50 protein-coding genes and 1 riboswitch (1 of these 51 running past the window's edge) are annotated in these 57671 nt (G+C 71.5%); of the genes, 24 read left to right on the top strand and 26 right to left on the bottom strand.

Annotation, left to right across the window (positions count from 1 at the left end; all coding sequences use genetic code 11):
* A protein-coding gene (locus ND450_RS05040) for a serine hydrolase (RefSeq protein ID WP_253324980.1) crosses the window boundary here: on the bottom strand, window positions 1-1380 show its 5' portion. Its footprint begins 12 nt before the window's first position; the window shows 1380 of its 1392 coding nt (coding positions 1-1380); it begins with the start codon at window positions 1378-1380; the stop codon falls past the left edge of the window.
* Between the two features lie 104 nt (window positions 1381-1484).
* On the opposite strand from ND450_RS05040, the gene ND450_RS05035 reads away from it, so the two are divergent.
* The gene (locus tag ND450_RS05035; protein WP_253324979.1) at window positions 1485-3134 is read left to right on the top strand and encodes a hypothetical protein; all 1650 of its coding nucleotides are present in this window, start codon (window positions 1485-1487) and stop codon (window positions 3132-3134) included.
* 6 nt (window positions 3135-3140) lie between these two features.
* Here ND450_RS05035 and ND450_RS05030 read toward each other — a convergent pair whose 3' ends face one another.
* The 5 genes from ND450_RS05030 to ND450_RS05010 form a co-directional block, all read right to left on the bottom strand.
* Entirely contained in the window at window positions 3141-3635 is a 495-nt protein-coding gene (locus tag ND450_RS05030) for a LysR substrate-binding domain-containing protein (protein WP_253324978.1), read from the bottom strand.
* Window positions 3578-3865, bottom strand: coding sequence for a DUF3040 domain-containing protein (locus tag ND450_RS05025; RefSeq protein WP_253324977.1), 288 nt, complete (start codon window positions 3863-3865; stop codon window positions 3578-3580). Before ND450_RS05025 ends, ND450_RS05030 begins: the two co-directional genes overlap by 58 nt.
* 89 nt (window positions 3866-3954) lie before the next feature.
* The gene (locus ND450_RS05020) at window positions 3955-5001 is read right to left on the bottom strand and encodes a sporulation protein (protein ID WP_253324976.1); all 1047 of its coding nucleotides are present in this window, start codon (window positions 4999-5001) and stop codon (window positions 3955-3957) included.
* Between the two features lie 26 nt (window positions 5002-5027).
* Entirely contained in the window at window positions 5028-6077 is a 1050-nt protein-coding gene (locus tag ND450_RS05015) for a hemolysin family protein (RefSeq protein WP_253324975.1), read from the bottom strand.
* Complete coding sequence (locus ND450_RS05010) at window positions 6074-7372, bottom strand: hemolysin family protein (protein ID WP_253324974.1); 1299 nt, start codon at window positions 7370-7372, stop codon at window positions 6074-6076. Before ND450_RS05010 ends, ND450_RS05015 begins: the two co-directional genes overlap by 4 nt.
* A 134-nt stretch (window positions 7373-7506) precedes the next feature.
* Between ND450_RS05010 and ND450_RS05005 the strand changes: the two genes are divergently transcribed.
* Window positions 7507-7905: a MerR family transcriptional regulator gene (locus tag ND450_RS05005; RefSeq protein ID WP_089924898.1), complete on the top strand. Its 399-nt coding sequence runs from the start codon at window positions 7507-7509 to the stop codon at window positions 7903-7905.
* A 75-nt stretch (window positions 7906-7980) separates the two neighbouring features.
* On the opposite strand, the gene ND450_RS05000 is transcribed toward ND450_RS05005, so the two are convergent.
* Together ND450_RS05000 and ND450_RS04995 are read right to left on the bottom strand one after the other, a co-directional pair.
* Window positions 7981-8724 carry an SDR family NAD(P)-dependent oxidoreductase gene (locus tag ND450_RS05000; protein ID WP_253324972.1) on the bottom strand — a complete coding sequence of 248 codons (744 nt, stop codon included), beginning with the start codon at window positions 8722-8724 and terminating at the stop codon, window positions 7981-7983.
* Window positions 8725-8821: 97 nt separating this feature from the next.
* Window positions 8822-9658 (bottom strand): helix-turn-helix transcriptional regulator, encoded by an 837-nt coding sequence (locus ND450_RS04995; RefSeq protein ID WP_253324971.1) that lies wholly within the window; start codon window positions 9656-9658, stop codon window positions 8822-8824.
* Between the two features lie 154 nt (window positions 9659-9812).
* Window positions 9813-9883, top strand: a riboswitch (cobalamin riboswitch).
* 52 nt (window positions 9884-9935) lie between these two features.
* Between ND450_RS04995 and ND450_RS04990 the strand changes: the two genes are divergently transcribed.
* The gene (locus ND450_RS04990) at window positions 9936-10934 is read left to right on the top strand and encodes a prenyltransferase/squalene oxidase repeat-containing protein (RefSeq protein WP_253324970.1); all 999 of its coding nucleotides are present in this window, start codon (window positions 9936-9938) and stop codon (window positions 10932-10934) included.
* Window positions 10935-11023: 89 nt separating this feature from the next.
* Here the strand turns inward: ND450_RS04990 and ND450_RS04985 are convergent, their stop codons facing one another.
* The 3 genes from ND450_RS04985 to aceA are packed head-to-tail and all read right to left on the bottom strand — an operon-like array spanning window position 11024 to window position 14666.
* Window positions 11024-11890 carry a 3-hydroxybutyryl-CoA dehydrogenase gene (locus ND450_RS04985; protein ID WP_253324969.1) on the bottom strand — a complete coding sequence of 289 codons (867 nt, stop codon included), beginning with the start codon at window positions 11888-11890 and terminating at the stop codon, window positions 11024-11026.
* Entirely contained in the window at window positions 11887-13392 is a 1506-nt protein-coding gene (gene aceB / locus ND450_RS04980) for a malate synthase A (protein ID WP_253324968.1), read from the bottom strand. Before aceB ends, ND450_RS04985 begins: the two co-directional genes overlap by 4 nt.
* Window positions 13392-14666: an isocitrate lyase gene (aceA, locus tag ND450_RS04975; protein WP_253324967.1), complete on the bottom strand. Its 1275-nt coding sequence runs from the start codon at window positions 14664-14666 to the stop codon at window positions 13392-13394. Before aceA ends, aceB begins: the two co-directional genes overlap by 1 nt.
* Before the next feature lie 153 nt (window positions 14667-14819).
* On the opposite strand from aceA, the gene ND450_RS04970 reads away from it, so the two are divergent.
* The 3 genes from ND450_RS04970 (at window position 14820) to ND450_RS04960 (ending at window position 17274) form a co-directional block, all read left to right on the top strand.
* Window positions 14820-16190, top strand: a complete 1371-nt coding sequence (locus tag ND450_RS04970; RefSeq protein ID WP_089924547.1) for a short-chain fatty acyl-CoA regulator family protein — start codon at window positions 14820-14822, stop codon at window positions 16188-16190.
* Between the two features lie 51 nt (window positions 16191-16241).
* Window positions 16242-16676 carry a hypothetical protein gene (locus tag ND450_RS04965; protein ID WP_089924550.1) on the top strand — a complete coding sequence of 145 codons (435 nt, stop codon included), beginning with the start codon at window positions 16242-16244 and terminating at the stop codon, window positions 16674-16676.
* Window positions 16677-16830: 154 nt separating this feature from the next.
* Window positions 16831-17274, top strand: a complete 444-nt coding sequence (locus ND450_RS04960) for an antitoxin YezG family protein (protein WP_253324966.1) — start codon at window positions 16831-16833, stop codon at window positions 17272-17274.
* A 3-nt stretch (window positions 17275-17277) separates the two neighbouring features.
* On the opposite strand, the gene ND450_RS04955 is transcribed toward ND450_RS04960, so the two are convergent.
* Window positions 17278-18120 carry an enoyl-CoA hydratase/isomerase family protein gene (locus tag ND450_RS04955; RefSeq protein WP_253324965.1) on the bottom strand — a complete coding sequence of 281 codons (843 nt, stop codon included), beginning with the start codon at window positions 18118-18120 and terminating at the stop codon, window positions 17278-17280.
* A gap of 107 nt (window positions 18121-18227) precedes the next feature.
* On the opposite strand from ND450_RS04955, the gene ND450_RS04950 reads away from it, so the two are divergent.
* Window positions 18228-18599, top strand: a complete 372-nt coding sequence (locus ND450_RS04950; protein WP_089924557.1) for a helix-turn-helix domain-containing protein — start codon at window positions 18228-18230, stop codon at window positions 18597-18599.
* Window positions 18600-18651: 52 nt separating this feature from the next.
* Here ND450_RS04950 and ND450_RS04945 read toward each other — a convergent pair whose 3' ends face one another.
* From ND450_RS04945 to ND450_RS04925, 5 genes are read right to left on the bottom strand one after another with little or no spacing between them, the layout of a single operon-like run.
* Window positions 18652-19764, bottom strand: coding sequence for an exo-alpha-sialidase (locus ND450_RS04945; RefSeq protein ID WP_253324964.1), 1113 nt, complete (start codon window positions 19762-19764; stop codon window positions 18652-18654).
* A gap of 34 nt (window positions 19765-19798) precedes the next feature.
* Window positions 19799-21604 carry a glycoside hydrolase family 2 protein gene (locus ND450_RS04940; protein ID WP_253324963.1) on the bottom strand — a complete coding sequence of 602 codons (1806 nt, stop codon included), beginning with the start codon at window positions 21602-21604 and terminating at the stop codon, window positions 19799-19801.
* Between the two features lie 24 nt (window positions 21605-21628).
* Window positions 21629-22504 (bottom strand): carbohydrate ABC transporter permease, encoded by an 876-nt coding sequence (locus ND450_RS04935; RefSeq protein WP_253324962.1) that lies wholly within the window; start codon window positions 22502-22504, stop codon window positions 21629-21631.
* Window positions 22501-23439 carry a carbohydrate ABC transporter permease gene (locus tag ND450_RS04930; RefSeq protein WP_253324961.1) on the bottom strand — a complete coding sequence of 313 codons (939 nt, stop codon included), beginning with the start codon at window positions 23437-23439 and terminating at the stop codon, window positions 22501-22503. The genes ND450_RS04935 and ND450_RS04930 overlap by 4 nt, the downstream gene beginning before the upstream one ends.
* A gap of 14 nt (window positions 23440-23453) precedes the next feature.
* Window positions 23454-24767 (bottom strand): extracellular solute-binding protein, encoded by a 1314-nt coding sequence (locus ND450_RS04925; protein ID WP_253324960.1) that lies wholly within the window; start codon window positions 24765-24767, stop codon window positions 23454-23456.
* A 144-nt stretch (window positions 24768-24911) separates the two neighbouring features.
* Here ND450_RS04925 and ND450_RS04920 point away from each other — a divergent pair, with 144 nt between their 5' ends.
* The 4 genes from ND450_RS04920 to ND450_RS04905 all read left to right on the top strand — a co-directional run bounded on the left by ND450_RS04920 (window position 24912) and on the right by ND450_RS04905 (window position 28659).
* On the top strand, window positions 24912-25916 hold the full coding sequence (locus tag ND450_RS04920; RefSeq protein ID WP_253324959.1) for a LacI family DNA-binding transcriptional regulator: 1005 nt from the start codon (window positions 24912-24914) through the stop codon (window positions 25914-25916).
* Between the two features lie 184 nt (window positions 25917-26100).
* Window positions 26101-26646: a hypothetical protein gene (locus ND450_RS04915; protein WP_253324958.1), complete on the top strand. Its 546-nt coding sequence runs from the start codon at window positions 26101-26103 to the stop codon at window positions 26644-26646.
* 10 nt (window positions 26647-26656) lie between these two features.
* Window positions 26657-28285, top strand: coding sequence for a hypothetical protein (locus tag ND450_RS04910; RefSeq protein WP_253324957.1), 1629 nt, complete (start codon window positions 26657-26659; stop codon window positions 28283-28285).
* Window positions 28282-28659: a hypothetical protein gene (locus tag ND450_RS04905; protein ID WP_253324956.1), complete on the top strand. Its 378-nt coding sequence runs from the start codon at window positions 28282-28284 to the stop codon at window positions 28657-28659. Before ND450_RS04910 ends, ND450_RS04905 begins: the two co-directional genes overlap by 4 nt.
* A 4-nt stretch (window positions 28660-28663) precedes the next feature.
* Here the strand turns inward: ND450_RS04905 and ND450_RS04900 are convergent, their stop codons facing one another.
* Together ND450_RS04900 and ND450_RS04895 are read right to left on the bottom strand one after the other, a co-directional pair.
* A complete protein-coding gene (locus tag ND450_RS04900; protein WP_253324955.1) occupies window positions 28664-29833 on the bottom strand; it encodes an AbfB domain-containing protein in 1170 nt (389 codons plus the stop codon).
* A gap of 61 nt (window positions 29834-29894) precedes the next feature.
* Window positions 29895-32723, bottom strand: a complete 2829-nt coding sequence (locus ND450_RS04895) for an AbfB domain-containing protein (protein ID WP_253324954.1) — start codon at window positions 32721-32723, stop codon at window positions 29895-29897.
* 330 nt (window positions 32724-33053) lie between these two features.
* On the opposite strand from ND450_RS04895, the gene ND450_RS04890 reads away from it, so the two are divergent.
* Together ND450_RS04890 and ND450_RS04885 are read left to right on the top strand one after the other, a co-directional pair.
* Window positions 33054-34610, top strand: coding sequence for a glycoside hydrolase family 76 protein (locus tag ND450_RS04890; RefSeq protein WP_253324953.1), 1557 nt, complete (start codon window positions 33054-33056; stop codon window positions 34608-34610).
* 69 nt (window positions 34611-34679) lie between these two features.
* Entirely contained in the window at window positions 34680-35633 is a 954-nt protein-coding gene (locus ND450_RS04885) for an acyltransferase domain-containing protein (RefSeq protein ID WP_253324952.1), read from the top strand.
* Here ND450_RS04885 and chvE read toward each other — a convergent pair.
* Window positions 35630-36727 carry a multiple monosaccharide ABC transporter substrate-binding protein gene (chvE, locus tag ND450_RS04880; RefSeq protein WP_253324951.1) on the bottom strand — a complete coding sequence of 366 codons (1098 nt, stop codon included), beginning with the start codon at window positions 36725-36727 and terminating at the stop codon, window positions 35630-35632. The genes ND450_RS04885 and chvE overlap by 4 nt on opposite strands.
* Before the next feature lie 227 nt (window positions 36728-36954).
* On the opposite strand from chvE, the gene ND450_RS04875 reads away from it, so the two are divergent.
* The 3 genes from ND450_RS04875 to ND450_RS04865 all read left to right on the top strand — a co-directional run bounded on the left by ND450_RS04875 (window position 36955) and on the right by ND450_RS04865 (window position 41200).
* Window positions 36955-37716, top strand: coding sequence for a hypothetical protein (locus ND450_RS04875; protein ID WP_253324950.1), 762 nt, complete (start codon window positions 36955-36957; stop codon window positions 37714-37716).
* A gap of 230 nt (window positions 37717-37946) precedes the next feature.
* Complete coding sequence (locus tag ND450_RS04870) at window positions 37947-39167, top strand: CdaR family transcriptional regulator (RefSeq protein ID WP_253324949.1); 1221 nt, start codon at window positions 37947-37949, stop codon at window positions 39165-39167.
* A 53-nt stretch (window positions 39168-39220) separates the two neighbouring features.
* Window positions 39221-41200: a S9 family peptidase gene (locus tag ND450_RS04865; RefSeq protein WP_253324948.1), complete on the top strand. Its 1980-nt coding sequence runs from the start codon at window positions 39221-39223 to the stop codon at window positions 41198-41200.
* A 105-nt stretch (window positions 41201-41305) separates the two neighbouring features.
* On the opposite strand, the gene ND450_RS04860 is transcribed toward ND450_RS04865, so the two are convergent.
* Together ND450_RS04860 and ND450_RS04855 are read right to left on the bottom strand one after the other, a co-directional pair.
* Window positions 41306-41605 carry a DUF4342 domain-containing protein gene (locus tag ND450_RS04860; RefSeq protein WP_089924610.1) on the bottom strand — a complete coding sequence of 100 codons (300 nt, stop codon included), beginning with the start codon at window positions 41603-41605 and terminating at the stop codon, window positions 41306-41308.
* A 217-nt stretch (window positions 41606-41822) separates the two neighbouring features.
* Entirely contained in the window at window positions 41823-42413 is a 591-nt protein-coding gene (locus tag ND450_RS04855; protein WP_253324947.1) for a transglycosylase family protein, read from the bottom strand.
* Window positions 42414-42738: 325 nt separating this feature from the next.
* On the opposite strand from ND450_RS04855, the gene ND450_RS04850 reads away from it, so the two are divergent.
* Window positions 42739-42966: a DUF2188 domain-containing protein gene (locus ND450_RS04850; RefSeq protein WP_253324946.1), complete on the top strand. Its 228-nt coding sequence runs from the start codon at window positions 42739-42741 to the stop codon at window positions 42964-42966.
* Between the two features lie 215 nt (window positions 42967-43181).
* On the opposite strand, the gene ND450_RS04845 is transcribed toward ND450_RS04850, so the two are convergent.
* Window positions 43182-44186, bottom strand: coding sequence for a hypothetical protein (locus tag ND450_RS04845; protein ID WP_253324945.1), 1005 nt, complete (start codon window positions 44184-44186; stop codon window positions 43182-43184).
* Window positions 44187-44382: 196 nt separating this feature from the next.
* Here ND450_RS04845 and ND450_RS04840 point away from each other — a divergent pair, with 196 nt between their 5' ends.
* Window positions 44383-46992: a SpoIIE family protein phosphatase gene (locus ND450_RS04840; RefSeq protein WP_253324944.1), complete on the top strand. Its 2610-nt coding sequence runs from the start codon at window positions 44383-44385 to the stop codon at window positions 46990-46992.
* A 6-nt stretch (window positions 46993-46998) separates the two neighbouring features.
* Here ND450_RS04840 and ND450_RS04835 read toward each other — a convergent pair whose 3' ends face one another.
* Window positions 46999-48216, bottom strand: a complete 1218-nt coding sequence (locus ND450_RS04835; protein WP_253324943.1) for a GAF domain-containing protein — start codon at window positions 48214-48216, stop codon at window positions 46999-47001.
* A 108-nt stretch (window positions 48217-48324) separates the two neighbouring features.
* Window positions 48325-49467, bottom strand: coding sequence for a glutamate--cysteine ligase (locus tag ND450_RS04830; RefSeq protein WP_253324942.1), 1143 nt, complete (start codon window positions 49465-49467; stop codon window positions 48325-48327).
* Window positions 49468-49619: 152 nt separating this feature from the next.
* On the opposite strand from ND450_RS04830, the gene ND450_RS04825 reads away from it, so the two are divergent.
* Complete coding sequence (locus tag ND450_RS04825; protein WP_253324941.1) at window positions 49620-51095, top strand: FAD-dependent monooxygenase; 1476 nt, start codon at window positions 49620-49622, stop codon at window positions 51093-51095.
* A 324-nt stretch (window positions 51096-51419) separates the two neighbouring features.
* Window positions 51420-52205, top strand: coding sequence for a GAF and ANTAR domain-containing protein (locus tag ND450_RS04820; protein ID WP_253324940.1), 786 nt, complete (start codon window positions 51420-51422; stop codon window positions 52203-52205).
* A gap of 27 nt (window positions 52206-52232) precedes the next feature.
* Here the strand turns inward: ND450_RS04820 and ND450_RS04815 are convergent, their stop codons facing one another.
* Window positions 52233-53222 carry a hypothetical protein gene (locus ND450_RS04815; RefSeq protein WP_253324939.1) on the bottom strand — a complete coding sequence of 330 codons (990 nt, stop codon included), beginning with the start codon at window positions 53220-53222 and terminating at the stop codon, window positions 52233-52235.
* 65 nt (window positions 53223-53287) lie between these two features.
* Between ND450_RS04815 and ND450_RS04810 the strand changes: the two genes are divergently transcribed.
* From ND450_RS04810 to ppk2, 4 genes are all read left to right on the top strand, one after another.
* Entirely contained in the window at window positions 53288-53758 is a 471-nt protein-coding gene (locus ND450_RS04810) for a (2Fe-2S)-binding protein (RefSeq protein ID WP_253324938.1), read from the top strand.
* Window positions 53755-55782 carry a xanthine dehydrogenase family protein molybdopterin-binding subunit gene (locus tag ND450_RS04805; RefSeq protein ID WP_253324937.1) on the top strand — a complete coding sequence of 676 codons (2028 nt, stop codon included), beginning with the start codon at window positions 53755-53757 and terminating at the stop codon, window positions 55780-55782. The genes ND450_RS04810 and ND450_RS04805 overlap by 4 nt, the downstream gene beginning before the upstream one ends.
* 26 nt (window positions 55783-55808) lie before the next feature.
* The gene (locus ND450_RS04800; RefSeq protein ID WP_245786576.1) at window positions 55809-56282 is read left to right on the top strand and encodes a MarR family winged helix-turn-helix transcriptional regulator; all 474 of its coding nucleotides are present in this window, start codon (window positions 55809-55811) and stop codon (window positions 56280-56282) included.
* Window positions 56283-56473: 191 nt separating this feature from the next.
* The gene (gene ppk2 / locus ND450_RS04795; RefSeq protein ID WP_253324936.1) at window positions 56474-57430 is read left to right on the top strand and encodes a polyphosphate kinase 2; all 957 of its coding nucleotides are present in this window, start codon (window positions 56474-56476) and stop codon (window positions 57428-57430) included.
* Window positions 57431-57671 lie beyond the last annotated feature (241 nt).

The raw sequence follows: 57671 nt of genomic DNA, 5'->3' as shown, positions 1-57671 counted from the left end.
CATGATGGTGTCGATCGCCTTGCCGAGCTGCGCGTACTTCTGCGTGTACAGCACCGGGAACACCCCGGGCGGGTCGGCCGGGCGGGCCACGTCGACGTAGTCCATGCCCAGGTTGCCGAAGACCACGACGACGTAGGCCCGGTCCCCCTTGCCGGGCAACGACTTGACGATGCCGGCGTCCGAACCGGACGTGCTGGTCCAGCCGGTCTTGTGCGCGAACACCACCTCCGCGGCCGCGTTGCACGGCCGCACGTCCCGGTCGTAGACGGCGTCGCCGACCGTCACGGTGCCGTCCGGCTCGATCCAGCGCGCCGGCACCTGCTGCGGGATGCCCTGCACGGGGTGCTCGCGCCCGCACCAGTTCGGCGTGGACAGCATCTCGTTGTGCCCCTGGCCCGCCAGCGTCTCCAGGAAGAACGCCCGTGACGCGGGCGAGAGCTCGGCGGCGGTGACGGGTTTGCCCGCGTCCGTCGTCCACAGCACGTCCGCGCCGCCGTTGAGCAGCAGCAGGAGCTTCGCGGTGTCGAGGGCGCTCATGTTCGCGCCACCCCAGTTGCCGCCGTTGCCGGGCACCGACCCGGTGAGCATCAGCGTCGGCATCCCCAGGTCCGCGAAGGTCCGGTTGACCTCGTCCCACGCGTTCAGGTCGTGCAGCAGCTTGACCAGCGCGCACGTGGACTCGTTCTGCGACTTGGTGATCATCTCGTCGAACAGCACGCGGACCGTCTTCACCACCGGCCCGCCGCAGACCTCCCTGGCCGGCTCCGGGGCGTAGGAGTACTCGGCGTCGAGGCCGGTCCTGCCCTGGTCCGCCATCCGCAGCACGCCGAAGCCGACCATCAGCTTGAGCACCGACGCCGGGTACGGCGAGGAGAAGTCGATCGGCGCGCTCTCCCTGCCCGGCAGCACGTCGCGGGTGCCGGCACCACCGCCGGTGTCCCACTCGTGGTCGTTCCACCAGCGGTAGCGGACCTGGTCGGTGGACAGTGACGGCGTCTTGACCGGCACCACCACACCGGTCGGGTGCTGGGGGCTGAGCAGCACGTTCGCCACGGTCGCCGGCCGGCCCGCCGGGTCGAGCTCGATGACCGCCACGTCCAGGTTCGGCGTCTGGTGCAGCGGGGTGCCGCCGGTCCGCGCCACGGCTCGTCCGGCCAGCTCGGCGGGCGAGGGATCGTGCTCGGCCCGCTGCTCCGCCGGTGGTTCGCCGGGTTGCGGTGGAGTCAGGTCGAGGACGTCCTTGAAGTTCTGCGCGACGACGGCCTCACGCAGGAGTTCCGCCAGCAACACGTCCTGCGTGCCTGCCGCGGGCGTCGCGGAGGCGGCCACCATCGTCAGCGCCGTGCACGACGCGCTCATCCACTTCCCGACCCGGCTCATGTGGACCGGGTTCTCCCCGTAGTCGCCGATCCTGTGTGCTCGCGCCCAAACCGCCGGATGGGGTGAGATTGACTTTGGTCAACACTGAAGAAATAGTGACAAGGGTGTTCAGCGCTGATGATCTGCCCGCCTTCGAGCCGCCCGAGTTCGACCAGCCCGAGGGCGAGGACGGCGAGGAGCGGCCGCCGTTGCGCGGCACCACGACACCACCCGCGGGACTGCGCGACGTCGACTGGGCATCCCTCGAAGACGCCTACGACACGGCCGAGGACACGCCGCTGTTCATCGAGGCGCTCACCAGCGACGACGACGGCGACCAGATCTTCGGCGCCTACGGCCTGCATTCGGCGACCACGCACCAGGGTTCGGTGTACACGGCGTCCGGGGCCGCGATCCCGTTCCTCGCGGACCTGGTGCGCCGGGACAACACCATGGCGTTGATGTTCCTGGCCAGGATCGCCGTCGGCGAGACGCACTTCGTGGCGCGGCCGGACGACGTCGCCAGGGCCACGAGCGAGTACGCGGGAGCCGTCGCGGAGTTCGCCGCCGACGTCGAGGAGATGTGGAACCGCACCGGCGACGACGAGGCGTTGCGGCTGCTGGTGCTGCTGGGCAGGGAGCCGAAGGGGCTGCCCGCGCTCACCCCGGACGCGACCGCGGGCCTATGCCTGGCCCACGGCTTCCTCGCCGCACGCGACAACGGCGTCGCACCGGGTCTGCCGAGGCGCACCGACGCGAGGGTCGACCACGTCGCGGCGGCACGGGATCTGATGACTGGAAGCCCGTCGCTGCACGTGCGGTGCGCGGCCACGGTGTGCCTGGTCCACTCCGGGTTCGCCGACGACGACTCGCTCGCGTTGCTGCACCACCTCGCTCAGGGCGAGTACCCGGTGCACGACGTGTGGACCGGCGACCTCGCCGATCTGGCCGCCTCGGCGTGGACGTTCGGCACGGACGACGACGGGCTGCTGACGGCACCGGGGAACTCCCGGCCGAACCTGCACTCCCGCCTGCTCGAACGGATGGCGCGGCAGTTCCGCTCCAGCGGCAGGACCTACCGCCCGCTGGCGCCCGAGGAGCTGACCGCGGCCCAGCGCACCACCCTGGAGACCGCGCTGCGCTCGTCGCCGTCGGCCATCACCGGCGCGGACGTCGACTACCTGTGGATCGACGTCCCGGGCACGGTGGAGGCCGCCCACCGGTTGCTCGGCACGGCGACCGGCGAACTCACCCGGCGCACGTCCCGCGGCCTGCTGTGGTTCGTGCTGGAGGACGACCTGCTCGCGCGCGACGACCGGGAGTCCGCGCTCGCCGCGCTGGCCGAAGTGGACGCGTGGGCCGCACTCGGCGAGGTGTTCACCGCGCTGAAGCCGGGCGGCACGGAGGAGTCGATCAGCCTCACCACGCGCCACTTCCTCGGCGACGGTCGCGAGACCGCCCTGACGTTCGCGCTGTGCTCCGTCTTCGCCGACGCGCTCGCCGGCCACCGCGCGCAGGCCGAGGCGTTCCTGGACGGGTGGCTGCCGACCGTGTCCGAAGTGGACGGTTACGACCTCGCGTTCCGGGTGCCCGGTGAGCGCATCGGCACGGCGCTCGCGGCACTGGCCCGGTCGGGCGGGCTGCCGGAGCGCTTCCACCCGATGGTCAAGCCGTACCACCGGTTCCCCGAGTACTCCACCGTTCCGCTGCCGTTGCTGCGCGAACTGGCGGGGGCGCTGCCCGGCGGCGTCCCGGCCGAGTGGCAGGACGACTGACGCCCGTCAGGGTCTGAAGCTCGCGGTGATCGCCTCGACGACCGCCGCGACGGCCGGGGTGGCGGCACCGGGCAGGTGAGCCACGAGGACCCGGCGGACCTCGGGTGGCGCGCCCTCGACCCGCAGGGACGTCACGCCCGCGGGGACGAGAGCCGAGAAGCGCGCGGGGATCGTCGTGACGCCGAAGCCGCCCGCGACCAGGTGCAGCTTGGTCAGCCAGTCCCGGGCGGCGTGGACGACGCGGGCCCGTCCCAGACCGGGCCAGACCCCGAGCAGCGGCTCCGCGCCCGACGAGGGACTCGCGATCCAGGGCACCTCGGCCAGCTCGTCGACGTGCACGGACGTGCGGCCCGCGATGGCCCCGCCGCGCAGCGTGCGGGCGAGGCTCGGCGTGGCAGGCCGCTCGACCGCACCGTGCTGGTCCCCCGGCCTCTGAGACCCGGCTACTCGCGGTGCGAGCGCCAGGCCTGGAACACCAGGCCCGCGAACACGCCCGCGCACACCACGGCACCGAGCGCGATCACCGCGACGGAGGACCAGCTCACGCCCGCGATCACCACCAGCAGGCCGCACAGGTAGACGAGCAGACCGCCGAGCAGGCGCACGGTCCGGCCGGACAGGAACGCCAGCACGGACGGTTTCGTCAGCTTGGCCGCGAACTTCGGGTCTTCGGCGAACAAGCGCTGCTCGATCTCTTCGAGCTCGCGCTTCTCGTGGTCTGCCAGCGCCATTGCGGGCCTCCTGGTCTGCCGTGCTGCCTCTCCACTATCGCTCCCGGTCCGGCGCCCCAGCAAGGGCGCCGGAACCGGAACGCGTCAGATCACTCCTCGCCGAAGGCGAAGTCGCCGCCGCCGTCGTCCTCGAAGACCTCTTCCAGGACCTCGCCGACGACCATGCCGCCGACCACACCGGCCGCGCCCGCGGCGACCATGCCACCGATGCCGGGACCGCTGCGGTGGCCGTGGTGGCCGTGCTGGTCGTAGCCGTGGTGACCACCGTAGCCGTGCTGCTGGTGGCCGTAGCCGGGCTGGCCGAACGCCGGGTTGTGACCGCCGAAGGCCGGGTTGTGGCCGCCGCCGAACGCCGGGTTCGCGTGGCCGCGCTGCGCGACCTGGGCGAGCCAGCCGTTGATCGCCGACGCCCAGTCGGTGCCCTGCGCCTCCTGGTGCGAGACGCGGAAGTGGCCGAACGCGTCACCACCCGAGGAGAACATGCCGCCGCGCTTGTCGGCCTCGAGGATCACGTACAGCTCGTGCGGGCCGGCGACGAAGGTCAGCTCGACCTGGCTCACCGACCCGGCGAACTGCGCCGGCGGGAAGAACTCGATCTCCTGGTAGAAGCCGAGCTCCTGCGGCACGCCGTGCAGGCGGCCGGCCTCGACGTCCGCGCTGCGGAACTGGAAGCCGAGCTGCCCGAACGCGTTCAGGACGGCGTCCTGCGACGGCAGCGGGTGGACCAGGACGGGGTCGAGGTCGCCCTTGTCCGGCGCGCCCGCGATCACGAGCTCGGTCCGCACGCCCACGGTCATGCCCGGCAGCTGGCCGCCGCCGACCGCGGTGATCGGGGTCTCCCACGGGATCGGCAGCTGGAACGGGATCGCCTGCAGCTGACCGGCCGGCACGCGCACGCCCTGCTGCACGACCATCCGGAAGAACTCCGAGACACCGCCGTACTCGTGGTCGCCGTGCTCCACCTCGACACGTGTGACGAGCGACAGCACGACCTGGCCGATCTCAGCGTCCGCGCTACCGCCCTGGATCCGCACCTGGCCCGTGACGAGCTGGCCGGGGGCGGCGTGCGGCGAGTCGAGCACGGTGTCGACGGACGGTCCGCCGACGCCGAACGCGCTGAGCATCCGCTTGAACAAGTCTCCTCCTGCGGGGACTGGGGTTGTCAGTTCCGCACCGCGGCGCGCGGTGCGTCGGTCTCGTCGTCGAAGTCGCCGATGAGCTCTTCGAGCAGGTCTTCCAGTGCCGCGATGCCGACCACGCCGTCGTCGCCGGACACGAGCGCGAGCTGCGCCCTGTCCGCCTTCATCGCGGTGACGGCGGCGGCGACGGGCAGCGAGGCGGGTAGCGTCAGCACCGGGGCCATCAGGTCCCGCGCACTCGGGTCGCCACCCGCGGCGGTGGCGCGCATCGCCTCGCGGATGTGCACCAGGCCGACGAACCCACCGCCCAGGTCCCGCACCGGGAAGCGTGAGCGTCCACAGTGGAGGCTGTTGCGCTCGATCTCCCGCGCGGGGGTGTCCTCGGTGACCGTCGAGGTCTCCTCGATCGGCACCATCACCTCGCGCAGCGTCGTCTTCTGCACCTGGAGCATGCGGGTCAGCAGCCGCTGCTGACCCTCGGGGATCAGGCCGTGTTCACCGGACTGGCGCACGAGCATGCGCAGGTCGTCCGGCCGGTGCGCCTGCGCCAGCTCGTCCTGCGGCTCGACCTTCATCAGGCGCAGCAGGCCGTTCGTCGTCGAGTTCAGGCCGCTCAGGATCCAGCGGACCGAGCGCGCGAACGCCCGGAACGGCAGCGCGAGCAGCAGGGCCGACTTCTCCGGGTGCGAGATCGCCCAGGACTTCGGCGCCATCTCGCCGACGACCATGTGCAGGAACACGACCAGCACGAGGCTGAGCGTGAACGCGATGCCGTACGCGACCGCGTCCGGCAGGCCGACCAGCTGCAACAGCGGGTCGAACAGGTCCGCCACCGCCGGCTTGGCCAGCGCGCCGAGACCCAGCGTGCACAGCGTGATGCCGAGCTGGGCACCCGCGAGCATGAGCGACAGCTCGCGCACACCCGCCACGGCGGCCCGTGCCGCGCGGGAGTGTTCCGCGTCCTGCTCCAGGCGGTGCCGCTTGGCCGCGATCAGCGCGAACTCGGCCGCGACGAAGAAGGCGTTGAGCGCCAACAGGACCAGCGAGATCCCCAGTGCCGTTCCGATGCTCATCGAGCCTCCTCCCTCACCCGCACGGTCAGCACGACGGTCTCCGGGACGTTGCGCGTCACGGCACCCACGAGCAGCGTGACCCCGTCCAGCTGGATCTCGTCGCCCACCTCGGCGGTCCGGCCGAGCCGGTGCAGCACGAGGCCGGAGACGGTGTCGTACGCGTCGTCCTCGGGCAGCTGCACGCCGGTCGCGTCCTCGATCTCGTCGAGCCGCATCCGGCCGGGCACCTGCCACTTCGTGTCGTCGACGCGTTCGATCGCGTCCTCGACCAGGTCGTCCTCGTCGTGGATCTCCCCGACGAGCTCCTCCGCCAGGTCCTCCAGCGAGACGATCCCGGCGAACCCGCCGAACTCGTCGAGCACGCACGCGAGCTGGCGGCGTTCGGTGCGCAGGCGTTCCAGCACCGCGGGAAGCGGCAACGTCGCGGGCACGACCAGCGCGCTCGAGGCGATCTCGCCGATCGGCGTGACCGGCCGTTGCTCGGGCGTGAGGGTCAGCACCTCGGCGAGGCCCACGACGCCCTGGATGTCGTCGAGGTCCTTGCCCACCACGGGGAACCGCGAGTGTCCGGTGTCGAGCAGCTCGACCACGCGGGACGCGGGCTCGTCGAACCGCACCGAGTGCACGTTCACGCGCGGCGTCATGGCCTGCTCCGCCACGAGCTCGCGGAAGCCGAGACCGCGGTCGAGCAGCTGGGCCAGCTCGGGGTCCAGGTGGCCCTGGTCCCCCGCGTCGCCCACGATCTGCCTGAGGTCCTCCGGCGTCGCGCCCTGGGGAAGCTCCTCCACGGGCTCGATGCCGATCGAGCGCAGCAACCTGTTGGCCGCGGCGTCGAACAGGCGGATGACCGGACCGGCGATCTTGAGGTAGACCAGCGTCGACGAGCTGAGCCACTTCGCGAGGGCCTCGGGCTTGGCGATCGCGAGGTTCTTCGGCAGCAGCTCACCCAGCACCATCTGCACGACGGTCGCGAAGATCAGCGCGACGGCCATCGCCAGCGGCACCCCGAACGACTCGGGCAGCCCGAGCAGGTTCGCGAGGCCGGTGCCGAGCAGCGGTTCGGCGACGTACCCGACCAGCAGCGCGGTCACGGTGATGCCGAACTGGGCACCGGAGAGCATGAACGAGAGCTTCTGCGTCACCCGCAGAGCGCGGTCGGCGGCCTTGTCACCCGCTTCGCTCATCTGCTGCAGCCGACCGCGGTCGACCGCCATGTACGCGAACTCCTGGGCGACGAAGTACCCGGTGGCGGCGGTGAGCGCCACGATCGCCAGCAGGCCGGAGAGGATCAACATGCCGCACCCGCGGCACTCGAGACGGTTCGCCGGGCTCGCCCCGGCGTACTACTGCAGCCGTCAACGTCGGCTTCATCAGGCATGTTTCCAACAGTAGCACGTGGCACTGTATGGTTGCCGTGGAGGAGGTGCACGTGAGCGAAGCGTTGCTCAAGATCGGTGAACTCGCCGCACGAGCCGGCGTCAGCATCCGCACCGTCGACTACTACACGACGTTGGGCCTGATCAGCCCCGCCCAGCGCACCGCGTCCAACTACCGCCTCTACTCCCCCGCCGACATCGACAGGATCCACCTGGTTCAACGTCTGGAGGTCCACGGTGTTCCCCTGGACGAGATCTCCACGGCGCTGACGGCCCGCCAGGCCGACGTCGCGGCCATCCTGGACCGCATCGACGTCGACCTGCAGACCCTCCAGACGGCGGCGGACGGCGCGGCCCCCGAGATGCAGGGCCTGCTCGCGGTCATCGCGACGCGCGTGCACTCGTTGATCACGATCGCCCTGCAGATCCCGCCGGACACGCTGCTGCCGTAGCCGGTACGCGGGCAGGCCGCTGCACGAGAGGCGGCCCGCCACCGCGACGCCGGGTGTGGCTCCCCGGACCGGCGGTCAGATGCAGTACCCGCCCGCGACCTCGACGGTCTGGGCGTTGATCCAGCGCCCGTCCTCCGACACCAGGGTCGCGACCACCGAGCCGACCTCGTCCGCCTCTCCCACCCGTCCCAGAGCCGTCTGACCGGCCAGCGCCGCCTCGAACTCCGGCGTCAGCCCACCGCCCAGTTCGGTGCGGATGGCGCCCGGCGCGATCGCGTTCGCCCGGATCCCCCGCTCGCCGAACTCCTTCGCCATGTAGCGGGTCAGCACCTCGAGCCCTCCCTTGAAGCTCGCGTACGGCGCCACGCCCGGCGTCGCCACGCGTGAGGTCGCGCTGGCCATGTTCACCACCGAACCTCGGTCCGCGATCAGCGGCAGCAGCGTCTGGGTCAGGAAGAACGGACCCTTCAGGTGCACGTTGAACAGTCCGTCGAACTCCTCCTCCGACACCGACTCGATCGGCGTGTAGACGCCGTAGCCCGCGTTGTTCACCAGCGCGTCGATCCCCTCACGACCCCACTTCTCCCGCACCGCCACCAGAAGCGCCTCGCGGAACTCACTGAACGACGACACGTCCGCGACGTCCAGCGGCAGAGCGAGCGCTTCACCTCCGCCTTCGACGATCTCGGCGACCACCCGTGCCGCCGATTCGGGGTTCGCCTTGTACGTCACGACGACGCCCATCCCCCGGCGCGCACACGCCCGCGCCGCGGCGGCACCCAGGCCGCGGCTTCCCCCGGTGATGACAACGATCTGCATGGAACTCGTCCCTTCGAACCTCTTCGACGGGATCGAGTCAACCGGCGAACCGACGCGCGAAGAAGGACGCCGTTGCCCAGGTGCGGCGCACCCACCCTCACTCGCCGAGGACGGCTCCGGAGTGGAACGACGCCAGGAACGCCAGCGCCTCGGCACTGCGGCTGCCGGGTTCGGCGGTGCCGACGAGCAGCTGCTGGCCGGGCGCGTCGTGCACGTCGAAGGTCTGGTAGGTCAGCTCGACGCGTCCGGCGTCGGGGTGCACGAAGACCTTGAACGCCCGCGTCAGCCCGCTCACGGACTGGTCCGCCCACAGAGCGCGGAACTCCGGCGAGCACTCGAGCATCTCGTCCACCAGCCCCGCGGGGTCGCCGTCGCCGGGGAACCGCCCGGCGTTGAGCCGCAACGCGTAGACCGTGGCGCGCACGACGACGGGCCACTCGACGAAGACGTTCCGGGCCTCGGGGTGCGTGAACAGCACCCGCACCATGTTCCGCATCCCGCCGAACGGAGCCAGCAGCGCGGCCGCGAGGGCGTTCGTCGCCAGCACGTCGAACGACGGCCCCAGCACGTAGGCGGCCGAGGCGGGGAACGCGTCCAGCAACTCCAGCAGCGAGGGGTGCACGCACTCCCGCGCGACGTCCGGCTTCGGGCTGAGCCCGGCGAGCCGGAAGAGGTGCTCCCTGGCATCCGCGCTGAGCTGCAACGCCTGCCCGATGGCCGCCAGCACCTGCGCCGACGGGTTGCGTTCCCGGCCCTGTTCAAGGCGGGCGTAGTAGTCGGCGCTGACGCCGGCGAGCACCGCGACCTCTTCCCTGCGCAGCCCCGTGACGCGACGACCGGCACCGGCCGCGGCGAGTCCGGCGTCGGCCGGGTCCAGGCGGGCGCGGGTGGCGCGGAGGAAGTCGCCGAGGGAGTTGGCCGAGGTGGCGGGCACGGTCGGGATGCTACCGGGGTGCGGTTGGCTCGGCTCGGGCGTTGAGGAGCGGAGCAGAGCGACCAGGCACGACCGTGATCTGCCCCTCACACCGCGATCACCCCCGCGGCGGCCCTGCCCCGCGTGAGAGCCTGGGGGCGTTCAGCGTGGCGCGGGGGAAGTCCGGTGTGAATCCGGCGCTGTCCCGCAACGGTGTGCCTCCCCGCGAGGCGAGCCCGAACACCCGTGCCGCGCGGTGCCACCAACTCCTGTCGTGGATGTGCGGGAAAGGGTTCTGATGAGACGTCTGGTGTTCGCTGCCGTCCTCCTGCTGGGCATGGGCACGGCCGCTCCGGCGGTGGCCTCGACTCACGACAAGGCGGACGCCGCCGCGGGATGGCTGGCGCGGCAGCTGGTCGACGGGGAGCGGTTCGAGGTCGAGTTCGGCGGGGAGAGGTTCCCCGACCAGGGCGGCACGATCGACGCGATCTTCGCGTTCGCCGCCGCAGGGGTCTCCGGCACCAACGCCGAGAAGGCCATCACGTGGCTGGCGAGGCCGGAGATCACGACCGGCTACGTCGGCGCCGGCACCGAGTCGTACGCCGGCGCACACGCCAAGTTGTTGCTCGGCGCGCAGGTCCGGCACAGGAGCGGCACGTCGTTCGGCGGAGTGGATCTCGAGGGCGGACTGCGGGCGCTGCTCACGCCGAGCGGGCGGTTCTCGGACCGCTCGGACTTCGGCGACTTCTCCAACGCCTTCACGCAGTCGCTCGCGTTGATCGCGCTGGACCGCACGTCCGGTGGCGCGCCCACGTCCGCCAGGGCGTTCCTGGCCGGCACGCAGTGCGCGGACGGCGGGTTCCCGCAGGACTTCGGGCAGACGCCGTGCGTGAGCGACGTCGACTCGACGTCCGTGGTGGTGCAGGCGTTGCGCGCCACCGGCGACACCACGAACGCCGCCGAGGGCACGACGTGGCTGGCGGGCAGGCAGAACGCCGACGGCGGGTTCTCGCTCGGGACGGCCGCGTCGAACGCCAACAGCACCGGGCTCGCGGCCCAGGCGCTGGCCGGGTACCGCCCGGTCGCGGCGGTGAAGGCCAAGAGGTTCCTCCGGTCGCTGCAGCAGGGGTGCTCCTCGCCGGCCGCGAACCGCGGTGCGATCTCCTACGACGCAACGGGTTTCGACGCCGCCACGGCACGGCGCGCCACGGCCCAGGCGGTCCTCGGGCTCACCGGGGTGAAGTTCGCGAACCTCCACGGCGGCGGCCAGGCACAGGCCCCGACGCTCGCCTGCTGACACAGCCACCACACGGCGACAACACAGCGGTGCCCCCGGCCGGGTCTCGGCCGGGGGCACCGCCTCCCCTTCCCACGCTGCCACGCCGCTCAGGCACGCGGGTAAGTGTGGAAACCCCTCCCGGACTTCTCGCCCAGCAGTCCGGCCTCGACCATCCGCAGCAGCAACGGCGGCGGCGAGTGCAGGGGCTCCTTGAACTCGGCGTACATCGACTCGGCGATCGCCTGGACCGTGTCGAGGCCGATCAGGTCGGCGAGCCGCAGCGGGCCCATCGGGTGCGCGCAGCCGAGCACCATGCCGTCGTCCACATCGGACGCCGAGGCGAACCCCGACTCCACCATCCTGATGGCGGACAACAGGTACGGCACCAGCAGCGAGTTGACGACGAAGCCCGCCCTGTCGGTCGAGCGGATGATCTGCTTGCGCAGCACGCGGGTCACGAAAGCCTCGGCGCGGTCGCGCGTCCCGGTCCTGGTGAGCAGCGAGGTGACGACCTCGACCAGCGGCAGCACCGGCACCGGGTTGAAGAAGTGCAGGCCGATCACGTTGCCCGCGCGGCCGGTGGCCATGGCGAGCTTCATGATCGGGATGGACGACGTGTTGGACGCGATGATCGCGTCCGGGTCCTCCACCACCTTGTCCAGCACCTCGAAGACGCCCATCTTGACGTCCTCGCGCTCCACCACGGCCTCGACGACGAACTGCCGGTCGGCGAGGTCGTCCGCGTCGGAGGTGAAGCGCAGGCGCGACTCGGCCGCCTCCCGCTCACTCGCCGTCAGCTTCCCCCTGCGGACACCGCGTTCCAGCGACGCCCGGATCCGCTCGCGGCCCGCCCGTGCGGTCTCCGCGTCCTGCTCGCAGACCAGCACGTCCAGGTCCGCCCGCGCGCAGACCTCGGCGATGCCGGAGCCCATCAGACCGGCTCCGACGACGCCCACCCGCTCGATCTCGCTCATCCCACCGCGACCCTGGTGAGGTGGTGCGCGTAGGCGCGCGGGGTGATGAACGGGGGCAGTGCCTCCCCCAGTGCCGCGTCGGTGAACAGCTCGCGCACCGCGTCGGCGTGGGTGAGCCCGAGGATCTCCTCGTCCAGGATCTTCTCGACGAGCTCCAGCGTGAACAGGCCGCGCCGCAGCCACTGCCACACCTGACAGCGGGAGATCTCGGCGGTGGCGGCGTCCTCCATCAGCCCGAAGATCGCGACGGCGCCCGTGCCGCCGAGCCACGCGTCGAGGTACCGGACGGTGACCGCGATGTTGTTGCGCAGCCCCGGTTCCGTGACCTCGTCGCCCGCGCTGGAGAAGTCCAGCAGGTCGGCGGCCGTGACCCGCACGTCCTCACGCAGGCGGCCGAGCTGATGAGGCCAGCCACCGAGCACGTCGTCGAACACCTCGCGGCACACCGGGACCAGGCCGGGGTGCGCGACCCACGAGCCGTCGAACCCGTCCGCGGCCTCGCGTTCCTTGTCCTGCCTGACCTTGTCGAACGCGACGGCGTTGGCCTCGGGGTCCTTGCTGGGGATGAACGCCGCCATGCCCCCGATCGCGTGCGCGCCCCGGCGGTGGCAGGTGCTCACCAGCAGTTCGGTGTAGGCGCGCATGAACGGCACGGTCATCGTGAGCCGCGCGCGTTCGGGCAGCGGCTGGTCGGGGAAGTTCTTCAGGACGCTGAACAGGTAGTCCCAGCGGCCCGCGTTCAGCCCCGCGCAGTGCTCGCGCAGCTCGTAGAGGATCTCGTCCATCTCGAACGCGGCGGTGATCGTCTCGATCAGCACGGTCGCGCGGATCGTGCCGCGCGGGATGCCGAGGATCTCCTGCGCCCGCACGAAGACGTCGTTCCACAGCCGGGCTTCGAGGTGGTTCTCGAGCTTCGGCAGGTAGAAGAACGGCTTCTCGCGGCCCGCGTGGAAGAGGAACAGGCCGAAGTCGACGAGCGCGGCGGCGATCGGGCGGCCGTCGGACACCAGGTGCTTCTCGACGAGGTGCCAGCCGCGCGGGCGGGCCACGATCGTCGCGGGCTCCTCCCCCACGGCGTAGCGCTTGCCGTTCTCGGTGAAGTCGAGCTTCCCGGTGACGGCGTCGAGCAGGTTGCGCTGCCCGCCGATCACGTTCTCCCACGTCGGCGCGGTCGCGTCCTCGAAGTCCGCGAGCCACACCTTCGCACCGGAGTTCAGCGCGTTGACCGTCATCTTGCGGGTGGGCGGGCCGGTGATCTCGACGCGGCGGTCCTCGAGGCCTGCCACGTGACCGGCGACGGACCAGTCCGCGTTGCGGATGTGCCTGGTCTCCTCGAGGAACCCGAGCGGCGCGGGGTCCTCCCTGCGGTGGCGGCGGGCGGCGAGCAGGTCGGCGCGGCGGCCGGCGAACTCGCGGTCCAGCTGGGCGAGGAAGTCGAGCGCCTCGGGCGTCAGGACGACCGGGTCGGCGTCTCCGACGACCTCGATGCGGTGGTTCAGCATCAGAACTGCTCCTCCTCCGTCGAGCCCTTCAGCGCGGTGGTGTCGCTGGCCGGGTTGATCGCGGTGCTGACCAGGTCGAAGTAGCCGGTGCCGACCTCGCGCTGGTGCCGGGTCGCGGTGTAGCCGTCCGCCTCGGACGCGAACTCGCGCTCCTGCAGGTCGACGTACGCGGTCATGCCGGTCTCGGCGTAGCCCTGGGCCAGCGTGAACATCGAGTGGTTGAGCGCGTGGAAGCCCGCGAGGGTGATGAACTGGAACTTGTAGCCCATGTGCCCGAGCTCGCGCTGGAACTTCGCGATCGTGGCGTCGTCGAGGTGCTTGCGCCAGTTGAACGACGGCGAGCAGTTGTAGGCCAGCAGCTGGTCCGGGTACTCGGCCTTGATCGCCTCGGCGAACTGGCGCGCGACCTCCAGGTCGGGCTTCGAGGTCTCCATCCACAGCAGCTCGGCGTGCGGCGCGTAGGCGAGGCCGCGGGTGATGCACGGGTCGATGCCGTTGGTGACGCGGTAGAAGCCCTCGGCGGTGCGGTCGCCGGTGATGTACGGGCGGTCGCGCTCGTCGACGTCGCTGGTGATCAGCGTGGCGGCCTGGGCGTCGGTGCGGGCGACGATCACGGACGGCACGCCCGCGATGTCGGCGGCGAGGCGGGCGGCGTTGAGCGTGCGGACGTGCTGCTCGGTCGGGATGAGCACCTTGCCGCCGAGGTGGCCGCACTTCTTCTCGGACGCGAGCTGGTCCTCCCAGTGCACGCCCGCCGCACCGGCCGCGATCATGGCCTTCATCAGCTCGAACGCGTTGAGGTTGCCGCCGAAGCCCGCCTCGGCGTCCGCGACGATCGGGGCCAGCCAGTCGACGCTGTGGTCGCCCTCGGCGTGGGTGATCTGGTCGGCGCGCAGCAGGGCGTTGTTGATGCGGCGCACGACCTGCGGCACCGAGTTCGCCGGGTAGAGCGACTGGTCCGGGTAGGTCTGGCCGGAGAGGTTCGCGTCGGCGGCGACCTGCCAGCCGGAGAGGTAGATGGCCTTGAGGCCGGCCTTGATCTGCTGCACGGCCTGGTTGCCGGTGAGGGCGCCGAGCGCGTGGACGTAGTCCTCGCTGTTGATGAGGTCCCACAGCTTCTCGGAACCGCGCCGGGCCAGCGTGTGCTCCTCGACGACGGTGCCGCGCAGCTTCACGACGTCCTCGGCGCTGTAGGTGCGCTCGATGCCGCGCCACCGCGGGTCGGTGGACCACTGCTGCGCCAGCTGCTGGGCCTGCTCGTTCGCCTCGGTCATCGTGGTTCTCCTTGCCAACACCGGTCGGTCCGTTGCGAATGAACCTAGGTCGGCGCTTCAACGCTGGTCGAGGGCCGAAATCAGCGAAGTTCTGCCAAGTTTCCGCATGCATTTGCGAACGTTGCGAAGCAATTCGTTGGCTATAGTCCGCCCATGGACAAGACCTTCGTCGGACCCCGGCTGAGGCAGCTGATCGCCGATCGCGCGCTCAGCCAGGTGGAGGTCGCGAGGCTGCTGGAGATCTCCCCCAGCTACCTCAACCAGCTGCTGCACAACGCCCGCCCGCTCACCGTGCCGGTGCTGCTGAAGATCACCGAGGCGTTCGGCGTCGACGCGAGCTTCTTCGCCCACGACGACGCCCACCGGCTGCTCGCCGAGCTGCGCGAGGTGTTCTCGGACCTGGGCGCGCCGGTCCCGACGGAGCTCGCCGCCTCCTCCCCCGACGCGGCGAGGGCGGTCATCGCGCTGCACCGCCGCTACCGCGAGGCGTCCGAGCAGCTCACGCTGCTCACCGGTGACCGCGAGGACGCCGTGTCGGTGACCATGCCGCACGAGGACGCCCGCGACTTCTTCTACGAGCGCCAGAACTACATCGCCGTCCTGGACGAACCGGCGGAGCTGCTCGCCCAGGAGTGCCGGCTGCGCCGCGGCGAGGTGCGGGCCGTGCTGACCGAACGCCTTGCGGCGCACGGGATCCGCGTCGCCCGCCTGGAGACGGCGGACGAGCGGCACCGGTACGACCCGGCCGCGCGGGTGCTGCACCTGTCCACCGGGCTGCGGCCGGGCCAGCAGGCGTTCCGGATGGCCGTGCAGGTGGCCTACGCCGAACACGGCGACCTGCTCACGTCGCTGGCCGCCGAGGTGCGCAACCCGCAGTCGCGCACCCTGACGAGGATCGGCCTCGCGAACTACTTCGCCGCCGCGTTCATCCTGCCGTACAAGGACTTCCTGGCCACCGCCGAAAGCTTCCGCTACGACGTCGAACGCCTCACCGACCACTACGGCCTCGGCTTCGAGACCATCTGCCACCGGCTGTCGACCCTGCAACGACCGCGGTCGCGCGGCGTCCCGTTCTCGTTCATCCGCATCGACCGCGCCGGCAACATGTCGAAACGCCAGTCCGCCACGGGCTTCCACTTCTCCCGCACCGGCGGAACGTGTCCACTGTGGAACATCTACGAGGCCTTCAGCGCACCGGGCAGGGTGCTGCGCCAGATCGCGGTGATGCCGGACGGCCGCGGCTACTTCTGGATCGCCCGCACCGTCACGCGCAGGCCGAACCGCTGGGGCACCCCGACCAAGACCTACGCCGTCGGCCTCGGCTGCGAACTGCGGCACGCCTCGCGGCTGATCTACTCGGCCGGGCTGGACCTCGACGACCACGACGCCGCCGTGCCGATCGGTCCCGGCTGCAAGACCTGCCCGCGCATCGGCTGCGCCCAGCGCGCGTTCCCGCAGGTCGGCCGCACGCTCGCGATCGACGAGAACCACAGCACGTTCTCGCCGTACCCGGTGCACGACTGAGCCCGGCGCGAACGCGCGGGCGGGCGCCGATGCCCATACGATCGAACCATCATGGGAGAACCCGCGGACGATCCCGACGCCTCCGTCAACGACCCGCTGCTCACCACCCCGGTGGCGAGGCTGATGGCGCTCGCGATGGAGACGAACGTCCGCGTGTTCGACGTGCCCGCCGCCCACAGCGCGGGCCTGGCGGGCCTGGTGGGCCTCGGCTCGGACGCGGCCGGCGAGCCGCGCTGCATGATCGGGCTCACCGACGACCTCGACGACGACCTGCGCGCGGACGTGCTGTCGTTCGGCCTGGCCGTGCTCGTCGGCACGCCCGACCTCCTCGACGAGAGCCCCGACGGCGTCCTCGGGATCAGCCGGGAGCGGCTCCCCCAGCACGACAACGGCCCCGGCAACCTGGCCTGGCACATCCTGCAGACGTGCGGGCGGGAGTCCCCGTCGACGACGTTCCGCCTGTTGATCATCCAGCCGGACCGGTAGCCGCGGCGGCGCTGTTCTGCACGCCGGCGGGCCGAGCACGTTCCAGGCCGGCTGCGCGAGACCGTCGAACGCGGGCTCGAGCCGCAGCGGGCACCCGAGGCCGGTCAGTAGGCTGATCGACGCCTGAGGGCGATCCAGGAGGAAGCGAACAAGCATGGCGAACTGGCCGGAGCTCAGCCCGATCGAGCAGCAGGAGAAGCTCGCGGAGATCACCCAGGAGATCCTGCCGACCCTTCCGCAGGGGTGGTCGCGCCTGGTGGTGCGCGCCAAGATGATCGGCCCGCACAGCGAGACCTACACGGGTGTGAAGATGGGCGACGGCTCCGTGCGCGGCTGGTCCTTCCCGCCGGAGGTGTGGCGGAAGTTCCAGCAGTTGCGCAAGGGCATGTACGCCGAGGGGCTCGGTTCCTGGATCGAGTTCGAGTACGTCCTGGACCCGCCCGGCCGGTTCAGCATCCACTACAACCGCGATGAGGCCCCGAAGTTCGACGAGGCGCCGTCGCCGGAGAACTTCGCCACCGAGCAGAAGTGGTTCCCGCGCGCCGGCGAGACGATGCCGGAGTGGTTTCGCAACGGGCTCGCCTCGACGGGCGCCTGACCTTCAGGCCTGGAGGCCGGCGGCCACGGTGCGCATGACCGCTTCCAGGTCGCGTTCACCTTCCGGCGTCTGCACACCGTGTTCCAAGGTGCGCGTCATGAGCTGCAGGGGCAGGGGCCCGCTCACCAACTCGGCCCACGCGGCGTGCTCCGCCTTCAGGCCGTCCGCGAGGTCCGCCGGCGGCACCAGCCCCTTCGCCGCCGCGATGATCTCCGATGAAAGCGCGGCGATCTTGCTCGCCACGTCGTCCACCACGGCGTCGAGCTCGGCCGCGGGCACCGCGCGGTTGATCCAGCCGTAGGCGGCGGCCGTGTCGGCGTCCACCAGGTCGGCGGTGAGCAGCAGTTCGAGGGCGCGGTTCCGCCCGACCCGGTCGCGCAGGTACTGGGTTCCGCCGCCGCCCGGGACGATGCCCATCAGCACCTCGGTCTGGCCGAGACCGGCCGTCTCCCGCGCCGCGTAGGTCAGGTCGGCCGTCGCGACGAACTCGGCTCCGCCGGCGCGGGCCTTGCCGGCCAGCTTGACGATCGTGACCTGCGGCTGGTGGCGCAGCAGCTCGCCGACGCCCTGGAACAGGTTGGCGCCGGGGTTGCGGTCGGCGATCTCCTGCAGTCCGTCCAACTCGTCGAGGATGTGGATGTCGACATGGGCGAGGAAGAACTCCGGGTTCGCGCTGGAGAACACGATGACGCGGACCGAGCGGTCGTCGCGCAGCGCGCCGAGCACGTCGTGCAGTTCGCGGATCAGGGTTCCGCTCAGCACGTTGACGGGCGGGTTGTCCAGCGCGATCCGCGCGATTCCGTCGTCGATGCCGACGGTCAGGGTCTTGTACGCGTCCAGGTTCACGGATGCCCCTTGGTTGTCGATGAGCCAGTAGGTTTGCGATGCATACCCACACTGGTCCGAGCCCCGCGAATGATCAATAACGCACTTTCCGAGCACTAAGGATCCCCATGGACACCACCGACGCCCCGCGGTTCAGCGTCGACTGCCCGAGCCGGCCGATCCTCGACCAGGTCGCCGACAAGTGGTCGATGATGGCGCTGGCGGTCCTCGAACGACCGACGCGGTTCAACGAGATCAAGCGGCAGCTCGACGGCGTGACGCAGCGGGTGCTGACCCAGACGCTGCGCAGGCTGGAGCGCAACGGCCTGATCCGGCGCCGGGTGCTCGAGACCTCGCCGATCGGGGTCGAGTACTCCCTCACGCCGCTGGGCGAGTCGTTCCGCGCGCCCTTCGTCGCCCTGTACGAGTGGACGGTCGAGCACAGCGGCGAAGTCATGGCCGCGCAACGGGAGTACGACGACCGGGCGTCAGCCCGCTGACGCGGGAACGCCCACCGGCGACCGACGGGCGTCCCACGATCCTTGTGCCAGGTCAGAACGCGGCGGTGCCCGCGTAGACCGTGCTGAGGCCCGCCTTGTCCGCCGTGGTCACCTCGACCAGCGTGCGGCCGTCCGCCGAGAACACCAGCGACGGGCTGTAGTTCTGCACCGGACCGGGTGACCCGACCACGGGTCCGGCGACGGTGACTGGCGCGGCCCGCTGCGTCCACGTGCCGCCCAGCGTGCCCACCAGGATCGCCCCGCCGTTGCCGTTCTGGGCGGTTCCGGCGGCGTTCACCAGCACCTGTCCGATGAGGACGATCGTCGATCCTTTGAGGACGATGGTCGGGGTGTGGCGGAAGTGCGTGCCGTCGGCCGTGGCGGGGCGGGTGCCCGCCGCGGTGACCGCGCCCCAGCGCAGGCCGTCGGGGGACGTGCGCAGGAAGGTCGCGCAGCTGTAGGTCGGGCCGCAGATCTCGTACGTCATCAGGAAGGTGCCGTCGGGCAGCTTGCGCACGCCGGGCATGCCGGGCCGGTCGGCGCGGTTCGGCACGGCCACGACGTCGGCCGGGGCCGTCCAGTCGACGCCGTTCGCGGACGTCACCTGGACGAGCTTCTGGCTGTGGTCCGGGTCCGTCTCGTCGGCGTAGTGGGCGACCAGGCGCCCGTTCGCCGCGATGGAGAACTCCGGTTCCCAGAGGCCGCCCGCGTTGCGCGCCGTGGCGAGGGTGCTGAGAAACTGCCAGGTCCTGCCCTGGTCGGTGCTGCGCCAGACGCGGATGACCATCGGCCAGCTCGCGCTGTGGTCGTCGCCGCCGAACGACGCCGACCACAGCAGTGTGCCCGCCGGGAGGGTGCCGACGGGAGCGGGCAGTTCGTACAGCGTGCCGCAGCAGATGCCGCGCGACGCCGTCGAGTCGGAGATGGTCGCGATGGAGCGGTGGTTGCGGCCGTCCGTGCTCGTGTAGATCCTCGCGACGCCGTGGGGCCGGTCGGCCGGGAACGCGACGGAACTGGACACGTAGGTCCCGTTCGCCGCGCCGGAGTGCTGCAACCGCACCACTCGCGGGTACATGCCCGCGCCGACCTCGGTCCCCGCGGCCGCCCGTGCCGGTGTGACGGCACCGGCCACCGACAACGCGCTGATCAGAACAACCAGAATCACTCGCAGACGCATTGTTGTCGCCTCCTGGAATCGGTCATTCGCCGCCGGAGCGGCGCTTTGCCTGGTCGTACTCCTGCGCGACCTCCTCGACGGGGATCGCGGCTGCGGGGCGGCGGTTGATGCGGCGCACCTCGTCGACGGGCAGCTTCGGCTGCCGGTCCGCGGTGAGCAGGCCGTTGGTCTCCTGCAGGGTGTCGGTGAGCTGCGTGTAGCAGAACCCGGCCACGGCAGGGCTTTCGAGCAGGGCGGAGGTGAGTTCGTCGTAGCGCTTGAGCAACGCGTCCGCGTCGGCGAGGGTCGCGTAGCCGTGCCACTCCTCCCCCGCCTGCGGGGTGAAGCTCAGGCCGCCGTACTCGGACAGCATCACCGGTACGCCCGGGATGCGGCCTTCCAGCAGGAGCCTGCGCCCGGCCGGACCGGAACCGGCCAAAGTGGACTCGACGCGGGCGGCGTCACCGTAGCGGGACAGCAACCCCGCGGCGGTCGGCGTGTAGTCGTGCAGGCCGTAGATGTCGCTGGTCGTGTGCTCCCAGCCGTCGTTCGAGATCACGGGCCGGGTCGGGTCGAGCGCCTTCGTCAGGTGGTACAGGGCCGTCGCCAGCGCGCGCTGCGCCGGGTCGGTGGCGATGTGGTCGACGCCCCAGCTCTCGTTGATCGGCACCCACGCCACGACGCAGGGGTGGCTGACGTCGCGCAGGACGACCTCCGTCCACTCGCGACTGAGCCGGCCCGCCGACGTGGCCGAGAACGCGTACGCGCTCGGCAGTTCGCCCCACACGAGCAGGCCGAGCCGGTCGCAGTGGTGCAGGAACCGGGGGTCCTCGACCTTCTGGTGGATCCGGACGCCGTTGAACCCGAGCTCCTTGACCAACTGCGCCTCGCGCAGCAGCTCGTCGTCCGACGCGGCCAGGTGGCTCTCCGGCCAGTAGTTCTGGGCCAGCACCATCCGCGGGAAGTACGGCGCGTCGTTGAGGGTGAAGCGGCCCTCGCGGACACCGGTCGTGCGCAGCCCGAGGTAGCTCCGCACGGCGTCGGTGCCCGTGGCGCCGGAGAGTTCGAGGTCGGCGTCGATCAGGGTGGGCCGTTCCGGGGACCACAGCAGCCGACCGAGCTCCTGGCGGTTCTCCGCCACCGGCAGGCTGATCGTGAGCCGCGCGCGCTCGCCCCGCACGTACACCGACTGCTCGGCGAGCACCTCGTCGCCCAGCCGCAGCCGGACGTCGAGCCGGTGGCCGTCCGGCACGCCGCCGAACCCGGCCTCCAGCTCGACCACGCCGTCGAACGGCCTGGGCGTCCAGCGCACCGAGTCGATCCACACCAGCGGCACGAGTTCGAGCCACACGGGCTGCCAGATGCCGGTGGTGCGGTGGTACCAGATGTCGTGCGGCTCTGGCCGCCAGTCCTGCTTGCCGCGCGGCTGGTGCGGGTCGTCGCGGTCCTCCGCTCGCACGACCAGCACCTGCTCGGCGCCGTCGCGCAACGCCGCGGTGATGTCCGCGGAGAACGGCGTGTGGCCGCCCTCGTGCGTCGCGACCAGCTGCCCGTTGACCCAGACCGACGCCCGGTGGTCGACGGCGCCGAAGTGCAGCAGCACCCGGTTGCCGCCGGGCTCGACGGCGAACGTGCGGCGGTACCAGACGACCGGGTGCAGACCCGTGTCGCCGATGCCGCTCGCGGCCGACTCCGGCGGGTACGGCACGGTGATCGTGCGGTCGAACACCGCCCCGATCGCGTGCCAGTTCTCGTCGAGGCCCGCCTCGGCGTCGTCGTGGGTGAACTCCCACTCGCCGCACAGGTCGGTCCAGTTCGCCCGCGTCAGCTGGGGACGGGGGTGGGTCATCGGTGAGCTCCTTCGGATCCCGGCTCAGCCCTTGAGGCCGGTGCTGGTGACGCCTTCGACGATGCGGCGCTGGAAGAACAGGAACAGCAGGACCAGCGGCAGCGCGCCGAGGATCGAGGATGCCATCACGTCGGCGTAGCGCTCGCCGAAGGAGCCCTGCACGGTCGCGAGTCCCACCGGGACGGTCATCAGCGCCGGGTTCGACACCGCGATCAACGGCCACAGCAGGTTGTTCCACGTCCACACGAACGTGAAGATCGCGACGGCGGAGACGGCCGGGCGACTCAGCGGCAGCACGATCCGCCGGTAGAGCGTCCACGGTCCGGCGCCCTCGACCAGCGCGGCCTCCTCGATCTCGCGCGGCAGGCCGTCGAAGAACTGCTTGAAGACGAACACCGCGATCGCCGACGGCACCTGCGGGAGGATCACCGCCCAGTAGGTGTTGAGCAGTCCGAACGCGCCGAGCTCGCGGAACCACGGCACGATCAGCACCTGACCGGGGATCACGATCCCGGCGAGCACCACCAGGAACACCGCCCGCTTGCCGCGGAAGCGCAACCGGGACAGGGCGAACGCCGCCATGCTCGCGGTGACGAGCGTCAGCACGACGGTGAGGACCGAGGTGATCGCGCTGGACAGGTACCAGTTCTGGACGTCGCCCTGGGCGAACAGCGCCAGGTAGGAGTGCAGCGTCAGGTCACCGCTGCCGGCGATCGCCGTGGCGCCCTGGGCCGCCGTCGTGTTCTCCACCAACGAGGTCCGGACCGCGAACGCGGTCGGGAGCACCCAGAGCACCGCGAAGATCACGACGACCACGAGGCACAAGGTGTCGAACATCCTGGTGGCGGAGACGGCGGAGGCCTGCCTGCGGCCGGGCGCCGCGGCGCTGAGCGCGGTCATCGGATCACCTCGCGGTCGCGGCGGCGGGTGGCGAGCAGCCAGAGCCCGGACACCAGCAGGATCAGCAGGAAGTAGAGCATCGACGCGGCGGACGCGGCGCCCACGCGGTAGTCGGTGAACCCGGTGTCGTAGACGTACTCCAGCACCGGCCGGGTGTCCGCGGCGCCCATGGTCATCAGGTAGATCTGGTCGAACACCTTCAGCGACGCGATCAGCTGCAACGCCGTCACGAGCGCCGTGGTGCGGTGCAGCAACGGGAACGTGATCCGGGCGGTCTGCTGCCACGGGCCGGCACCGTCGATCGCCGCGGCCTCGTAGAGCTCGCGCGGGATGTCCTGCAGCGCGGCCAGGTACAGCACGAAGTTGAAGCCGAGCGTCCACCAGAGCGTGACGCCCGCGATCGCCTGCATCGCCCAGTCCGGGTCGCCGAGCCACGACGGCGCGTCGACGCCCACGGCGCCCAGCACGGTCGCGAGCCCGCCGCTGTCCGGGGTGAGGATGAACATCCAGATCAGCGCGACGGTCGCCGACGGCAGGACGTAGGGCAGGAAGAAGGCGAAGCGGAACACCCGGTTGCCGCGCCCGACCCGGTTCACCAGCACGGCGAGCACGAGGCTCAGCACCACCAGCACCGGTGTCGTGAAGAGCGTGAACCGGACGGTGTTCCCCAGCGAGGACCAGAAGTCCGCGCTGGCGAGGAGGTCGGTGAAGTTGCCGAAACCGACGGCGTCGCCCAGCCCCGGCCGCACGAGGCTGGTGTCGAAGAAGGACAGCACGAACCCGTACGCCGTGGGCCCGAGCACGAACAGCAGGTACAGCACGCCGAACGGCGCCAGGAACAGCCAGGGTGCGGCGTTGCCGCGGGTGCGCGGGGTGGTAGCGGTGTCGCTTGTGAACGGTGGGGTGCGCGGGGGCGCCACCGTGGCGGTGGTCATGGTGGTCCTCCGGTTCACAGGGGGCTGGGGGTGGCGGCGTACCCGGTGAGCGCGTCCCGGATGGCGCGGACCGCGTCCTCCGGACTCGCGAGTCCCTGCCGCGCCAGGGCCACCTGCGCGCCGACCAGCGTCTGCATGGTCGAGCCGGCGCCCGAGTACCAGGCGGGCGGGTCGTAGATCGCGACGTCCTTGGTCGGCGCCGTGCTCGCCACCGGTTCGTAGTCGCGGAACCAGGAACCCTCCAGCACCGGCCGGTAGACCGGGAGGCTGCCGCCCTGGGCCCACACGTCCGTGTTCTCCAGGAAGAACTTCGCGAACCCGAGCGCACGCCCCGGACCGCCGCCCGAGTCGGTGCGGGGGAACACCAGCGTGTGGCTGTCGGCGAACACGGCCGGGCGGTCGAAGAGCTGCGGCACGGGAGCGAGCGAGAAGGGGACCTCCGAGTCGACGATCGTCGGCGTCTGCCAGGCCCCGTGGACGAGGAACGCGCTCTGCCCCGCCGCGAAGAGCGACACGGACGTGACGTCGGTGGCGGTGTCCGGGCTCAGCCCCGCCGCGGTCAGCTCCCGCAACCAGCGCAGGCTCTCCGCGGCGGTCCGGTCGTCCATCGTGACCCGCGTGCCGTTGCCGCCCAGCACCTCCTGGCCGCCCATCTGCGTGTAGACGGTGTCGAAGATCCGCCAGTTCGACGACGGGTCCGCGATGACCGGGGACACGAGCCCCCACCGCGAACCGGCCTCACGCGTGGCGGCGAGCGCGGCGCGGAAGGTGGCCTCGCCGGTGATCGGTTTCAGGCGCCCGGAGGCGTCCAGCAGTCCGGCGCGGCCGCAGATCTCGGTGTTGTAGTAGAGGACGAGCGCGCCGATGTCGACCGGCAGGCCGTACGCCCTGCCGTCGACCAGGCCCGACCGCCACACCGAGGCGTCGAACTGCGCGCCGTCGATGCCCGCGCCCTGCAGCATCGCCGGGGTGAGCTCGGTGAGCAGTCCCGCGCGGGCGAAGTTGGACAGCCGCGACAGGTGGCAGACCGCCACGTCCGGCGGCCGTCCGCCGACGATCGAGAGCGAGAGTTTCGTGTAGTACGGGCTGCCCCACGCGAGGGTGGTCGCCTCCAGCGACCCGGCACCGCGGGCGGCCCGGTAGCGCTCGAAGATCTGCTGCGCGCGGGCGCCGTCACCGCCGGACCAAAGGTTCCAGAACGCGACCTTCTCCGGTTCCAGCGGCGTCGCCACGAGCCCGCTCGCCAGCGGGCTGCCGCAGGCGGCGGTGGCCAGAGCGGTCCCGCCGAGCGCCATCGCCTTGAGCGCCTGCCTCCTGTCGAGCGTCACCGTCGAACACCTCCACGCTGAGGTCGGTAGGTGGTCCGCGGCCAACGCCATCCGGGCGACACACCCCCGTTTGCCACGTGGCACATTCCTACCACGTGGCAAACTGGCTGGACAAGGACACGAGGGCTCTGGAGGAAACTGACCGTGGCGGCTACACAGCGCGACGTGGCGCTACGGGCGGGCGTCTCGACGCGGACCGTGTCGAACGTCGTCAACGACTACCAGCACATCAGCGAGGACGTCCGCCGCCGCGTGCTGGCCGCGATCGACGAGGTCGGTTACCGCCCCAACCGCGCGGCCCGCAGCCTGCGCACCGGTCGCAGCGGCCTGATCGCCCTGGCGTTCCCGGAGTTCGACGTCGGCTACTTCGCCGAACTGGCCCGCCTGGTCGTGCACGAGGCCGAACGCCGCGGCTACACCGTGCTGGTCATGCAGACCCTCGGCGAGCGCGGCCGCGAAGCCGCACTGCTGCAACGCATCGACCGCCAGCTCGTCGACGGCCTGCTGTTCAGCGCGTCCGCGTGCGAACCGGAGGACATCGAGAACAGCGACACCGGCCCCCTGGTCCTGCTGGGAGAGCACGACATCCCGGGCATCGACCGGATCGCGATCGACAACGTGGCCGCGGCCCGCGCCGCCACCCGCCACCTCGTCGAACAGGGCTGCCGCCGCATCGCCTTCATCGGCCGCGCCCGCGACTTCCGCTCCGACATGGCGGAGCAGCGCATCGAGGGCTACCAGCTCGAACTCACCGCGGCCGCCCTCCCGTTCCGCCAGGTGGTGGAGGTGGACGGGTACCACCGCGCGAACGGCTTCGCCGCCGTGACGGAACTGCTGGCGGCCAAGGGATCCGGCCCGGTCGACGGCCTGCTGTGCGCCAACGACCCGGTGGCGCTCGGGGCGATGCACGCGCTGAACCAGGCCGGGCTGCGGGTACCGGACGACATCGCCGTGGTCGGGTTCGACGACATCGACGACAGCGCGTACGGACTGGTGCCGCTGACGTCGGTGTCACCGGACAAGCGGCAGATCGCCGAGCTGGCGGTGAGCCGGCTGATCGACCGGGTGCAGGGGGCGGACGTGCCGGGGCGGTTGCACGTGGCCGGGTTCGAGTTGGCGGTGCGGGCCAGTTCGGCGCGCACGGGATGACGGGGCGCGGCCTGCCTGGCTTCGAACGCGGCGGGACGGCCCGCGCCCAGGCCGCTAGTCGCCGCGGTTAGCGCACAATGCCTCCCCTGCCAGCAGCCGTACGCCAATCGGCCGTCGCCGCCGAACCCCGGAGAGATCTAGGTTTGCGGGTGTGACAGGGCAGGGGGAACCTCACTCACGGCGTTTGCTCGCACCCGGTGTCGCCGTGCTGCTGGGCTTCGTCGCGCTCGTCGGCAACCCGTGGCTGAACCTCGACCTCGCACTGGCCGACTCCGACTCGGTCCTGCGCGTCGCCACCGTCCTGCTCTCGTACCCGGCCTGGTTCGTCGACATCGACCAGGCGGGCCCGTTCTTCTTCTGGTTCGGGAACCTGCGGACGGCGTTGTTCGTGGCGCTGGCCGTGCTGGGGCTGAACAAGGTGTCGGGCTGGGTCAGCGGCACGGCGGGCGGCAAGGCGCTGTTCGTCACCACCGCCGGGGCGACGACGCTCAGCGCGGTGGTCGCGGGGCTGGCGTCCGGGTTCGTCACGGTGGTGCTGGTCGACGACCGCTCCACACTCCCCTACCTGAACCCCGGTCAGCCCGAGGAGTTCTTCCTCGTCCAGCTCAGCTCGTCGGCGGCGTTCGGGGTGCTGTTCGGGTCGGTGCTCGGTGCCGTCGTGGCCGCCGCGAAACGTCGTGAACCCGAGAAGCGCGTACGTCCCGCGAACGCGCCGAAGTCGTTGTGGTGAAGGGGATCCGATGAGCCTGCCGTTCTCCCCCGACGACACGACCCGCTACCTGTGCGTCGCGGCGCGGACCGACGAGGGCTTCGCCGAGCGGACGAGCAAGGCGCTGCTGCACGACGACCTGCACGCCACGGCGCCGTCGGTCGGGTTCTCGCTGCGGCCCGTGCTGCTGCACGCGCTGGCGGGCATCCGGCAACGCCGGGTGCGTGACTGGTGCCTGCTCGCCGCGACCGCGCTGGCGCTCGTGATCTCTCCACTGTGGACAGTTCTGGCCCTGCTGGTGGTGCTACCGGTCGCCGGTGGCCTCGCGAAGCGCGCCGCGGAGTCCCGCCGGTTGCGCGACATCGTCTTCGCGCTGATCACGCTCGCGGGCCTGGTGCTGGTGACCGTGTCGATGGTGTCCGCGCTCGGCACGGCACCGGAACCGACGCGGAGCCGTCCCCGGCCCGAGCCGCCGGTCGACGACTGGCTGGTCGGCCTGCCGTGGGTCGCGCTGCTGGTCGGCCTCCTGATGTACGGGCTGGTGGTGTGGACCGAGTGGCGGATCCGCCGGACGTTGCTGAGCGAGCTCACTCGGTCCGCGTTCCGGCCGGAGGAGGCGCCGGAACTGCCCGCGAGCCAGGCCTGGTTGTCCGATCGGCTGGAGGCGATCGACGTCGCCGAAGGCGGCAACGTCACCGTCTACGACGGCTTCACCCCGTTCATCGGCCACGGCCCGCTGGTGTCCACGTGGTCGTTCGCGCTGCCCTCGCTGCGCGAGGACTCCGACGCGGTGGTGCCGCTCGACGTGGCCGAGCTCGTGACCCACGTGCGCGCCCGGCTGGCGGGCATCGGCGTGGAGCCCGACGAGCTGCCGGGCCTCGTCCTCACCGAGCGGGCGTTCGTCAGCGGCAACGCGCTCGTCCTGCACCCGGCCCTGCTGCCCGAGCGCGACCAGGCGCCCCTGCAGCACCTGGCGGACGACGAACTGGCCCGGCTCGCCGCGCGACCACACGGCTCGGCGCGGCACTACCTCTGCGCCCAGGTCCCGTCCTGGGGCGGTGAGGTGGTCGCCAGCACGTTCCTGCACTTCTCCACCGACGGGCGGCTGCTCTACCTGCAGTGCGACCGGACGGTGCTGGGGCCGTTGTGGCAGCAGTACCACGACGTCGACCGCATCAGCCCCGTGCTCACGGCCGGTGCGGTCGGCCGCCTGCTCGCCAGGGCGGCCAGCGGGCTCGCCGGCGCCGTGCCGCGCGCGCCGTTCCGCGTGCTGCGGGACGCGACCTTCCACTGGCGCTGGCAACGGCACCGCACGATCGAGCGGGCGATCGCCGAGCAGGACCTCGGGTACAGCTACGGCGCCCGGTTCAGCGTCCGAGAGGAGGCTTCGGACGCCAACTACCACAACTACTTCCAGAAGACCGACGCCGCCAAGCATCTCAAGCTGATCGAACGGCACGTGCTCGCGGCGCTGCTCGACTTCCTCGACGAACGCGGGGTGGACACCACCGAGTTCCGCAACCGCCAGATGACGATCCTCAACCAGGGCATCATCCAGACCGGCGGCACCAGCAACGTGGGCAACCAGGCGGTCGGCAGCGAGGCCACCGCCACCGCCCACTTCGCCACACCCGAACCCGCAGCCGGGAAACCGCAGTGACCGAAGGGGAAACCGTGCCGGACAGCTCACCGAACTACGGCATCCAGCAGTCGGGCGGGGTGAGCAACGTCGGCAACCAGGCGGTGGGCCAGAACGCCCGCGCCACCAGCCACGGCCTCCAGTTCACCGCCTCACCGGCGACCAACGAACTGGTGGCGGAGCTGATGGCGTTGCTCGAACGCCACCGCGCCGAGCTCCCCGACGAGGCCACGGAGGTCGCCGAGGAGCTCCAGGACGAGCTCGAGTCGCCCGAACCCGACCGCGGTGTGATCGCGCGCGTCCTGGAGCGGCTCAACAACATGGTGAAGCCCGTCGCACCGCTCGTGGAGACCGTGGGCGAGCTGACCAAGGCCGTCGAGTCGTTCGGCGGGTGACGCCTCAGGGCGCCCAGGGCGCGTCGAACGACCAGGCGATGTCGGGGACGAGGCTCGACGCCGTGTCGTCGGCACCGGACCCGCCCGGCGTGGCCAGCCCCAGTTCGCTGTTGATGTGCCGCAGGTAGGAACCGGGGAAGTTCCAGGAGCTCAGCCGCACCCCGGTCGGCGCGGACCGGCCGCACCACGTGGCGTCGGCACGCATCAACGCCGTTCCGTCGTCCGCGCTGATCTTCACCCGGCTGTCCTGGTGGCGCAGGTAGTAGCCCGGGAAGTTGCGCGACTCCAGGCTGTGGCAGTCGCCGGCGAGACCGGGGACGACCCGCCAGGTCGCGTCGGACTTGAGCACCGCGGAACTGCCCGGGTCGACGTGTGCGGTGTACCCCAGCGAGTTCTGGTGCCGCGCGTACCGGTCGGTGAAGCCGGGGGTGGTGACGCGCAGCGAACGCAGACCGGAGGGCAGGGTGACGGGAGCACCGTCGTTCCCCGCCGATCCGGGCACGGCGGCGAGCGCGGAAGCCCACCGCGCGGCCATCTTGTCGTACCCCGCACGGGTGGGGTGCACGCCGTCGGCCAGGTCGGCGGTGGTGAGGGCGGCGTGCATGTCGACGTAGTGGACCCGGGACCCCTTGCCGCGCACCATGTCGGGAATGGTCGCGTTGTAGGCGTTCGCCCTGGACTCCAGGGCGGGGTCGGACAGTGGGACGACCGAGGAGACGAACACCTCGGCGTTGGGCGCCGCCGCACGGATGTGGTCGACCAGCGCGCTCAGCCGCGCCGGAGCACCCGCGAGGTCGTGGTTCTGCGCGATGTCGTTCGTGCCGAGGTGGAGCAGCACCGTGCGCGGCGTGCTCTCGCGCAGCACCGAGGTGACGATGGCGTCGATCTGGTCGATGCGCCAGCCGGGATGGCCCTCGTGGTCGTGGTCGGGCAGGTCGGCCGGTCCGTTGGACTGGGTGCCGACGAAGTCGACGAGGTGTCCCGCGGCGGCGAGGCTGCGCCACAGGTTGATCCGGTAACCGCCGGGAACGTTGAACCCGTCGGTGATCGAGTCGCCGAGAGCGAGCACTCGCGTGCCGCCGTTGCTCTCCGCCGCCGTCGCCACACCCGCGGGCACGAGCACTCCCAGCGTCAGGAGGGCTGCCGCCAGGCCGGCCGTGCGTCGTCGCACCATGTCCAACTCCTTGCTGTGGGGAGAGGGCCGGGGTGGTCGCGCGACCACCCCGGCCGGGGAGCTACGGCGCCCAGGGCGCCGCGATGGTCCAGGTGCTGTCGGCGGTCAGCGTCTGAGGCCGGTCGAAGCCGGTCTCCGCGTTGCCGGAGGCGACGTACACCTGCGACTCGAAGTGCCGCAGGTACGAGCCCGGCTTGTTGATCGACTCCAGCGTCACGCCCGTGCCGCTCAGGCCGGGGCGCGCGCAGAACGTGGCGTCGTCGCGGAACAGCGCCGAGCCGTCGTTCGGCGAGTTCCGCACCCGGCTGTCGGCGTGGCGCAGGAACTGGCCCGGGAAGTTCACCGACTCGAACGAGTAGCACGACGAGTCGGCGAGCCCGCGGCGGACCGTGTACGTGGCGTCCGCCTTCAGCGTGGCGCTGCTGCCGCCGTTCACGATCTCCGTGTAAGCCAGGCTGTTCGAGTGCCGCAGGTAGCGGTCGGTGTGGCCCCAGGTCGCGACCTGAAGCGACTGGCGGACGTCGGTGGTGAGCCGTGCCGAGCTGCGCCACAGCGCCGGATCCGCCGTGCCCCAGGTGGAGTCGGCGGCGAACCCGGTCGCGGTGTCCCAGGCGTTGGTGCCGCCGCTGCGGGCCAGGTAGACGTTGTCCGCGTAGTGGCGCAGGTAGGAACCCGGGAAGTTCAGCGACTCGAACGACGTGCCGCCCGACGCCAGACCCGGCCGGGCGCACCACGTCGCGTCCGCCGCGAACGTCCCGCCGGTGGACGCCTCGACGCGCGCGGTGCCGTTGGCGTGCCTGAGGAAGCGTCCCGGGAAGTTCACCGATTCGAACGAGTGGCAGCGCGCGTCGGCCAGACCCGCGACCGTGCGGAACGACGCGTCCTGGCGGGCGCCGTCGGCGCTGGTGGCGCTGAGGACGTCCGTGCGGGCCACCGAGTTCGCGTGCCGCAGGTAGCGGTCGGTGAAGCCCGGCGTGGTCACGCGCAACGACCGGACGTGGCCGAGGGTGAAGTCGACCGGGGAGTTGAGGTTGCGCGACGCGGCGATCAGGTCGCCGTGCGCGGCCCGCAGCTGGTTCGTGTCGACCTTCTGCAAGCGCCGGTCGTAGGTGAGCAGACCGTTGTACTCGCCCTCGACGTCCGTGATCTCCGTGTAGACGTAGGCGGACAGGCCCTTCGTCGTCATCAGCTGCTTCACGTCGCGGACCATGCCGGTGTAGCGGTCGTTGAGCTGGGCGGCGCTGAAGACCTGTTCGTAGGCGAAGAAGTCGTTCTTCGGGCTGTACTCGTGGCCGGGTGTGCGCAGGCCGATGCCGCCGAACTCGCCGAGCACCGAGACGCGGGTCGACGACGGCCGCGGCGCGTCCGGTCCTGTGTAGACGTGCCAGTCGACGATGTCACCGGTGCCCGGATCGCCCTTGGAGGCACAGCAGTTGTAGCCGCTGTGGGCGTTCACGAGCCGGGTCGGGTCGTAGTTCTTCAGATCGGTGGTGACGCGCCGGGTGTCGGCGAGGCTCCACTCCCCCCAGCCCTCGTTGAACGGCACGTAGGTGACGACCGCGGGCGAGAAACGGTGTTCGTCGACGATCTCGCGCGCCTCGGTCTCGAACTGCGCGATCTGCGCCGCCGTGCGGTTCGCGTCGAACGCCGGAGTCGACGGAACGTCCTGCCACACCAGCAGTCCGAGGCGGTCGGCGTGGTAGTACCAGCGGGCCGGTTCGACCTTGATGTGCTTGCGGACCATGTTGAAGCCGAGGTCCTTGTGCTTCTGCAGGTCCGACGCGAGCGCCGCGTCCGTCGGCGCCGTGTAGAGGCCGTCGGGCCAGAAACCCTGGTCCAGCGTGCCGATCTGGAACACGAACTCGCCGTTGAGGGTCGGCCGGAGCACGCCGTCGACGAGCCTGGTGCCGATCTCCCGCATGCCGAAGTAGTTCACGACCTGGTCGACGGTGGCGCCGGAGGAGTTCCGCAGGGAGACCCGGAGGTTGTACAGGTACGGGTCGTCCGGCGACCACCGCCGCGCGTTCGGCACCGGCACGGAGAACTCGGTGAAGCCACCGGTCGCGCTGCCCACGACGGTCGTGCCGGCCATCGCCTCCGCGAGCACGGTGTGCCCGGTCGTGTTGCCGCGCGTGAAGACGCGGACCCTCGCGGTGTTGTTCGAGAGGTTCGGGTACACGTCGACGGAGAAGATCGACGTCGGCGCCGTGGGTTCGAGCCACACCGTCTGCCAGATGCCCGACGACGGCGTGTAGAAGATCCGGCTGGTGTCGTTGACCTGCTTGCCGACCGGCTGCTTCTCCCCGCGGCCGTCGGTCGGGTCGTACACGCGCACGACGATCTCGTTGGTGCCGCCGTTGAGCTGCGGCGTGACGTCGACCTCGAACCGGTCGTAGCCGCCCTTGTGCGTGGTGACCTGGGTGCCGTTGACCCAGACCGTCGCCTCGTAGTCGACCGCGCCGAAGTGCAGCTGCACGCGCCGGCCGTTCCACGCGGGCGGCACGGTGAAGGTGCGCCGGTAGAACATCAGGTCGCGGTTGTCGTTGCGCATGATCCCCGACAGCGCCGACTCGATCGGGTACGGCACCAGCACGCGCTCGGGCAGCGTCTGCCCCAGCGGCGGCGCCGCGTACCGGTTGACGTTCCCCGCCCCGTCGGTGGCGGGGTTGAGGAACTCCCACTCCCCGTTGAGGGACTGCCAGTCCGGCCGCGTCATCTGCGGGCGCGGGTACTCCGGCAGCGGGTTGGTGGTCGGCACCTGGCTCGTCCACGGGGTGGTCAGCGGCGGTGTCTTCGGGACGACGGCGGCGGACGCCGGGCCGGACGCGGTGGCGACGATGCCACCGGCGAGGGCCAGCACGGCCGCCGCGCAGGCGACGAGGGAACGCATCGAACTCCTTCAGGCAGGGACCGGAGGTGGGCACGACGGCTCAGCGCCCCTGACCGGAGCGCACGTGGGTGGGAAGAGGTGGCGACGACGCCCTGCTGGGCGTTCACGAGATCGTAACTCAATGGAGAGCGCCAAAAAAAACCAAAAATCCGCGCTCTGAATCGACTAAGTCAACAAGTTGGCTGTTCGAGTTTGTGCCGGAGTCCGTCGGCGTGGCACAGGAATCTGACCGGACAGAAGCATTGACGACCGAATCGCCCGAACTCTAGCCTCATCTTGAGAGCGCTCTCATCCATCACCGAGCCGCCCACCCTGCACCGGGAGGTTCTCATGCTGAGAGCTGCGTTTCTCGCGTCCCTGATGGTGTCCGGAGTCCTCGTGGCCGTCCCGCCGGCCGTGGCCCAGTCCGTTGTGGACTGCGGCTACTACTGCGACGACCGCGATCCCTCACTCCCCCTCGCAGCGCGGCGTTCCGCGCACCGGCCCGGCACCACCCCACCGCCGACGGCCCCGCCCTCGACCGGCGGCGTCCCACCGGCCGCCTCGGCCGTCGTCTGCAACAGGTACTGCGACGCCCGCGATCCCGCGCTCGCCCCCGCGGACCGCCTGGCCCAGACCGTCTCCGTCGGAGGCCGGCAGATCTCCCTGCGGTTCAACGACACCGACGCGATGGGCTGGGCGGTCGTCTCCAGCGCCCAGCAGGGCGACGAGGTCTGGCTGGACCGCTCGTTCGACGCCGGTGCCAGCTGGGGCTCCGGGTCGAGGCTCGGCGACACGGCGGCCCCAGCGGGCTTCGGCACCTGGCGCACGATGATGTTCAACGTCGACGACTGGACCGGTCTCGGCGTCGGCCTGCTGCGCGCCTGCGGGCGCCCGGCCGGCTCGTCCGCGATCGCGTGCACCAGCTGGTACCGCACGACGTGGAACGCGGGCGAGCGCCGCACCGCCGCCGCGACGGCGTTGATGGAGCGCTACAACCTCGGCACGGGCCTGTTCGACACGACCGGCTGGTGGAACTCCGCCAACGCCCTGACGGCGATCATCGACAACATCCGGGTGACCGGGATGAACAGCTACCGCTACGCCATCGCCCGCACCTACGACCTCAACCGCGCGGCCTGGCAGGGCGACTTCATCAACGACTACAACGACGACGTCGCCTGGTGGGGCCTCGCGTGGCTGGCCGCCTACGACCTGACCGGCGACAGCAGGTACCTCACCACCGCGAGGGCGGGCGCGAACCACATCCACCGGTTCTGGGACTCGGTGTGCGGCGGCGGGATCTGGTGGAGCTCCAGCAAGAACTACAAGAACGCGATCGCCAACTCGCTCTACGTCCAGCTCAACGCCGCCCTGCACAACAGGATCCCCGGCGACACCACCTTCCTGAACCGCGCCAGGGCGGGCTGGACCTGGTTCCTCGGCAGCAAGATGATCAACAGCGCGAACCTCGTCAACGACGGCCTGAACTCCAGCTGCGCCAACAACAACCTCACGCCGTGGAGCTACAACCAGGGCGTCCCGCTCGCCGCACTGGTCGAACTGCACCGGGCCACCGGTGACGCGAGCCTGCTCACCCGTGCCCGCGCCCTCGCCGACGCGTCGACCTCCAGCACGTTCCTCAACCCCGGCGGCATCCTGTTCGACGACGGGGGCGGCGGGGACGTGCCGTCGTTCAAGGGCATCTACGTGCGCGGGCTGGCGGCGCTCAACCGCGCTCTGGCGGACCGGCCGTACACCTCGTACCTGCGGCGGCAGGCCGACACGGCGCACGCGCGGGACCGGTCGAGCGCCGACTCCTACGACCAGCCCTGGGCGGGGCCGTTCCAGCGCAGTGACGCCGCCCGCCAGCACAGCGCGGTGGACCTGATGAACGCGGCGGGGTGAGCCGGCCTGGTCGCGGCAGGTCGCCGAACGGGCCGACACCACCGCGACCTTCCCGGTAGGGTCGGTCACGTGGACCTGGAGGACACCGCGGCCCGGCTCGGAGTTCCGCTTCCCGAAGTCGAACGAGTGCACCGCCTCGCGGGCGACCGACCCCCGGTTCCCCTGCCCGCCAGGGCGGACGCGCCGGCGATGCTCGACCGCCTCGCCGTCCCGCCCGACGACGCCGCCGAGGTCATGGCGGCCTGGCCGGACCCGGACTCTCCACTGTGGACCCCGGAGCTGCGCTGGCTGCTGGACCGCTCCACAGCCCTGGTGCGGGCCGATCTCGGCGGCCACGGCTGGCTGTCGCCGGGCCCGGCGCTGCCGCGCGACCGGGGTCCCGCCTGGCGCCACCTCTACGTGTACGCGTACCTGGCCCTGGTGGACGTGGCGCTGGAGTACCACCGGGCGCACGGCATCGCCGAGGCCGTCTCGTGGACGACGCTCGCGGACCTCGGCCGCAACCTCGCCGTCGACCGGCGGATGCGCGGCGAGGGCTGGCCCGTCATGCAGAGCTGGCTCACGCTGCACTCGCGCGGGGGTCTCTACGAGCTCGGCCGGTTGCAGCACCACCGGGGTGATTCCGCGCTCTCGCTGCACATCCCCGACTCCGGCCCGCTGACGCCGGAGTCCGTGTCGGCGTCACTGGACGAGGCCCGTGCGTTCTTTCCGCGGCACTTCCCCGACGAGCGGTACACGGCGTTCTCGTGCGGGTCGTGGCTGCTCGACCCGCAACTGCGGGAGTACCTGCCCGACGAGTCGAACATCGTGCGGTTCCAGCGGAGGTTCGAACTGGAACCGCACGAGGAGCAGGAGGGGATCAACGCGGACGTCGAGGTGCTGCGGTTCGTGTTCCGCACCCTCACGACCCCGCTCGACCGGTTGCCGCGCGCGACGGTGCTGCAGCGCGCCGTCGTGGACCACCTCCAGGCCGGGCGCCACTGGCAGTGGCGGCGCGGGCGGTTCCCGATCTCCCGCGATTAGCGGAGCTGGTCGTCGCTGTAGTACCCCGACTCCACCAGGACCTTGTGGTAGTTGGACTTGTCGACGCTCACCGGGTTCAGCAGGAAGGCCGGGACGATCTTGACGCCGTTCTCGTAATCGTTGAGGTTGTTGAGCTGCGGCGGAGTCCGGCCCTTCAGCACCGCCTCGGCCATCGACGCCGTGGCCGTCGCCAGCTCGCGGGTGTCCTTGTAGATCGTCGAGTACTGCTCCCCCGCGATGATGGACTTCACCGACCCCAGCTCGGCGTCCTGTCCGGTCACGACCGGGAACCCCTGGCCGGGGGCGTAGCCGTTGTTCTTCAACGCGGTGAGGATGCCGAGGGAGATGCCGTCGTAGGGCGACAGCACGCCGTTGACCTTGGTGCGGCGGTACGCCGTCGTGACGATCTCCTCCATGCGCTTGCGGGCGGTCTCGCCGTCCCACCGGAGGGTCGTCACGGCCTGGAACTCCGTCTGCCCGCTGCGCACGACCAGCTTGCCGTTGTCGATGAGCGGCTTGAGGACGGACATGGCGCCGTTGAAGAAGAACGCCGAGTTGTTGTCGTCCGCGGAGCCCGCGAACAGCTCGATGTTGAACGGGCCCGTCGCGGGGCCCGGGCTGCCGTCGCCGTTGCGCAGGCCCAGCCCAGTCAGCAACGACTCGGCCTGGTAGATGCCGACGCGGAAGTTCTCGAACGTCGCGTAGTAGTCGACGTTGGGGCTGCCGCGCAGGAGCCGGTCGTAGGCGATCACCGGGATCCCGGCCTCCGCCGCCATCAGCAGCGGCTTGGTCAGCGCCGAGCCGTCCACCGAGGCGATGATCAGGAGCTTCGCGCCGGCGGCGATCTGGCTCTCGACCTGCTTCACCTGGGTCGGCACGTCGTTCTGCGCGTACTGCAGGTCGACCCGGTGACCGCGCGATTCGAGGTTGTGCTTGATGTTCTCGCCATCGCTCGTCCAGCGCTGCGACGTCGTCGTCGGCATCGTGACGCCCACGAGAGCGCTCTCAGGCGGTTTGGTCTCCCGGCCGGTCGCGGGCGTGCCGCACGCGGCCACGAGCAACACGATCACGGACACCACGAACTTCGATCGCATCCCGGCTCCTCGCGCGGATCAACAACGTTGTTGACGGTCGCCACGGTTCTCGAGGCAGGCCGAAGACGCGGTTCTCGTGTGACCCGCGCCACAAGCGGCTGTGCACGTTAACAACTGGACGCGAAGGGATCAAGCGACGAGGGCGGTTCGTCCATCGAAAGCACGAATGGGTGCCCTGTAGCGGTATGCGGTGGTAGGGCGATGGGAAGGTCGACGACGATCGGGAGGTGAGCGCCTTGCCCGACCGGAAGCGGTCCCGGCGTGGCCTGGTGTCCGTCGCGGTGGGAATCCTCCTCGGCGTCGCGAGCATGGCGTTGCCGTCCGTCGACGCGCTGTGGGCCGCCCTGGGAGTGGCGCGCGACCTCCGCACCGGCCACAGCACCGGCCTCACGATCCTGTTCCTGTGCCTGGGTTTCCTCGTCGCCCAGTACTTCCAGCAGGAGGAGTTCAAGGCGGAGCTGGAACGGTCGCTGAGGGCGGAGTCGGCGCGCCTGGAGGCGGGGCTGCCCGCGTTCGGCCTGCTCACCCAGCAGACCGGCGACGAGGCCATGGCCACGCTCACCGGACTGGTCACCACCGCTCGTTCGGTCGCGAACACCCGGATCTCACCGTCCAAGGTGGAGGTCGCCGCCCGCCACGGCGCCGGATCCGCGTGGGACCGGGCCCTGCTCGCCGCCCTGCAGTCCGGACTGGCCTACCGCGAGGTGGTCAGCCCGAACCACGCCGACCTCGCCCGCGCCCGCAGGGCCGCCATCACTGGGTCCGCCGGGGTCTACGAGGCCGCGGTGGTCCGCCACCTCCCGTCGCCGTTCCTGAACTTCATCGTCGTCGAGCAGCGCGACGGCACCAAGGAGGTCTGGTTCGGCTGGCTCGCCTCCCGGACGTCGGGGTTCGACGGAACCGTGGTGCGCACCGGCGAGACCCACGTGGTGGGCCTCTTCGAACGCTGGCACACCGAACTGCTGGGCGCGGGCACCCCGGTCCGGTGACAGCGGAGGGACCCGATCGACAAATGCCGTCCCCGCGGGCCCCGCGACGCGACGTTTGCCGACTGCCGGTGTCCGGCCCGTCGACCAGACTGGACGTCTGCCGGACGAGCGGAGGGCGAACGACTGTGCGTACGACCACCGGTCGCCCTCCTCCCTCGCGAGTGCGAGAGGACCAGCGGCCCCGACACCGTGGTGGGATGATCGCCACGCATCGGCAGAAGGGGAGCGTTGTGAGCGATGCCGATCTCCAGTCCATTGTGGATGAACTCGCCGAACACCTCCAGCGGTCCGTGGCGATCGACGACCCGTCGATCCGCCTGATCGCCGCGAGTCGCCACTTCGGCGACGAGGACGCGCTCCGCATCCGGTCGGTGCTGGACCGGGCCATCGAGCCCGCCGTCGTCGAACACCTCTTCGCCCAGGGCATCGCCCGCTGGACCGGTCCCGGCGTCGTCGCGGTCGAGAACGCCCTGCCCCGCCTCTGCGCTCCCGTCCGGTGCAACGGGATGCTGCTCGGCTACCTCTGGCTGATCGACGCCGGCGGCTCGTTCACCGAGGCGGAGATCGCCGCGGCGGACGAGGCCGCGGCCACCGCGGGCACGGTGCTGTACCGGCGGTTGCTACTGCACGAACGTTCGAAGGCACGTCAGGAGGCCATCCTCCGCGAGCTGGTCTCACCGGACGCCGCCGTGCGGGGGCTCGCGATCGCCGACCTGCACGCAGAGCAGCTCTTCGGGGACGACTTCGGCCACTTCACCGTGCTCTCCGTCCAGCGCCGCACGGCGGAGGACGCCGCCGCGCACCAGGTCGCGTTCGAGGCCGCGCTGGAAGAAGGTGTCCGCGCGGTCACCGACGACGTGGCGCTCATGGTCGCGAACCGCGCTCGGGGCTGGATCCTGCTGATCCAGCGGCACCCACCCGCGAGGGCGCTCGTGGACACGATCGCCGACCGCGTCACCACGAGGCTGCGACGCCTCACCGAACCCTCCGCCCGCCTCGCGTTCGGGCTCGGCAACACGGTCACGGACCTCAGGTCGGTCGCGCTGTCCTACGAGCACGCGACGCTGGCCGCCCGCGCCGCGCTGCTGCTGCCGGGCACGGGAGACCTCGCGCGCTGGGGCGAGCTCGGACCGTACGAGCTGCTGCTTAAGCTGCCGGCGGACGACCTGCTGACCACCGCGCTCACGCCCGCCGTGGCCGCGCTGGAACAGGCGGACAACCACGCCGACCTGATCGGCACGCTGACGACGTTCTTCGACCACGCGGGCAACATCCAGCGCACCGCCGACTCGCTGACCATCCACCGCGCCACGCTGTACCAGCGGCTCAAGCGGATCGAGCAGATCACCGGGTGCAGCCTCGACAACGGCGACGACCGCCTGGTGCTGCACCTCGGCCTCAAGCTGCGCACCCTGGCCGCGGCCTACCGCGGCCAGACCTACCCGAACTGACCGGAAGCCCCGGCCGGGAGACGCACGTCCGCCGGGGGAAGGGAGTGTCCAGGATGGCCTCGTCCAGGGAAACGGCGCACACCGAGCAGGGCGACTTCGTACTGGGGCACCTGCGCGCCGTGCACGAGCCGGGCTTCGGCAAGCCGTCGAACCTGCGCGAACCGCACGTGACCCGCGACGGCACCCGCACGGTCGTGACCGCGGACGTCCTGGACGGCCTGTGCGGAAGGCCCCGCACCGCGCTCTACACCGCCACCAACGGCCGCTTCCGGCAGGTCTCGGCGCTCGGCGGCTCGGCGCGCTCCGGCCGGTTCTCCCCGGACGGGCGCACGCTGGCGTTCCTCGCGGACCGGGCCGTACCCGGCGTGTTCCAGCTGCACCTGCGCGCCGACGGCGACTTCGGCGAGGCGGAGCCCGCGCCGGCCGTGCCCGGCACCGTCGAGTACCTGCACTGGTCCCCCGACGGCAGCCGGGTCCTGCTCGGTGTGGCGGGCCTCGGCGCCGAGCTCTCCGGCGGCCAGGGTTCCGGCACCAACCACGCCGCCGACCGGGCAGAGCCCTGGTACCCGCACGTCGAGGACGAGGTGAGCGACGAGGCGTGGCGGAGCCTGTGGGTGTACACCCCGGCGACCGGCGCGCTGCGCCGGCTGTCACCGGAAGGCCTCAACTGCTGGGAGGCGGGCTGGAGCGGACCGGACCGGGTCGCGGCCATCAGTTCCACGGCCCCCGGCGAGGACGACTGGTACGACGCGGCCCTCACCCTGATCGACCTCGGCGGTGACGTGCGGACCGTGCTGACCAGCGAGGTCCAGCTCGGTCTTCCGGCAGGCTCCCCCGACGGCCGGGTCGTCGCGGTCGTGGAGGCGGTGTGCAGCGACCGCTGGCTCGTCGCGGGCGACCTGCTGCTGCTCGACGTCGAGTCCGGCGAGACGCGCCGCGCCGACACCCGCGGCGTCGACGTCACCCGCCTCGACTGGATCGACGACGTGCGGCTCGGTTACCTCGGGCAACGCCACCTGAACTCGGTCGCCGGGGTGCTCGACACCACGAGCGGCGGCGTGTCCGAGGTCTTCGACACGCCCGTCGCCTGCGGCGGGAGCACGGGCGTCCACACCGACGGCGCCTTCACCGCGGACGGCCGCGTGTGCACGGTCCACGACTCCTACCGGCTCCCGCCGCAGCTGGTGCTGTCCGGCGGGGGCGGCGACCGGGTGCTCGCCTCCACGTCCCACCCCGGTACCGACCACCTGCTCTCGGTCGCCGGCACCTCAACACCGGTGAGCTGGCGCGCGCCGGACGGCCTGGAGATCGAGGGCATCCTGTGCACCCCGGACGGCGACGGGCCGTTCCCGCTCGTCGTGAACCTCCACGGCGGCCCGATCTGGCAGTTCCGCGACATGTGGTCGATGCGCTCCCAGTGGGTCCCGCTGCTGGTCGCGCGCGGCTACGCGGTGCTCAACCCCAACCCGCGCGGCAGTTCCGGCCGCGGCCAGGCCTTCGCCGGCATGGTCGCCGGTGACATGGGCGGCGCGGACACCCACGACATCCTGTCCGGCATCGACGCGCTGGTCGACCGCGGCGTCGCGGACCCCACCAGGATCGGCCTGATCGGCGGGAGCTACGGCGGTTTCATGTCGTCCTGGCTCGTGACCCAGGACGACAGGTTCGCCGCGGCCGTGCCGATCGTCCCGGTGACCGACTGGCGCAGCCAGAACCTCACGAGCAACATCGCCGCGTGGGGCGCCCGCTTCCTCAGCCCGAGCCCGGACGACCGCGAGGCCCGCACCCTCGACCGCAGCCCGGTGGTCCACGCCGGCAAGGCGCGCACCCCGTGCCTCAACGTGGCGGGTGCCCTGGACAACTGCACACCGCCCGGACAGGCCCTGGAGTTCCACCGCGCCCTGCGCGCGAACGGCGTGCCGTCGGCGCTGGTCGTCTACCCGCAGGAGGGACACGGCGTGCGCGGCTACCCCGCGCAGATCGACTTCCTCACGAGGGTGCTGGCGTGGTTCGAACGCCACATGCCCGCCTGAGCCGCTCGCGGGTGCGACACCCCTGCCCGCACACGAACGGCAGCGGCGGCACCGAAGTGCCGCCGCTGCCGCCGATCCCCCGCCGCGATCAAGCGCGGCCCCCGGTCACACCCGCTCGGCCTCGACCGTCGTCGCAGGCTGGTCGCCGGGCGCGGCGGGCTGCTCGCGGTTCTCGAGCGTGATCCCGCACTTGCCGACGAGCGCGACACCGGCACCGATCGTCGTGGCCACCGGAGCGGCCAGCGCCGCGACCAGTCCGATCGCGACCGGCACCTCCAGCACCACGTCGTCCTTGCTGTCGCGCACGACGACGCGACGGTTGATGCCCTCGCTGACCAGCCCGCGAACGGCGTCGACCACCGAGTCGACGGCGGTGCGGGCGGTCTCGGACCTGGATTCAGTCATTGCTCTCCTCGAACTGCGGATCTCCCCTGACAGACTCCAGCCTGCCCGTGTCCGGGCGCCCTGCCATCAGGGTTTCCCCCTGACCTCCACCTGAGATGTCCCCCGGTCGTCTCAGGTGGACGAGGCTTCAAGGGCGCACGTCCCACCGACACCTCGGGCGCGGGACCCCGCTGAGGTCCCGCGCCCGAAGCCCTGCGGTACTACCCGCCGACCGGCGTCACTTCGTCGCGATCTTGTCGCCCGGCCTGATCAGGTCGGGGTTCGTCAGGAACTTCGCGTTCTTCGCCACCAGGGCCTGCCAACCGCCCTCGATCCGCAGCTCCTCGGCGATGCGGCTGAGCGTGTCGCCGTCCTTCACCGTGTAGTCGCCGTCGGGGTTGCTGGTGGACGGCGCGGCCGCCGGTGCCACGGGGACCGCGCGCGGCACGGCACGGCCGGAGACCGGCCGCTGTCCCTGGCGGACCGGCTGCGACGTGCCCGCGGAGGCACGCCGCCCGCACGTTCCCCAGGCCCCGATCCCCTGCGTGCGCAACACGTTCTCGGCGACGCGGATCTGCTCCTCGCGGGAGGCCTGGTCGGCGCGGCCCGCGCCGCCGTTGGCCTGCCAGGTCGACTGGCTGAACTGGAGTCCGCCGTAGTAGCCGTTGCCCGTGTTGGTGGACCAGTTGTTGCCGCTCTCGCACTGCGCGATCCGGTCCCAGTCGACCGGCGCCGAGGCGGAGGCGGTGCCTGCCGCGGTGGCGAAGGCCGTCGCGGAGACGGCGACGAGAACGGCACGACCGGCGAAGTTGCCACGGAGATGAAGCATGTCCCTTTTCGCACACCGCCTCGCTCTCGCCTGCAGCAGCGCCTGTCCGGCGGGGGCTTTCGTCCGTGACGTGGACAGGGCGCGCCGCTGGACAGGTGAGCGGGCGGCATGCCCTGGTGGTGCAGCGGCCTGACGACCGCAGGCTGGACCGTAAGGACGCTCCGGCGGATCCGCACGACCCGAGGCGGGCAAGATCACCCGATGGGTGCCGATCACGTGCGCGGCGTTTCAGCGACGCGCCGCGAACCGACGGCCGGGTGTCGAAGATCTTGATCGTGGGCATCCTCCCCTCGTCACCACGATCCCCACCGGCGAGGAGGCCGCGATGAAGGGCGATGTCGAGACCTACCACGAGAACGGGACCTGGAAGAACAAGGTCGAAGGCAACTCCCAGGCGTCGAGCACGCACGACACCAAGGACGCGGCGAGCGCCAAGGGCCGGGAGATGGCCGCCGAGCGAGGTGTCGAGCACATCATCCGCAAGCAGGACGGCACGATCGGCGAGCGGAACACGTACCCCCGCGAGCGCGACCCGCGCAACGTCCCGGGCTGAGTGGAACGGGTTGCGGGGGAGGCGACTCCCCCGCACCGCAGCGGGACCGGCCCGCATCGGTGACGGCCCGCACGGGCAGCGTTGGTGGCGGCTCGCATGTCGCAGGGCACGCCCGATCACTGCGACGCCCATCACGAGTCGCGCCATAGCTCTTGCTGCATGCCGCCCGCAACAGCAACGACCCACAAAGCCGCGACCCGCACAACCAGCCACCCTCACCGCTGATGCAACTGGGTGACCGTCCCCTCCTCAGGCATGCGCACCAAAGGCTGCAAAGGCAACTCCCCAGCACTGTCCACTGTGGTCTCCAAGTGCCGCAACATGATCCCCTCACGCAACGCCCAAGGACAAACCCGCAACCGCTCCACCCCAATGGCACTCATGGTGGCGTGCGCGACAACAGCACCGGCAAGGATCTGCCGGGCACGCGACTGCGAAACCCCGCGCAACCGCCCCCGCTGCGCCGCCGACATCGCCGCCAGCCGCGGGATCCAGCAGCGGACGTCGTCGGTGCTGAGGTGGCGCGGGACGAACGGGCCCTCGCGCTGCGGCGGCGCGCCCGCGAGCCGGGCGAGTTGCTTGAACGTCTTCGACGTGGCGACGACCCGGCGCGGCACGCTCTCCCACCGCAGCCGGTCCACCACCTCTCCCAGCGTCTCGCGCACGTGCCGGCGCAACGCCTTCAGCTCTCCGCGCCGGGGTGGGTCGTGGTGCAGGAACGCCCTCGTCAGCCGGCCCGCGCCGAGTGGCAGCGACAACGCGAGCTCGGGATCGGCGTCCCGTCCGAGTGCGATCTCCATCGACCCGCCGCCTATGTCCAGCACCAGCAGCCGGCCGACGGACCACCCGTACCAGCGGTGCGCGGCGAGGTAGGTGAGGCGCGCCTCGTGCTCGCCCGACAGGAACTGCGGGCGCAGGCCCACCTCGGCCTCGATGCGGTCGACGATCTCGTCGCGGTTGGCCGCGTCGCGCACGGCCGAGGTCGCGAACGGGTACAGCTGGTCCACTCCGTGCCGGTAGGCGGCGGCCGCCGCGCCGCCCACGGCCCTGACCACCCGCTCGACCCCGGCCGGGCTGATCGACCCGTCCGGCTCGATCTCCTCGCCGAGCAGCGTCGGCTCCTTCACCGAGTGGGCGGGCAGGGGCGGCGCACCAGGGCGCACGTCGACGACCTGCAGCTGCGCGGAGTTCGACCCGATGTCCAGCACACCAAGACGCATGCGCTGCGCATACCCGCGGCCGGGCGTCTCAACCGGCGGAGGGCGTGGAACCAGCCTCTCCGGGGTAATGACAGTGCAGCCGTACGATGCGGCTGACGCGCGTTGAGCAGCCGGCGCCGTGAACTCCGGCCCGACGAACGAGGGAGCACCGCGGTATGGCCCAGAACTCCGGGAGCCGTGCTGGAGGCGGTGCGCGATGAACGAACCGGAACCCGGACTCCTGGACGACCTGCCGCTGGTCGTGTGGCGCGGCGACGCGGACAGCCGCGCCGTCACGTTCATGTCGGGCTCCGTCGAGCGCGTGCTCGGCCACCCGAGGCAGCGGTGGCTCGACCCCGGCTTCTGGACGGGCGTCACCCACCCCGACGACCGCGAGGAGAGCGAGCGGCTGCGCTGGACCTCGGACGCCGACTACGAGTCGGTCTACCGGGTCCGCACGGCCGGCGGCGACCTCGTGTGGCTGACGGAGACGGCACGGGTGCACGGCACGTTGCGCAGCGGCGTGCTGGTCGACGTGACGGCCCGGCGCGCCGCGGAAGAGCGGCAGCGGTTCCTCGACGTGCTCGACCGCGAGTCGCAGCGGCTCGACGACGCGGAGGAGCTGATGGCGCTGGCCACCCGGTTGCTCGGTGAGCACATGGGTGTCGACAGGTGCGCTTATGCCCGCACGGAGGCCGACGAGGACCACTTCGTCATGAGCGGCGACCACGCCACGGGCCTGCCGCCGCTGCCCGGCCGGTTCGCGATGCGGGAGTTCGGCAACGGCGCGCTCGCGGCCATGCGCGCGGGCGAGCCGTGGGTGGTCGACGACGCCCTGCACGACCGGCGGCTCGACGCCGAGGACCACGCGGCCTACCGGGTGACGGGCATCCGCGCGGTGATCTGCCTGCCCCTGTTCCGCGCCGGCCGGTTCGTCGCGGCCATGGCGGTGCACCAGGCGACCGCGCGGCACTGGACCCCCGACGAGGTCGATCTGGTGTCGGTCGTGGTGAACCGCTGCTGGGAGTCGATGCAGCGGGTGCACGCCGACAGGGCGTTGCGCGACAGCGAGGAGCGCCTGCGCCTGCTCGTCGACCGCGCCACGGACGCGATCTGGTTGCTGGACCACGACCTGCGGTTCGTGGCCGCGAATCCGGCCACGGGCCACCTGCTCGGCTACCGCTCCGACGAGCTGATCGGCACACCCGTCGCCGACCTGCTGGTGAACGGCCTGCCCGAGGACCTCTCGGTCTCCCAGGTCGTCGCGATGCGCCACGCCGACGGCACGGAGATCGCCCTGGACCTCAGCGTCCAGTCGACGCCGACCGGGTTGCAGGCGATCGGCAGGGACGTCACCGAGCGCCAGCGGGCCGAAGCCGAACGCGAGCTGCGGCTGCAGCGCGAGCACGAGATCGCGGCCGCGCTGCAGGAGAGCCTGCTGCCCCGCGAACTCCCGGCCCTGCCCCGCCTCGCCACCGCCGCGCGCTACCTGCCGGCCGCCGAGCACTCCCAGATCGGCGGCGACTGGTACGAGGTGGTGCTGATCGGCAAGACCCGCGTCGCCCTCACGGTCGGCGACGTCGTCGGCAAGGGTCCCACCGCGGCCGCCGTGATGGGCCAGCTGCGCAGCGCCCTGACGAGCTACCTGCTCGACGGCCACTCCCCCGCGGAGTCGTTGCGGCGGCTCGACGCCTTCGCGGCGCGCGTGCACGGCGCGGCCGGCAGCACCTGCGCGTGCCTGGTGTTCGACTGGGACGACGGCGAGCTGTGCTGGGCGTCCGCCGGACACCTGCCTCCCGTGGTCGTCGACGGGTCGGGCGCCCGCCTGCTGACGACCGAGACCGGGCCCCTGCTGGGCGCGGGGCAATCGGTGCCGCCCGGCCAGCACACGGCCGCCTTCCCGCCCGGCGCCTCGGTCCTGCTCTACACCGACGGCCTGGTCGAACGCCGCGACGAGGTGCTCGACGACGGGCTGCGCAGGCTGACCGCCACGGCGGAGGGCACCTCCGACTTCGACCCGGCCTCCCTCACCCGGCGCGTCATCGACACGATGCTCGCGGACGGCCAGTCCGACGACGTGGCGCTCGTCGTGGCACGGCACCTGCCTCCCCCGCTGCAGGTGCGGCTCCCCGCCACGGCCGACCAGCTGGCACCCCTTCGCCGGGCCGCGACGGGCTGGGCAAGTCTCGCCGGGTTGTCGGAGGACGCCTCCTACGACCTGGAGCTCGCGCTCGGAGAGGCCGCCTCGAACGTGGTGGACCACGCCTACCCGGACGGGGCCGGCGCGTTCGACGTGACGCTCGAGAGCACCGGCGCCGGCGTGCGGGTGACCGTGACCGACCAGGGCCGGTGGCGGCCGCCCCCGGAGGACAAGGGGCACCGCGGCCGCGGTCTGAGCATGATCCGCGCCGTCTCCGACGAGAACGACCTGCAGGTGGGCGAGGACGGCACCACCATCCGCTTCCACGTGCCCGTCTCGCCCGACACGCGCACCGAACCCGCGCCGCCGCGACCCGCGGGCGTCGCAAGTGGACTGTCCGAACGTGAAGCCGGGCACACGCAGGTGATCCTGCTGTCCGGCGACCTCGACGTCTCCACTGTGGACGATCTGCGGCCGCCGCTGCTGGAACGGGTCCGCGCGCGGGACGACAAGCCCGTCGAGGTCGACCTCACCGGCGTCGGCTACCTGAGCAGCTCCGGCATCGCCCTGCTGTTGCAGGCGATCGTGTGCGCCAGGGAACACGGCCGGGCGCTGTCCCTGGTGGCGACCGGGGCTCCGGCGCGGGTGCTCGACCTGTCGGGACTCACGCACACGACCGGCCGCTGACCCGGATCAGCGGTTCAGGTACGCGCCCAGCCCGCCGAGCTCCTCGCCCGCGATGAAGACCGACCGCACGTGGATGAGGGCCTCCTCGACGTGGACGGCGCAGCCCCAGGCCGAGTCGCCCCACGAGTCGGCAACCTTGATCTCGGCCGGCTCGGCGCACCCGGCCCTGCCGCCCAGCTGGCACAGTTCGGGATGCGGTGACCGCGCCTGCTCGGCCGCCGCGGTGCGCATCTGCGCGGCGAGCTCCGCGGCGGCGTCCGCGCGGCGCTCGGCTTCGGCGCGCAGTTCCCGTTCCGCCTCCACGGCCAGGGCCAGTGCCTCCCGTGCGGCTTCCGCACGCGCGTCGGCGGCCTGGCGCGCGACCTCGAGGTGGTGGCGCTCGATGGCCAGCGCCGCGGTGCCCGCGAAGAGCCGGATCAGCGCGAGGTCGCTGTCCTGCGGGACGCGGGCGGTCCGGTGGTACATGGCGAACGTGCCCAGCAGGCCGCCGTCGCGCGCGAGGATCGGCGTGGACCAGCAGGCGCCGAGACCGGCCCGCTGCGCCAGGTCGCGGAAGTCGTCCCAGAACGGGTCGGTGCCGATGTCGGTGACGATCACCGGTTCCCGGCGGTGGGCCGCCGTTCCGCAGGAGCCGACCCCTTCCCCGGTGGCGATCCCGTCGATGGCCTCGTTGTAGAAGGCGGGCAGGCTCGGCGCGGCGCCGTGCCGCAGGTGACGCCCGTCGGGGTCGGCGAGCAGGACCGACACCAGCAGTTCCTCCGGCGCCAGTTCCTCGATGCACCGGGCCATCCCGTCGAGGACCTCCGACAGCGGCGCCTGCCGGGCGATCTGCTCCAGCAGCGCGCGGTGCTCGGCCGTCAGCCGCTGGGCGTGCTTGACCTGCGTGGTCTCCACGCCGATCACCTGCACACCGAGCAGGTCGCCGGCGGCCGTGCGGCGCGGCTCGCAGGTGAGGTCGAAGAACGCCTCGCGCTCGTGCGGACCGGAGCCCCGCACGACCCGCACGTCCCGGCGGGTGCGGGTCTCACCGCTGCGGTAGGTCTCGTCGAGCAGGGCCGTGACACCGTGCTCGTGCTCCTCGCCGAAGGCGGCCAGGAAGGCCGGGCTGGCCGCCTCCACCGCGTGCTCCGGTCCCGTGAAAGTCGCGAAGACAGCCGAGGACTCGCCGAACAGGGTCCTCAGGTCATCGTCAGGAGTCTGCTCCTGCACGCCGAACGCGCTCATGGCCACCTTCTTGCCATGCGTCGCAGGCGCGCTGTTTGGCCTCGGACGCTGTTCCTGTCCTCGCTCCCCGGCGAGTACAAGACATGGTACGCAACGTGAACGCGGGTCTCAGCAGGCAGTGGTCTCCTGTGGATCGGCGCGGTCCGCGTTGTCGACGTCGAGCAGGCCCAGCAACGACTCCACCCGGCCGCCCCGGAACGCCCTGCGCTGCCGTTCGGCGCCACCGCCCTCGCCGTCGAGGAGCCGCAGACCTCGTTGCACCGCAGGCAGATCACCGTTCGCCTCGAACACCGGGGTCAGCCGCCGCACCAGGTCGTCGAGCTGCTCGCGCACCGGCCGCGGCTCGCCCTTGAGCACGTCGAGGACGGTGCCGCGCGGCCCCTCGTTGGCCGCGCTCCAGCAGGCCTGCCGCAACATCTCCTGGGGAACCGGCTCGGCGTGCACACCGCGCTCGACGTCCACGACCGCCTGCGCCACGAGTGCCCGGACGAGCGCCGCCAGCAGGGCGGCCTCGTCCACGGTCGCCGCGACGTCCGAGACCCGCACCTCCACGGTCGGCAGGTCGGTGGCCGGTCGCACGTCCCAGTAGACCATCGCCCTGTCCAGCGCCGTGCCCGCCGTGATCATGGTGTCGCAGAGTTCCTCGTAGTGCTCCCACGAGTCGAAGACCGGCGGTGGCCCGGAAACCGGCCAGCGCGACCACACCGTCGAACGCCAGCTCGCGAAGCCGGTGTCCTCACCACCCGCGAACGGCGAGTTCGCGGTGACCGCGGCCAGCACGGGCAGCCACGGCCGCACGTGGTTGCACACCTGCACGGCGGTCTCCCGGTCGGGCACCTCGACGTGGACGTGGCAGCCGCAGATCAGCTGTTGTTCCGCCAGGGCACCGAATTCGCGGGCGATCCGCCGGTACCGCAGGCTGTCGGTGACCTCGCCGGTCGCCTCGCCCAGCGGAGGCGCCCCGACGGCGATGGCCCGGCACCCCGCGGCGCGTGCGGCCCTCGCCACCTTGCGGCGCAACTCCAGCAGTTCACCACGAGCCTGGTCGACGTCGCGGCAGATCGTCGTGTTGATCTCCACCTGCGCCCCGGTCAGCTCGTGCTCGAGGTCGAGCCCGAGCTGTTCCCGCGCGATGGCAACGACTTCGTCCGCCAGGTTCACCGGAGCGCCGGTCTGCGGATCCACGAGGAGGAACTCCTCCTCCACACCGACCGTCGGACTCCACCGGTCCTTCGATGGCGTTGTTGCCACGTCTCACCGTCCTGCAGCTAGGGGAACCGCCGAATACCCGTTCGGGCGAAACGGAAACACCGTCCGCCACCCGACGTATATCGCTTGCGGCCCTTCGGAGGACCTCCCCACACTGGGCGGCCGACATCGAGGACCGAGGACGAGGTGGTTCGTTGTTCGACGTGGTGATCGCCGGGTGCGGGCCGACCGGCGCGGTGCTGGCGGCCGAGCTCAGGCTCCACGGCGTGCGGGTGCTCGTGCTGGAGGCGGAGACCGCACCCGTGCCGTCGTTCGCCAGGGTGGTGAGCCTGCACGTCCGCAGTCTCGAGATCCTGGCGATGCGCGGCCTGCTCGACCGCTTCCTCGAACGCGGCAGGCGGCGTCCGGTCGGCGGTGTGTTCGCCGCCATCCCGAAACCGGCGCCGCCGGGTCTCGAGTCGGCCGTCCTGCTGGGCATCCCGCAGCCGGTCGCCAACGGCCTGTTCGAGGACCACGCGATCGACCTGGGCGCGCAGGTCCGCCGCGGCGCCGCCGTGACCGGTCTGGAACAGGACGACGAGGGCGTCACCGTCGTGATCTCCACCGGGGAACGGCTGCGGTCGCGGTACGTCGTCGGCTGCGACGGCGCGCGCAGCACCGTGCGCAAACTGCTCGGCGTCGGCTTCCCCGGCGAACCTTCGCGCACCGACACGTTGATGGGTGAGATGGAGGCCACGACACCCCCGGAGGAGATCGCCGCCGCGGTGGCCGAGGTGCAGCGGACGGTCCGGGTGTTCACCTTCGGGCCGTTCGGCGAGGGCGTCTACCGCGTCATCGTCCCCGCGACGGGGGTCAGGGAGCACCGCGCGGCACCGCCGCCCACGCTCGCCGACTTCTCGGAGGCGTTGCGCGCCGTCGCCGGCACCGACTTCGGCGTGCACTCGCCGCGCTGGCTCTCCCGCTTCGGCGACGCCACGCGGCTCGCCGAGCACTACCGGGCCGGACGGGTGCTGCTGGCGGGTGACGCGGCGCACATCCACCCGCCCGCCGGTGGCCAGGGCCTGAACCTCGGCCTGCAGGACGCGGTCAACCTCGGCTGGAAGCTCGCGGCGGAGATCCGCGGCTGGGCACCGGGAACGCTGCTCGACACCTATGAGACCGAACGCCGTCCCGTCGCCGAGGACGTCCTGGACAACACCCGCGCCCAGGTGCTGCTCGCCTCCCCCGAGGCGGGCCCGCGCGCCGTCCGCAGGCTGCTCACCGAGTTGATGGACTTCGACGAGGTGAACCGGCACCTGATCGAGAAGATCACCGCGATCGGCGTCCGCTACGACTTCGGTGAGGGCCCGGACCTGCTCGGCCGCCGCCTGCCCGACACCGCCCTCGGGCAGGGCCGCCTGTACGACCGGCTCCACCGCGGCCGCGGCCTGGTGCTCGACCGCACCGGGTCGCTGTCCGCCGGGGAGTGGTCAAACCGGGTCGACCTCGTCGCCGACCCGGCCGCGGAGGTGGACGCCCCCGCGCTCCTGCTGCGCCCCGACGGCCACGTCGCCTGGATCGGCGAGGACCAGCGGGACCTGGACGACCACCTGACGCGCTGGTTCGGCGCGCGGACGTGGGCGGACGGCTCGCGCGAGGCACGTGGTGGGCTGGCGCACGCGGATCGGTGAGGCCGGGGTGTCCGGACGGTGGCAGGGCGCCTCGCCCCGCTCGGTTCCACTCCGGCTCACCGACTCGCGCCGACCGGTGTGAGCTCGGCCTCGCCTGGGTACTGAGAGATCGCCGAACACGCGCGTGTGTTCGCACGGAGGACCTTCCCTCGGGTGGTCCGGCCGGCGTCGGCACCGGGTCGTTGAGACATCGCAGCGGCCCGGCGCCGGCGTCGGTTCCTGCGCGGGATCCGACCGCGCTTTGCGGGTGGCCGTACGATCTGCTGCACGTGCGTCAAGCAGCCGGCGCCGTGGACTCCACAGCTGACGAAGGGGCACCGCGGCATGGCCGACTACGTGCAGGCAGGATCCGTGAGACCGGTCGACGAGGACCGCCCGGATGCGGTGGCACGCCTGGACGAGACCACCGAGGCGTTGACGGAGCTGCACGAAGCGTTCACCGGCGAGGAGTCGATCGAGGACGCGCTGCAGCGAGTCGCGCACACCGCGTCGAGAGCCGTGCCCGACGCCGACGTGGTGACCGTGTCCGTGGTCACGGACGAAAAGACGTACACGGTGGCGGCGACGGACGAGACGCTCGTCGTCCTCGACCAGACGCAGTACGACGCCGGCCGCGGGCCGTGCCTCGAGTCGGCGCACGAGCTCACCCCGGTGCGCGCGGTGATCGGTGAGCACCGCGAGCAGTGGCCTGAGTTCGAAGCCGCGGCGGAGGCCGCCGGTGTCCGCGCCCACCTGTCGGTGCCGGTCGTGCTGCCCGCGTCGAACAACGCCGAGGCGCGGCACATCGGCACGCTCAACATCTACAGCTACAGCGCCAAGGCCTTCGACCCGTTCGACGAGGGCCTCATGCGGCTCTTCACCACGGCGGCCTCCGCCACGATCACCAACGCGCAGCGGTGGAAGCGGTCGCAGCGCCAGGTCGAGCACCTCGAGCGGGCGCTCGAGTCGCGTGCCGTCATCGAGCAGGCCAAGGGCGTCCTGATGGCGGTGCACACGTGCAGCGCGGACGACGCGTTCGACATGCTCGTGGAGCAGTCGCAGCGCGCGAACACGAAGCTCCGCGACGTCGCCGCGAAGCTGCTCGCCTCGGCGACGCGCTCCTCGGGGTGAGGCGGAGCGGGAGGTGACCCGCACCGGTCACGACCGTCCCGCGCGAGACAGCCTCACCCCCGCCCAGATCAGCACGGCGAGCACGCCCACGAGCAGGTACTCGATCAACGGGATCCGCACCACCTCGTCGATCCTGCCGAGCCCGCGCCAGGAGTAGACCGCGAGCGCGGCCACCACGAACGTGCCGCCGATCCACCACCGCGTGGTGGCGCTCAGACCGACGCCGTGCATCTGGGTGAGCACGAAGATCGCGACGAACCCGAAGAAGAACATCGGCCACATGCCGTTCGGCCCGGAGTTCATCACGGCGACGAGCGTGCCGTGCACCGCTACCAGCAGTTCGAGGGTCAGCGTCCACCAGCGGTTCGTGTGGGATGTCGTGAACATCAGACTGCTCTGCACGAGCAGCAGGAACATGTAGAAGAACCCGATGAGGTGGCCACTCGAGGACTCCATCGGGTGGTACCAGAACGTGTAGATCGCGGCCCAGCTGAACAGGTAGCCGTGGTAGCGGCGCGCGAAGTCGACGACCTGCGCGGAGATCGGCGCGGACCAGGTCAGGACCAGGCCGCGGCGGCGGTTCTCCATCAGCAGGACGACGACCAGCAGCAGGACCACCGAGCCCTGCGAGCTGAAGATCGACACGTCCTGGGCCAGGCCGTCGTAGAAGAGCTGGGTCTGCAGGGCGTGCAGGGCGATGAAACCGCCGTTCGCGGCGAGCGCCACGACGTTGAGGCGGTGCAGGCCGGTGGTGTAGCGCCGGATCCGCGTCTGGGCGTAGTAGATCAGGCCCCACGACACGAGCTGGTGCGCGGCGTAGCCCACCCAGGCGGACGCCCTGGTCCAGAAGGTCGGGTCCGGCAGCTTCCAGTAGTACCAGGAGGCCCCCTGATCGGGCAGCAGCACTACGCCGTGCAGCCGCTGCCCCAGCAGCCAGACCAGGCCGGTGAGCAGCGCGCTCGCCATCACACCCCAGACGACCACGCCGTGACGGGACCGCCTCAGTTCGTTCAGCATGCTGAGCATTATGCACGGTTCGTCGTGATACGTTCAGCGCACTGAACAAATCAGGAGGCATCGCGGTGGCCCGATATCTGTTGCGCGTCAACGGTGAACGGCACGAGGTCGACGTCGAGGGCGACACTCCCCTGCTGTGGGTGTTGCGCGACGAACTGGGGCTGACGGGGGTCAAGTACGGGTGCGGGGTCGGCCTGTGCGGCGCCTGCACGTCCCATGTGGACGGTCAGGCCGCACGCCCCTGCGTGCGCACGGCGGCCGACAGCGCGAAGACCCCGATCACGACGATCGAGGGGTTGTCCCGCAACGGGGACCACCCGGTGCAGCGGGCGTGGCGGGAGCTCGACGTGGCGCAGTGCGGCTACTGCCAGCCCGGCCAGGTCATGGCCGCGGCGGCGCTGCTCGCCCGCGACCCGGACCCCGACGACGCGGCGATCGAGGAGGCCCTGCGGGACAACGTGTGCCGGTGCGGCACCTATCCCCGCATCCGCGCGGCCGTGCGCCGGGCGAGCCGGATCATGAGGGAGGAACGGTGATCAGCAGGCGGACGTTGCTGCGCGGCGCGGGGATCGGAGCGCTGGTGGTCGCGGTGCCGGTGCCCGCGCTCGCCGCCGAGGGGTTCGTGCCGAACGTCTTCGTGCGGCTGGACGCCGCGGGCCGGGTCACGGCGACCGTGCCGCGTCCGGACACCGGTCAGGGCGTGCGCACGGTGGTCGCGCTGATGGTCGCCGAGGAGCTGGCCGTGGATCCCGGCGACGTCGCCCTGGAGCAGGCGCACGGCGACACCGAACGGTTCGGCGCGCAGGGCGTGGCCAACTCGACCTCGGTGCGGCAGCTCTCCACCCCGATCCGCACGGCCGCCGCGACCGCGCGCTGCCTGCTCGTGACGGCCGCCGCGGAGCGCTGGCGCGTGCCGGTCGCCGAGTGCACGGCGCGCGACGGCGCCGTCCACCACCCGCGCCGGGGACGGGCTCCCTACCGTTCGCTCGTGCGCGCCGCGGCCGCGCTCGACCCCACCACTGTGCCGGTCGAGCTCACCCCGCAGGACCGGTGGCGACTGCTCGGCAAGACCCGCGGCGGACGGGTGGACGCCCGCGCGATCACGACCGGCCGCACGAGGTACGGCATCGACTCACGACCGCCCGGTGGTCTGGTCGCGGTCGTCGCGCGGCCGCCGTGGATCGGCGCGGTGCCCGACACGATCGACGACGCGGCCACCCGTGCGCTGCCCGGAGTCGTCGACGTGCTGCCGCTGACCGCGCCCGCCGAGGGGCAGGGCGGGGTGGCGGTGATCGCGAAGTCGACCCACCAGGCGTTGCGCGGACGCGACGCGTTGCGGGTCACGTGGCGTGGCGGCACTCCCACCGCGGACAGCCGCGCATGGCTCGCGGACCTGCGGGCGGCGTTGCCCGCGCAGAGCCCTGTCGGCGGGCTGCAACGGGTGTTCGAGATGCCGTTGCTCGCGCACGCGCCGATGGAACCGATGAACGCCACCGCGCACGTCCGCCCGGATGGCGTGACCATCTGGGCTCCGACGCAGGACCCCGGTTCGCTGCGCACCCAGCTGGCCCGCCAGCTCGGCCTGCCCGCCACCTCCGTGCGGGTGGAGACGACGGCGTCCGGCGGCGCGTTCGGGCGGCGCATCGAGCCCGACCCGGTGCTGGAGGCCGTGGCGTGCTCGCGGAGGGCCGGGGCGCCCGTGCAGGTGCTGTGGACCCGCGCCGACGACATGCGCAACGACTCCTACCGGCCGATGTCGGTGCACCGGCTGTCCGCGGAGATCGGTCCGGATGGTCTGCCCATCCGGAGGGCGCACGAGGTCGTCACCTGGCCGTTGACGGTCCTGCCGATCTTCTCGAACCCGGCCCTGATCAAGGCGAGCGGCGACCACTTCCCCTACGCCGTGCCCGGTGACGTCACGGTCGCGGTACGGCCCGCTCCCCTGCGCACCGGGTTCTGGCGGTCCGTCTACGCGGGGCAGTTCGTGTACGCCGAGGAGAACTTCCTCAGCGAGATCGGCAGGCGGTCCGGCCTGGACCAGGTCGCGTTGCGCCGGTCCCTGCTGCCCGCGGGCTCACGGCTGCACCAGGTGCTCGACGAGGTCGCCGAGCGCGCCCGGTGGAGCAGGCCACCGGCTCCCGGCACGGCCCGCGGCGTGGCCTGCCTGGAGGAGTACGGGTCCGCGATCGCGGTGATCGCCGTCGCCGAGCCGTCGTCCCGCCGGGTGCTGCGCGTGCACGCGGCCGTGGACGTGGGCGTGGCGCTGCACCCGTCCGGCGTCCGCGCCCAGGTGGAGGGGTGCGTGGTGGACGCGCTGTCGACGGTGCTCGGCGCGCAGATCACCGTCCGGGAGGGACAGGTGGCGCAGTCCTCGTTCGGCGACTACCGGTGGGCGCGCATCGGCGAGGTCCCGGACGTCGACGTGACGATCGTGCCGTCGACCGCCCCGCTCGGCGGCCTGGGCGAGCTGGCCTACCCGCCTGCGGCCGCGGCCATCGCGGCGGCGATCAGCGGCGACACGCCGGTGACCGGCATGCCGTTCGGTGCCGACGTGGGGTGACCGGGTGGGTCTGGGATGATGGGGCCGTGGCCGAGGGAGACGAGCTGGCGGTGGCCGACCGCCCGGACCAGGTGGGCGCGGACGTCGCCTCCTGGCCCACGGGCAGGCTCCTCTCGGTCGCGGCCCGCGTCGTCGAGAAGCGCTTCGAGGACTTCCTGGCGACCCGTGGCCTCACCCACGCCGGCATGATCACCCTGCACCACCTGGCGGAGGGCCCGCGCTCGCAACGGGAACTGGCCGTGCTCAGCCGCGTCACCGACCAGACCATGAGCCGCACGATCGAGCACCTCGACCGCGGCGGCCACGTCGTGCGCAGCCAGGACCCCAAGGACCGCAGGCGCACCTCGGTGAAGATCACCCCGGCGGGCCGCCGCGCCCTCGCCGCGGCCCGCCGCGAGGAGCGCGAGTCCGACACGCTGCTCGGCGCCGTGGAGGACTACGACCACTTCCGGCGGCAGCTGATCGCGCTGATCGCGGCGGCGACGTCCACCCGGGACTGACCGGCCGCCCCGAGCAGGTCCGGCGGGAGCGCCCTCGGCGAAGGCGTCCGTGCCGGCCATCACGCGAGCCGGCACCAGCGTTTCCCCGGGCGTGGCAAGGCCTTCATGACGGCACGAAGTGCGTCGGCCGGCTTCCGTTCGGCGTAGTTTTCGGTCTCGTTACGTCGGGTATGTACGTTTTCGTGACCGACGTGACTGTTGACCCCGCGGACCTGTTAGTCGAGGGCTACACGGCGGAGTTCCCCGACGCCGACGAGCCCGTTCTCCGTGACGCCGACGGCCGCGAAGTGCTGACGTGGCAGGAGAACTACCCCTTCACCGAACGGATGGCGCGGCCCGAGTACGAACGGCTCAAGCGGTTGCTGCAGATCGAGTTGCTCAAGCTGCAGCACTGGGTCGCGGAGACCGGGCAGCGGATCGTGATCCTCTTCGAGGGCCGGGACGCCGCCGGCAAGGGCGGCACCATCAAGCGGTTCATCGAGAACCTAGATCCCCGCGGCGCGCGCACGGTGGCGCTCGACAAGCCCACCGAGCGGGAGCGCGGCGAGTGGTACTTCCAGCGCTACGTCCGCGAGTTGCCGACGGCCGGGGAGATCGTGCTGTTCGACCGGTCCTGGTACAACCGGGCGGTCGTCGAGCACGTCATGGGCTACTGCACCCAGGCCGAGTACGACCTGTTCATGAAGCAGGCGCCGCAGTTCGAGCGCATGCTGGTCGAGGACGGCGTGCTGCTGGTGAAGCTGTGGTTCTCCGTGTCGCGCAACGAACAGCGCACCCGGTTCGTCATCCGGCAGATCGACCCGGTGCGCCAGTGGAAGCTCAGCCCCAACGACATCAAGTCGCTCGACCGCTGGGACGACTACACCGAGGCCAAGGTCGCGATGCTGCGTTCCACCGACACGGAGATCGCGCCGTGGACGGTCGTGAAGAGCAACGACAAGAAGCGCGCCCGCATCGAGGCCATGCGCAGCGTTCTGGCCCGCTTCGACTACGACGACAAGGATCCCGACGTGGTGGGGACGCCGGACGTGCGCGTCGTCGGTGCCGCCGCCACGCTGCTCGAGGACGGTGAGGACGACACCGCGCTCAGCCCCACCCCCATCGCCCCGAGCGCCGAACCGGGCCCGGGCCTGCACCCGGCGCCGTAGGGCGAGCCCCACCACGACGACTCCGGCCCGCCCCGGTGATCATCACGGCGATCACCGGTTGACTGCCCGCATGACCTCACCGCTGTCCCGGCGAACGCGGCGGCCCCCGATCCTCATCGGCGGCAAGGTGATCCCCGCCGAGCAGCGCCAGGGACCCGTCTTCAACGACGAGAACGGCTCCGAACGCGGCGGCATCGTCGCGGGCGCGTCGGAGGCCGGCCTCTCGCTCGACCACGCCAAC

Origin of the sequence: Lentzea sp. HUAS12, assembly GCF_024125735.1 — a bacterium.
In the GTDB taxonomy this organism is placed as follows: domain Bacteria; phylum Actinomycetota; class Actinomycetes; order Mycobacteriales; family Pseudonocardiaceae; genus Lentzea; species Lentzea albida.
This window is presented reverse-complemented; position numbering and strand designations above follow the sequence as displayed.

Coding starts and splice junctions, on each gene's coding strand:
- ND450_RS04930 (WP_253324961.1), bottom strand. CDS start 23,439: ATGACCACCGCCACGGTGGCGCCCCCGCGCACCCCACCGTTCACAAGC.
- chvE (WP_253324951.1), bottom strand. CDS start 36,727: ATGCGATCGAAGTTCGTGGTGTCCGTGATCGTGTTGCTCGTGGCCGCG.
- ND450_RS04840 (WP_253324944.1), top strand. CDS start 44,383: ATGAACGAACCGGAACCCGGACTCCTGGACGACCTGCCGCTGGTCGTG.
- ND450_RS04855 (WP_253324947.1), bottom strand. CDS start 42,413: ATGCTTCATCTCCGTGGCAACTTCGCCGGTCGTGCCGTTCTCGTCGCC.
- aceA (WP_253324967.1), bottom strand. CDS start 14,666: ATGACCGAGGCGAACGAGCAGGCCCAGCAGCTGGCGCAGCAGTGGTCC.
- ND450_RS04935 (WP_253324962.1), bottom strand. CDS start 22,504: ATGACCGCGCTCAGCGCCGCGGCGCCCGGCCGCAGGCAGGCCTCCGCC.
- ND450_RS04890 (WP_253324953.1), top strand. CDS start 33,054: ATGCTGAGAGCTGCGTTTCTCGCGTCCCTGATGGTGTCCGGAGTCCTC.
- ND450_RS04835 (WP_253324943.1), bottom strand. CDS start 48,216: ATGAGCGCGTTCGGCGTGCAGGAGCAGACTCCTGACGATGACCTGAGG.
- ND450_RS04895 (WP_253324954.1), bottom strand. CDS start 32,723: ATGCGTTCCCTCGTCGCCTGCGCGGCGGCCGTGCTGGCCCTCGCCGGT.
- ND450_RS04950 (WP_089924557.1), top strand. CDS start 18,228: ATGGACACCACCGACGCCCCGCGGTTCAGCGTCGACTGCCCGAGCCGG.
- ND450_RS04910 (WP_253324957.1), top strand. CDS start 26,657: ATGAGCCTGCCGTTCTCCCCCGACGACACGACCCGCTACCTGTGCGTC.
- ND450_RS05015 (WP_253324975.1), bottom strand. CDS start 6,077: ATGAGCATCGGAACGGCACTGGGGATCTCGCTGGTCCTGTTGGCGCTC.
- ND450_RS04990 (WP_253324970.1), top strand. CDS start 9,936: ATGAGACGTCTGGTGTTCGCTGCCGTCCTCCTGCTGGGCATGGGCACG.
- ND450_RS04970 (WP_089924547.1), top strand. CDS start 14,820: ATGGACAAGACCTTCGTCGGACCCCGGCTGAGGCAGCTGATCGCCGAT.
- ND450_RS05025 (WP_253324977.1), bottom strand. CDS start 3,865: ATGGCGCTGGCAGACCACGAGAAGCGCGAGCTCGAAGAGATCGAGCAG.
- ND450_RS04900 (WP_253324955.1), bottom strand. CDS start 29,833: ATGGTGCGACGACGCACGGCCGGCCTGGCGGCAGCCCTCCTGACGCTG.
- aceB (WP_253324968.1), bottom strand. CDS start 13,392: ATGCTGAACCACCGCATCGAGGTCGTCGGAGACGCCGACCCGGTCGTC.
- ND450_RS05000 (WP_253324972.1), bottom strand. CDS start 8,724: ATGCAGATCGTTGTCATCACCGGGGGAAGCCGCGGCCTGGGTGCCGCC.
- ND450_RS04820 (WP_253324940.1), top strand. CDS start 51,420: ATGGCCGACTACGTGCAGGCAGGATCCGTGAGACCGGTCGACGAGGAC.
- ND450_RS04815 (WP_253324939.1), bottom strand. CDS start 53,222: ATGCTGAACGAACTGAGGCGGTCCCGTCACGGCGTGGTCGTCTGGGGT.
- ND450_RS04960 (WP_253324966.1), top strand. CDS start 16,831: ATGGCGAACTGGCCGGAGCTCAGCCCGATCGAGCAGCAGGAGAAGCTC.
- ND450_RS04865 (WP_253324948.1), top strand. CDS start 39,221: ATGGCCTCGTCCAGGGAAACGGCGCACACCGAGCAGGGCGACTTCGTA.
- ND450_RS04985 (WP_253324969.1), bottom strand. CDS start 11,890: ATGAGCGAGATCGAGCGGGTGGGCGTCGTCGGAGCCGGTCTGATGGGC.
- ND450_RS04850 (WP_253324946.1), top strand. CDS start 42,739: ATGAAGGGCGATGTCGAGACCTACCACGAGAACGGGACCTGGAAGAAC.
- ND450_RS04845 (WP_253324945.1), bottom strand. CDS start 44,186: ATGCGTCTTGGTGTGCTGGACATCGGGTCGAACTCCGCGCAGCTGCAG.
- ND450_RS04940 (WP_253324963.1), bottom strand. CDS start 21,604: ATGACCCACCCCCGTCCCCAGCTGACGCGGGCGAACTGGACCGACCTG.
- ND450_RS04860 (WP_089924610.1), bottom strand. CDS start 41,605: ATGACTGAATCCAGGTCCGAGACCGCCCGCACCGCCGTCGACTCGGTG.
- ND450_RS04965 (WP_089924550.1), top strand. CDS start 16,242: ATGGGAGAACCCGCGGACGATCCCGACGCCTCCGTCAACGACCCGCTG.
- ND450_RS05010 (WP_253324974.1), bottom strand. CDS start 7,372: ATGTTGATCCTCTCCGGCCTGCTGGCGATCGTGGCGCTCACCGCCGCC.